53 protein-coding genes and 2 tRNA genes (2 of these 55 running past the window's edge) are annotated in these 57,671 nt (G+C 58.5%); 14 read left to right on the forward strand and 41 right to left on the reverse strand.

Features of this window, described 5'->3' with window-relative positions:
- From HMPREF3135_RS05810 to HMPREF3135_RS05820, 3 genes are all read right to left on the reverse strand, one after another.
- Nucleotides 1-243, reverse strand: partial view of a serine hydrolase domain-containing protein gene (locus tag HMPREF3135_RS05810; protein ID WP_049170149.1) — the beginning only. The gene continues 612 nt to the left of window position 1, outside the view; only the first 243 of its 855 coding nucleotides appear in the window; the start codon lies at nt 241-243; the stop codon falls past the left edge of the window.
- Nucleotides 244-253: 10 nt separating this feature from the next.
- A complete protein-coding gene (locus HMPREF3135_RS05815) occupies nt 254-1,618 on the reverse strand; it encodes a dicarboxylate/amino acid:cation symporter (RefSeq protein WP_049170147.1) in 1,365 nt (454 codons plus the stop codon).
- Nucleotides 1,619-1,948: 330 nt separating this feature from the next.
- Nucleotides 1,949-3,598 (reverse strand): DHA2 family efflux MFS transporter permease subunit, encoded by a 1,650-nt coding sequence (locus tag HMPREF3135_RS05820; RefSeq protein ID WP_083280622.1) that lies wholly within the window; start codon nt 3,596-3,598, stop codon nt 1,949-1,951.
- A 257-nt stretch (nt 3,599-3,855) separates the two neighbouring features.
- On the opposite strand from HMPREF3135_RS05820, the gene HMPREF3135_RS05825 reads away from it, so the two are divergent.
- Nucleotides 3,856-3,929: transfer RNA gene (locus tag HMPREF3135_RS05825), tRNA-Ile, on the forward strand.
- Here HMPREF3135_RS05825 and HMPREF3135_RS11655 read toward each other — a convergent pair.
- The 6 genes from HMPREF3135_RS11655 to HMPREF3135_RS05845 all read right to left on the reverse strand — a co-directional run bounded on the left by HMPREF3135_RS11655 (nt 3,889) and on the right by HMPREF3135_RS05845 (nt 7,426).
- The gene (locus HMPREF3135_RS11655; RefSeq protein WP_368664792.1) at nt 3,889-4,821 is read right to left on the reverse strand and encodes a tyrosine-type recombinase/integrase; all 933 of its coding nucleotides are present in this window, start codon (nt 4,819-4,821) and stop codon (nt 3,889-3,891) included. The genes HMPREF3135_RS05825 and HMPREF3135_RS11655 overlap by 41 nt on opposite strands.
- On the reverse strand, nt 4,821-5,081 hold the full coding sequence (locus HMPREF3135_RS11660; RefSeq protein WP_083280623.1) for a helix-turn-helix domain-containing protein: 261 nt from the start codon (nt 5,079-5,081) through the stop codon (nt 4,821-4,823). Before HMPREF3135_RS11660 ends, HMPREF3135_RS11655 begins: the two co-directional genes overlap by 1 nt.
- A 123-nt stretch (nt 5,082-5,204) precedes the next feature.
- Nucleotides 5,205-5,663 carry a hypothetical protein gene (locus HMPREF3135_RS05830; RefSeq protein ID WP_070438653.1) on the reverse strand — a complete coding sequence of 153 codons (459 nt, stop codon included), beginning with the start codon at nt 5,661-5,663 and terminating at the stop codon, nt 5,205-5,207.
- Complete coding sequence (locus HMPREF3135_RS05835; RefSeq protein WP_070438656.1) at nt 5,656-6,465, reverse strand: FtsK/SpoIIIE domain-containing protein; 810 nt, start codon at nt 6,463-6,465, stop codon at nt 5,656-5,658. Before HMPREF3135_RS05835 ends, HMPREF3135_RS05830 begins: the two co-directional genes overlap by 8 nt.
- Nucleotides 6,462-6,953 (reverse strand): hypothetical protein, encoded by a 492-nt coding sequence (locus HMPREF3135_RS05840; RefSeq protein ID WP_070438659.1) that lies wholly within the window; start codon nt 6,951-6,953, stop codon nt 6,462-6,464. Before HMPREF3135_RS05840 ends, HMPREF3135_RS05835 begins: the two co-directional genes overlap by 4 nt.
- Before the next feature lie 119 nt (nt 6,954-7,072).
- The gene (locus HMPREF3135_RS05845) at nt 7,073-7,426 is read right to left on the reverse strand and encodes a hypothetical protein (RefSeq protein WP_070438662.1); all 354 of its coding nucleotides are present in this window, start codon (nt 7,424-7,426) and stop codon (nt 7,073-7,075) included.
- 87 nt (nt 7,427-7,513) lie between these two features.
- On the opposite strand from HMPREF3135_RS05845, the gene HMPREF3135_RS05850 reads away from it, so the two are divergent.
- Nucleotides 7,514-7,945: a helix-turn-helix domain-containing protein gene (locus HMPREF3135_RS05850; protein ID WP_168163234.1), complete on the forward strand. Its 432-nt coding sequence runs from the start codon at nt 7,514-7,516 to the stop codon at nt 7,943-7,945.
- A gap of 5 nt (nt 7,946-7,950) precedes the next feature.
- Here HMPREF3135_RS05850 and HMPREF3135_RS05855 read toward each other — a convergent pair whose 3' ends face one another.
- Together HMPREF3135_RS05855 and HMPREF3135_RS05860 are read right to left on the reverse strand one after the other, a co-directional pair.
- Nucleotides 7,951-9,510, reverse strand: coding sequence for a rolling circle replication-associated protein (locus tag HMPREF3135_RS05855; protein WP_070438668.1), 1,560 nt, complete (start codon nt 9,508-9,510; stop codon nt 7,951-7,953).
- 543 nt (nt 9,511-10,053) lie between these two features.
- On the reverse strand, nt 10,054-10,620 hold the full coding sequence (locus HMPREF3135_RS05860) for a thymidine kinase (protein WP_038625984.1): 567 nt from the start codon (nt 10,618-10,620) through the stop codon (nt 10,054-10,056).
- Nucleotides 10,621-10,714: 94 nt separating this feature from the next.
- Here HMPREF3135_RS05860 and HMPREF3135_RS05865 point away from each other — a divergent pair, with 94 nt between their 5' ends.
- Nucleotides 10,715-11,719, forward strand: coding sequence for a PfkB family carbohydrate kinase (locus HMPREF3135_RS05865; RefSeq protein ID WP_070429154.1), 1,005 nt, complete (start codon nt 10,715-10,717; stop codon nt 11,717-11,719).
- 78 nt (nt 11,720-11,797) lie between these two features.
- On the opposite strand, the gene HMPREF3135_RS05870 is transcribed toward HMPREF3135_RS05865, so the two are convergent.
- The 9 genes from HMPREF3135_RS05870 to HMPREF3135_RS05910 all read right to left on the reverse strand — a co-directional run bounded on the left by HMPREF3135_RS05870 (nt 11,798) and on the right by HMPREF3135_RS05910 (nt 22,415).
- Complete coding sequence (locus tag HMPREF3135_RS05870) at nt 11,798-12,430, reverse strand: MusI family membrane protein (protein ID WP_049189607.1); 633 nt, start codon at nt 12,428-12,430, stop codon at nt 11,798-11,800.
- 115 nt (nt 12,431-12,545) lie between these two features.
- Entirely contained in the window at nt 12,546-13,442 is an 897-nt protein-coding gene (locus HMPREF3135_RS05875) for a carbohydrate ABC transporter permease (RefSeq protein WP_042389412.1), read from the reverse strand.
- An 18-nt stretch (nt 13,443-13,460) separates the two neighbouring features.
- On the reverse strand, nt 13,461-14,306 hold the full coding sequence (locus HMPREF3135_RS05880; protein ID WP_016423090.1) for a carbohydrate ABC transporter permease: 846 nt from the start codon (nt 14,304-14,306) through the stop codon (nt 13,461-13,463).
- A 179-nt stretch (nt 14,307-14,485) separates the two neighbouring features.
- Nucleotides 14,486-15,814, reverse strand: a complete 1,329-nt coding sequence (locus HMPREF3135_RS05885) for an ABC transporter substrate-binding protein (protein ID WP_042388805.1) — start codon at nt 15,812-15,814, stop codon at nt 14,486-14,488.
- 480 nt (nt 15,815-16,294) lie between these two features.
- Nucleotides 16,295-17,506: a DUF4032 domain-containing protein gene (locus HMPREF3135_RS05890; RefSeq protein WP_172620277.1), complete on the reverse strand. Its 1,212-nt coding sequence runs from the start codon at nt 17,504-17,506 to the stop codon at nt 16,295-16,297.
- A gap of 81 nt (nt 17,507-17,587) precedes the next feature.
- Nucleotides 17,588-18,724 (reverse strand): ABC transporter ATP-binding protein, encoded by a 1,137-nt coding sequence (locus HMPREF3135_RS05895; protein ID WP_070438671.1) that lies wholly within the window; start codon nt 18,722-18,724, stop codon nt 17,588-17,590.
- Between the two features lie 97 nt (nt 18,725-18,821).
- Nucleotides 18,822-20,096, reverse strand: a complete 1,275-nt coding sequence (locus HMPREF3135_RS05900; protein WP_042388806.1) for a PhoH family protein — start codon at nt 20,094-20,096, stop codon at nt 18,822-18,824.
- Nucleotides 20,097-20,265: 169 nt separating this feature from the next.
- Nucleotides 20,266-21,702 carry an FtsX-like permease family protein gene (locus HMPREF3135_RS05905; RefSeq protein ID WP_070438674.1) on the reverse strand — a complete coding sequence of 479 codons (1,437 nt, stop codon included), beginning with the start codon at nt 21,700-21,702 and terminating at the stop codon, nt 20,266-20,268.
- The gene (locus tag HMPREF3135_RS05910) at nt 21,699-22,415 is read right to left on the reverse strand and encodes an ABC transporter ATP-binding protein (RefSeq protein ID WP_042389415.1); all 717 of its coding nucleotides are present in this window, start codon (nt 22,413-22,415) and stop codon (nt 21,699-21,701) included. The genes HMPREF3135_RS05905 and HMPREF3135_RS05910 overlap by 4 nt, the downstream gene beginning before the upstream one ends.
- Nucleotides 22,416-22,541: 126 nt before the next feature.
- Here HMPREF3135_RS05910 and HMPREF3135_RS05915 point away from each other — a divergent pair, with 126 nt between their 5' ends.
- From HMPREF3135_RS05915 to HMPREF3135_RS05925, 3 genes are all read left to right on the forward strand, one after another.
- A complete protein-coding gene (locus tag HMPREF3135_RS05915) occupies nt 22,542-23,333 on the forward strand; it encodes a sensor histidine kinase (protein ID WP_083280624.1) in 792 nt (263 codons plus the stop codon).
- Nucleotides 23,333-24,046, forward strand: a complete 714-nt coding sequence (locus tag HMPREF3135_RS05920) for a response regulator transcription factor (RefSeq protein WP_070438677.1) — start codon at nt 23,333-23,335, stop codon at nt 24,044-24,046. The genes HMPREF3135_RS05915 and HMPREF3135_RS05920 overlap by 1 nt, the downstream gene beginning before the upstream one ends.
- 121 nt (nt 24,047-24,167) lie before the next feature.
- The gene (locus HMPREF3135_RS05925) at nt 24,168-25,688 is read left to right on the forward strand and encodes an acetaldehyde dehydrogenase ExaC (protein ID WP_070438680.1); all 1,521 of its coding nucleotides are present in this window, start codon (nt 24,168-24,170) and stop codon (nt 25,686-25,688) included.
- A 184-nt stretch (nt 25,689-25,872) separates the two neighbouring features.
- On the opposite strand, the gene HMPREF3135_RS05930 is transcribed toward HMPREF3135_RS05925, so the two are convergent.
- Nucleotides 25,873-26,310: a hypothetical protein gene (locus HMPREF3135_RS05930; RefSeq protein ID WP_049189609.1), complete on the reverse strand. Its 438-nt coding sequence runs from the start codon at nt 26,308-26,310 to the stop codon at nt 25,873-25,875.
- Nucleotides 26,311-26,722: 412 nt separating this feature from the next.
- Between HMPREF3135_RS05930 and HMPREF3135_RS05935 the strand changes: the two genes are divergently transcribed.
- Nucleotides 26,723-27,076 (forward strand): hypothetical protein, encoded by a 354-nt coding sequence (locus tag HMPREF3135_RS05935; RefSeq protein ID WP_049189619.1) that lies wholly within the window; start codon nt 26,723-26,725, stop codon nt 27,074-27,076.
- A 763-nt stretch (nt 27,077-27,839) separates the two neighbouring features.
- Here the strand turns inward: HMPREF3135_RS05935 and HMPREF3135_RS05940 are convergent.
- Nucleotides 27,840-27,911, reverse strand: a tRNA-Asn gene (locus HMPREF3135_RS05940).
- 338 nt (nt 27,912-28,249) lie between these two features.
- On the opposite strand from HMPREF3135_RS05940, the gene HMPREF3135_RS05950 reads away from it, so the two are divergent.
- Both HMPREF3135_RS05950 and HMPREF3135_RS05955 read left to right on the forward strand, forming a co-directional pair.
- On the forward strand, nt 28,250-29,407 hold the full coding sequence (locus HMPREF3135_RS05950; RefSeq protein WP_070438778.1) for an S-(hydroxymethyl)mycothiol dehydrogenase: 1,158 nt from the start codon (nt 28,250-28,252) through the stop codon (nt 29,405-29,407).
- Nucleotides 29,404-30,036 (forward strand): MBL fold metallo-hydrolase, encoded by a 633-nt coding sequence (locus HMPREF3135_RS05955; RefSeq protein ID WP_048732678.1) that lies wholly within the window; start codon nt 29,404-29,406, stop codon nt 30,034-30,036. The genes HMPREF3135_RS05950 and HMPREF3135_RS05955 overlap by 4 nt, the downstream gene beginning before the upstream one ends.
- Nucleotides 30,037-30,085: 49 nt before the next feature.
- Here the strand turns inward: HMPREF3135_RS05955 and dnaG are convergent, their stop codons facing one another.
- Nucleotides 30,086-32,017 (reverse strand): DNA primase, encoded by a 1,932-nt coding sequence (dnaG, locus tag HMPREF3135_RS05960; protein WP_080971472.1) that lies wholly within the window; start codon nt 32,015-32,017, stop codon nt 30,086-30,088.
- 120 nt (nt 32,018-32,137) lie between these two features.
- Here dnaG and HMPREF3135_RS05965 point away from each other — a divergent pair, with 120 nt between their 5' ends.
- Entirely contained in the window at nt 32,138-32,641 is a 504-nt protein-coding gene (locus HMPREF3135_RS05965) for a guanyl-specific ribonuclease (RefSeq protein WP_070438686.1), read from the forward strand.
- 4 nt (nt 32,642-32,645) lie between these two features.
- Here the strand turns inward: HMPREF3135_RS05965 and HMPREF3135_RS05970 are convergent, their stop codons facing one another.
- Nucleotides 32,646-33,938 (reverse strand): deoxyguanosinetriphosphate triphosphohydrolase, encoded by a 1,293-nt coding sequence (locus tag HMPREF3135_RS05970; protein ID WP_048732682.1) that lies wholly within the window; start codon nt 33,936-33,938, stop codon nt 32,646-32,648.
- A 28-nt stretch (nt 33,939-33,966) separates the two neighbouring features.
- On the opposite strand from HMPREF3135_RS05970, the gene HMPREF3135_RS05975 reads away from it, so the two are divergent.
- Complete coding sequence (locus tag HMPREF3135_RS05975; RefSeq protein WP_246818314.1) at nt 33,967-36,000, forward strand: TPM domain-containing protein; 2,034 nt, start codon at nt 33,967-33,969, stop codon at nt 35,998-36,000.
- 8 nt (nt 36,001-36,008) lie between these two features.
- Here HMPREF3135_RS05975 and HMPREF3135_RS05980 read toward each other — a convergent pair whose 3' ends face one another.
- The 3 genes from HMPREF3135_RS05980 to HMPREF3135_RS05990 are packed head-to-tail and all read right to left on the reverse strand — an operon-like array spanning nt 36,009 to nt 38,367.
- Nucleotides 36,009-36,425, reverse strand: coding sequence for a hypothetical protein (locus tag HMPREF3135_RS05980; protein ID WP_070438691.1), 417 nt, complete (start codon nt 36,423-36,425; stop codon nt 36,009-36,011).
- Nucleotides 36,413-36,982, reverse strand: a complete 570-nt coding sequence (locus tag HMPREF3135_RS05985) for a hypothetical protein (RefSeq protein ID WP_016423109.1) — start codon at nt 36,980-36,982, stop codon at nt 36,413-36,415. Before HMPREF3135_RS05985 ends, HMPREF3135_RS05980 begins: the two co-directional genes overlap by 13 nt.
- Complete coding sequence (locus tag HMPREF3135_RS05990; protein WP_049170727.1) at nt 36,982-38,367, reverse strand: glycine--tRNA ligase; 1,386 nt, start codon at nt 38,365-38,367, stop codon at nt 36,982-36,984. The genes HMPREF3135_RS05985 and HMPREF3135_RS05990 overlap by 1 nt, the downstream gene beginning before the upstream one ends.
- A 190-nt stretch (nt 38,368-38,557) precedes the next feature.
- On the opposite strand from HMPREF3135_RS05990, the gene HMPREF3135_RS05995 reads away from it, so the two are divergent.
- Complete coding sequence (locus tag HMPREF3135_RS05995; RefSeq protein ID WP_016423111.1) at nt 38,558-39,052, forward strand: Fur family transcriptional regulator; 495 nt, start codon at nt 38,558-38,560, stop codon at nt 39,050-39,052.
- A 37-nt stretch (nt 39,053-39,089) separates the two neighbouring features.
- Here HMPREF3135_RS05995 and HMPREF3135_RS06000 read toward each other — a convergent pair whose 3' ends face one another.
- The 12 genes from HMPREF3135_RS06000 to HMPREF3135_RS06055 form a co-directional block, all read right to left on the reverse strand.
- Nucleotides 39,090-39,809 carry an isoprenyl transferase gene (locus HMPREF3135_RS06000; RefSeq protein WP_076772257.1) on the reverse strand — a complete coding sequence of 240 codons (720 nt, stop codon included), beginning with the start codon at nt 39,807-39,809 and terminating at the stop codon, nt 39,090-39,092.
- Between the two features lie 31 nt (nt 39,810-39,840).
- Nucleotides 39,841-40,590 carry a DNA repair protein RecO gene (recO, locus tag HMPREF3135_RS06005; RefSeq protein ID WP_016423113.1) on the reverse strand — a complete coding sequence of 250 codons (750 nt, stop codon included), beginning with the start codon at nt 40,588-40,590 and terminating at the stop codon, nt 39,841-39,843.
- A gap of 4 nt (nt 40,591-40,594) precedes the next feature.
- Entirely contained in the window at nt 40,595-41,536 is a 942-nt protein-coding gene (gene era, locus HMPREF3135_RS06010; protein WP_042389423.1) for a GTPase Era, read from the reverse strand.
- A gap of 4 nt (nt 41,537-41,540) precedes the next feature.
- Nucleotides 41,541-42,869, reverse strand: a complete 1,329-nt coding sequence (locus tag HMPREF3135_RS06015) for a hemolysin family protein (RefSeq protein WP_016423115.1) — start codon at nt 42,867-42,869, stop codon at nt 41,541-41,543.
- Nucleotides 42,866-43,399: an rRNA maturation RNase YbeY gene (gene ybeY, locus HMPREF3135_RS06020; protein ID WP_005511056.1), complete on the reverse strand. Its 534-nt coding sequence runs from the start codon at nt 43,397-43,399 to the stop codon at nt 42,866-42,868. Before ybeY ends, HMPREF3135_RS06015 begins: the two co-directional genes overlap by 4 nt.
- Nucleotides 43,400-43,415: 16 nt before the next feature.
- The gene (locus tag HMPREF3135_RS06025) at nt 43,416-44,444 is read right to left on the reverse strand and encodes a PhoH family protein (RefSeq protein ID WP_070438694.1); all 1,029 of its coding nucleotides are present in this window, start codon (nt 44,442-44,444) and stop codon (nt 43,416-43,418) included.
- 12 nt (nt 44,445-44,456) lie between these two features.
- Entirely contained in the window at nt 44,457-45,236 is a 780-nt protein-coding gene (locus HMPREF3135_RS06030) for a 16S rRNA (uracil(1498)-N(3))-methyltransferase (protein WP_049189612.1), read from the reverse strand.
- 43 nt (nt 45,237-45,279) lie between these two features.
- A complete protein-coding gene (gene dnaJ, locus HMPREF3135_RS06035) occupies nt 45,280-46,410 on the reverse strand; it encodes a molecular chaperone DnaJ (RefSeq protein WP_070438697.1) in 1,131 nt (376 codons plus the stop codon).
- 2 nt (nt 46,411-46,412) lie between these two features.
- Nucleotides 46,413-47,450, reverse strand: a complete 1,038-nt coding sequence (gene hrcA / locus HMPREF3135_RS06040) for a heat-inducible transcriptional repressor HrcA (RefSeq protein ID WP_016423119.1) — start codon at nt 47,448-47,450, stop codon at nt 46,413-46,415.
- A gap of 9 nt (nt 47,451-47,459) precedes the next feature.
- A complete protein-coding gene (gene hemW / locus HMPREF3135_RS06045) occupies nt 47,460-48,623 on the reverse strand; it encodes a radical SAM family heme chaperone HemW (protein ID WP_070438700.1) in 1,164 nt (387 codons plus the stop codon).
- Nucleotides 48,620-49,306: a hypothetical protein gene (locus HMPREF3135_RS06050; RefSeq protein WP_069359240.1), complete on the reverse strand. Its 687-nt coding sequence runs from the start codon at nt 49,304-49,306 to the stop codon at nt 48,620-48,622. Before HMPREF3135_RS06050 ends, hemW begins: the two co-directional genes overlap by 4 nt.
- 205 nt (nt 49,307-49,511) lie before the next feature.
- Nucleotides 49,512-51,344: an AMP-dependent synthetase/ligase gene (locus HMPREF3135_RS06055; RefSeq protein WP_016423122.1), complete on the reverse strand. Its 1,833-nt coding sequence runs from the start codon at nt 51,342-51,344 to the stop codon at nt 49,512-49,514.
- A 154-nt stretch (nt 51,345-51,498) separates the two neighbouring features.
- Here HMPREF3135_RS06055 and malQ point away from each other — a divergent pair, with 154 nt between their 5' ends.
- Nucleotides 51,499-53,718, forward strand: a complete 2,220-nt coding sequence (malQ, locus tag HMPREF3135_RS06060; RefSeq protein WP_070438703.1) for a 4-alpha-glucanotransferase — start codon at nt 51,499-51,501, stop codon at nt 53,716-53,718.
- Nucleotides 53,719-54,077: 359 nt separating this feature from the next.
- Here malQ and HMPREF3135_RS06065 read toward each other — a convergent pair whose 3' ends face one another.
- Both HMPREF3135_RS06065 and HMPREF3135_RS06070 read right to left on the reverse strand, forming a co-directional pair.
- Nucleotides 54,078-54,293: a hypothetical protein gene (locus HMPREF3135_RS06065; protein ID WP_069359242.1), complete on the reverse strand. Its 216-nt coding sequence runs from the start codon at nt 54,291-54,293 to the stop codon at nt 54,078-54,080.
- Between the two features lie 75 nt (nt 54,294-54,368).
- Nucleotides 54,369-56,423, reverse strand: coding sequence for a M3 family metallopeptidase (locus HMPREF3135_RS06070; RefSeq protein WP_070438706.1), 2,055 nt, complete (start codon nt 56,421-56,423; stop codon nt 54,369-54,371).
- A gap of 108 nt (nt 56,424-56,531) precedes the next feature.
- On the opposite strand from HMPREF3135_RS06070, the gene HMPREF3135_RS06075 reads away from it, so the two are divergent.
- Nucleotides 56,532-57,671 carry the 5' portion of a carboxylesterase family protein gene (locus HMPREF3135_RS06075; RefSeq protein ID WP_049192869.1) on the forward strand. The gene runs 135 nt beyond the window's last position, so only the first 1,140 of its 1,275 coding nucleotides appear in the window; its start codon is at nt 56,532-56,534; its stop codon lies beyond the right edge, outside the window.

Consider the following 57,671-nt stretch of genomic DNA (forward strand, 5'->3'; position numbering starts at 1 on the left):
GTGACGCACAGTCGCACCACGACCGGGTGGCGTGAGCTCTTGATTGAGCTCCAGCGCACCCTCTTCGACGGCCACAAGCATTCCCACGGCCGCCAACAGCTTGGTCACACTGGCCAGTTCAAAAACTCGGCCACTATCACCGTGGGTGTGCCAACTGCCATCGTCGGCACGCACGGCAGCTGCGGTCGCGTCGACTGGCCACTGGTCAACTTGCGCTAGAACAGAGGGCTTCCAAGAAGTCATGTCCTCAAGACTACGCAAGCGCGGCAGACGTGGACTTCCCAGCAGGCGCGTCCGCAGACTCGTCGTCCGACTCGTCGGCTGGCGACAGGTCGGCGTTGGCGCTGGCGTCCCACTCGTCCTTATCCCAGATTCCCGCACGCTTTGCGACGACCAACGGGACCACGGCCTGACCGGTAACGTTCACCGCAGTGCGGCCCATATCCACGATCGGCTCGACAGCCAGCAGGAGGCCGACACCGGCGAGTGGCAGGCCAAGGGTCGACAGAGTCAGGGTCAGCATGACAGTAGCGCCGGTGGTGCCAGCAGTTGCAGCCGAACCGATGACGGAGACGAAGATGATGAGCAAGTAGTCCGTGAAGTCCAACGGCACACCGTAGAACTGCGAGACGAAGATAGCCGCGATAGCCGGGTAAATGGCGGCGCAACCATCCATCTTCGTGGTGGCGCCCAGCGGTACGGCGAAGGAGGCGTACTCATCCGGCACTGCCAGACGACGGGAGACAACGCGCTCAGTGACTGGCATGACGCCCATAGACGAACGGGTGAAGAAGCCGAGCGAGGTCACTGGCCAGACGCGACGGAAGAAGTCGATTGGGCTAATGCCATGAATCTTCAGCACGACTGGGTACACGACTGCAATGACCAGGAACAGGCCAACGTAAATAGCAATGGCGAACTTGCCCAGGCTGCCGAGCGCTTCCCAGCCATACTCAGCGACGGCGTGGCCGATGAGGGCTGCGGTACCAATCGGTGCCAGACGTATGACCCACCACAGGACCTTCTGCACGATGGTCAAAAGAGAGCCGGAAAACTCGATGAATGGCTCAGCCTTCGGGCCAACCTTCACCGCGGCGACGCCGAAGACAATCGCGATCACCAGCAGCTGCAGGACGTTGAAGTTCAGCGAGCCGGATACAGCACCGTCAGATTCGCTGATCTTCACGCCAAGGCCGAGGAAGTTCTGCGGGACGATGCTCTGCAGGAATCCCCACCAGGAGCCCACGGAACTCGGCTCTTGCGCTGCCGAAGCATCCACGCCAGAGTTAACGCCCGGCTTGATGACCAAGCCCAGCACGATGGCGATGACCACCGATACAAAGGACGTAATGGCAAACCAAATCAGTGTCGAAACAGCCAGCTTGGCTGCACCTGCGACCTGACGCAGGTTGGCAATCGACACTACGACCGCGGTGACCACCAGCGGCGGGATGAGCAGCTTCAACAGCGTGACGTAGGTACTGCCGACCTCGTCGAGCGCTGTGCGCAGCGAGGAGTCATCGCCAGTACTGCGGGCCATGAAGCCCAAAATGAGACCAATAATCAGGCCATAGACAACTTGGGCACCGAAGCCGGTCGCCCATTTAAATTTATTCACTTTTCCTCCTGGAGTTTTATTTCTCTGAAAACACTTGTGCCGCGCCTTATGCCGTCTGACAAATGCGCGCGACGGGATCCGAGGCCGCTGAGCTCAGCCTCGAAGAGACAGGCGCAGCGAGGCGGAAGCCCCGAAGTGTTTAGCGACAGGAGGAAGTGGAGATTCGGCCGTAATCGAGCCAACGCCGCTTTGTGAGCATTTTCATGTTGGTCATTTCTATCTAGCAAGTCCGGTTAAGAGACAAACGATAAGACTGCCACGATTGATGTTGTGACACCAATTTCCAACACAAGCTCACGACCGAATATTCCGAATCTTTAATTCGATTTCTCAGCTTGCTTGCGCATTCTCAGCCTGCCTGCGCAACTGCAGTACCTTCAGCGAGCAGAGGAAGCCAATAGTCAACGCGCCGACAGCGGAATACAGCGCAAACTGCGTGGCATGTGCAAACGCATTTGTCAGCGGCACCAACACACCGTCGGGAGCACCCTGCGCACGCAGACCAATCAGCATCGAGCCGGCGGAATCCTTCAGCCCCTGCCCCATCTGCTCCAGGCCCGGCGACAGCTTCGCGATCTCACGATCCAGCCCAATCGTCAGCGCCATACCACCGAGCGCAGCACCGAGCGCCGAACCAATCTGCCGAATCGTCGACTGCGTTGCCGATGCCTGCCCCGACAGCCGCACCGGAATATCACCAAGCACCAACGAGGTCAGCTGCGCCGATGCCAGACCAAGACCCAGACCGTAGACAATCAATGCAAACACAACCAGCCACAGCGGCAGGTCAACGCGCTCTTCGGCCGCCAACTGCAGCGAACCAAAGACCTCGAGACCAAGGCCCACAATCACCACACCGGCCGGGGTAATCCGAGCTGCCAGATGACGCGCCATGGCACCTGCGAAGAACGCACCGAGAGCCATTGCTGCCAGGACCAGGCCGGTTGCGATCGTCGATAAGCCAATCGCCGACACCAGGTAGAGCGGCAGCACGAAGACCAGCGCGAACTCACCCACCGCGACAAGCATCGCCGTGGTATTCCCCCAGCTGAACGTGGCGTAGGAGAACATCGACACGTCCAACAGCGCAGGATCCGCGTTCTTCCGACGACTGTTTTCCCACAGCACGAAAGCGACAAGCACCACCGCACCAACTAAGAGCGTGACGACGGGTGCGGAGGGAAAAGCAAACCCTATCTTGGCGCCTTGAATGATGCCGAAGACCACGGCACCAAAGCCAATTCCAGACAACACCAGGCCAAGGACATCGAAGCGACCCGCGCCATTGGTATCGCCTGCGGTGTTCGGCACCCAGCGCAGCGCAAGGACGAAAAGCACGACGGCGATGGGCACGTTGACCCAGAAGATAGCTTCCCAACCAGCAAACTGCGTAAGCACGCCACCCAGGAGTGGGCCGACTGCTGCAGCACCAGACATGACCGCACCCCAGATGCCGAATGCGGTGGCACGATCTTTATCACGGAATAGTGCGTTCACGCTGGACAGTGTTGATGGCAGAATGCACGCGCCACCAATGCCTTGGATGACGCGGGCAATGACCAGTGGCGCCAAGTCTGTGGAAAGTGCGGCCACGACGGAGCCGACCGTGAAGATGACCAGACCGACGAGAAAAAGCGTTCGACGGCCGAAGCGGTCGCCAGCGCGGCCAGAGGTCAGGAGTAGTGCGGCGAAAACGACCGAGTAGATCGTGGTAATCCACTGCGCGCCCACGATGTCAAGGCCCAGCTCCGAAATGATGGTCGGCAATGAAACACCAACGATGGTGCCGTCCAGGACAATCATGCCGAGGCCAACCGCGAGCACGAGCAACCCCCACCACCGCTGTGGCGAGGCCCCGAACTCAGCAATCTGATCCTCGTTGGCGATTGCCATGACGGGGGTGCCCTTCGCTTTCGCTGTGGCACCGGTTTGTGCGTCGACTGAGACGTCGGCGCTGCTCAAGGAAGGTTTTGTACTCATAGGATTAATGCTAGAAGTGTCCTAGGGCTGATTCATCAACCGAAAGTCGTAACTTTGCGGAAAGATCAGCTTCGTTGAGCACAGGGATTGCCTTCGTTGGCACGGAAATACTTTGCTTCATTGAAACTGTGCAATGGCAGCCGAACCCGCTGGGTATAGGGCTTTTATCACCGCACGGTGGCAGATTGCTATGATGCTATGAGGTTTTGGGCATTGGTTCATAGTGCTTAATTGTCACTTCATAGTGCCCAATCCTTGCCCCTATAGCTCAGTCGGTTAGAGCAGAGGACTCATAATCCTTTTGTCCCAGGTTCGAGCCCTGGTGGGGGCACTACTCCCGAAATCGCATCCTGCAGCGACACGGACAAATTTTCGAGGTCACCACTGACCACCCCCGCGTAGTGCTTGAGCGTCGTGGTCGCATCCGAATGCCCAAGGTGAGCCGCAACGACCTGCGGAGCAACACCCGACCTGAGAGCAAGGGTCGCGCACGTATCACGGAGCGCATGAGGTGTGATTTTCCTCACACCCGCACGGGCACACGCAGGCTGCAATGCCCTCGCCGTCCAGTTCGTCCTATGAACCGGAGTACCAACAGCCGAAGTAAACAACAACTCAGTCTGACACTGGTCAGCAAACCCCCGAAGACGCTCCATCACAAAACGCGGGAGGTACACCCGACGACGCTGATGAGTTTTGCCGTCAGACCGCAGCCACCCGCCACCACGAGCAGGGATAAGACCGCCCGAGACCATGATGTACTCATCGTGCACCGACGCGGGTTTTAGAGCTGTAACCTCGGAAAACCGCAATCCCCCATAGACCAAGACCTCGAAAATCAGCAGGTCACGACCCGACAGCTGTGCGGACACTCGCTGTACCTCATCCGGGGAAAGCGGGTCAGGCAGCGCCCTAGTGGCAGGCGGCATTTTCACTAGCTTCGCCGGCGAGGACTTCACATAGCCCTCAATCTCCGCCAGCCGGTACACCTGGCGAACAATAGAAAGCGCCTGCCGCACCTGGTGGTAAGCGTGGGGCGCGGTCTCCATCACCCAACCCTGCACATCTCGATACGTAATCTGATCAAGCCGCAAATTTCCAAACACGGGTTTAAGATAGTGCTCCAGCAGCCACCGATAATCCTCAGCGGTTTTCTCTGCAACAGGATGCATCGCCAGCCACTCAGCCGCATAATCGCTAAAATACGGTGCCTGACCAGCCATTATTGTTCACGCACCTTACCAGACGCATACGCGTCCACACTCTCAGGGACATAACGAACTAGCTCGCCAACCTGCATATACTGCGGACCGACTCCGCGGTCACGCCACCGCATCAACGTCTGACGAGACACCCCCAACCGACGAGCAACCTCACCGGGGGTCAAAAGAGAAGCCATTTTTCTAAAACCAACTTTCAAAAAAGAAACGAAATCAGAACTAAAACAAGGTAAAGGTGCGCCCGCCGTCGCGGGCGCGGTCATTGAGGAGACACAAGAGAGGCGCGGGGTCACCACACCTAGACGACGGAGAACAAAGTCACCTGGTCACCCGCCCTATCGGGGCAGGGACAAAGGGGCTTCGCCCCTCTGTACTCCCCACTGGGGCTAGGTAGCCAACCGCACAACACAGCGACCAGGGGTCACCTCACCCGTAACGCGATTCACATCTTCGTACGGCATACAGACACGCTCTGTAGGAGCAGCATAGGGAGCCGTAACCGGCGATACCTGCAGGTCAGACGGGTTTTTCGACATACTGTACAGGCGCTCCACCTGTACCAGCGCGTCCCGAGCATTTTCACACTGACGCGCTCTCACGTCCGCAAAAAGTTCGTCGGTCGGGTCAAAGGAACACGCCTCTTCCGCAGCCTCGCGGGACTGAGCGATTTGACACTTGCCGTGGTCTACAAAAATGCCGGAACAAGCTTGCTCCACGCTATCCGCAGGGGTAGATGACGGAGCCGACGCACCGGAACCACCAGCCAGAGCACCCGTGAGCACCAGGGCACCGACACCGACAACCGCAGTCGCAGCAATCGCCACCGTCGCAGCATTTTTACTCATGATTTTCCTCCAAAAGTGGTGCGTGACCTGTGTAAATGCGGTCACGCACGGTTTCTACATAGGTCGAGTAGTCCGGGTTAGGGGTCTGGAACCAAACCAAACCTTGCCCGTTATCGGAAAGAACACCGCGCCCAGGACGCAAACCCACGATGCGAGACACGTCCTCCCTTTCCGGTGCATCGAGCAACATTTTCACCGAATCCGCATTATCCTGCCGATAGGTAATCCGCACGGAATACTGAGCGCGGTCGTGGAGAATCGCGGCTTCCGGTCTTTGCAAGATCGTGAAGACATCGATCCCAACTTTTGCACCCTCACGGAGCAGTGACCCCACAAGCGCAACGATTTGAGCACGAAGTTTCTTACCGTCTTTACCGGAAGATTCCGCCATGACCAGCAGGTTTGCGTATTCCTCAAGGACGACCACCACGGCAGGCATCTCTGTGGAAAAGTTCTCGACTTTTTCCGCCCAGCCGAGCGCTGCAATGCGCTCCCGCATGACCGCTACTAGGCGCTCCAGTAGTGAAATCGCGCGATTCAGAAAATCGTCGTCAGAACCAAGAACAAAATCACCGGGACGCTCCGAAAAAACCTTCAGAGGTTTGAGCAAACCCGCCGACGGGTCGATGCCGGTGTACTGAATCCAGGGAGTGAGAGTGCCAGCGATAATCGACTGGCTCCCCTTGCTTTTACCTGTTCGGGTAATACCAGCAATGACGACATGTCCCACGTCCGTCGGGTCCCAAATGACCGGCTGCCCATCCTCATCGACCGCCCACGGACGCTCACGAGTGAGTGTCACAGAAAATCACCGCCGAGATTCGACTCAAACGCGTCACGCGTGACAGCACGAACCACCACACGACCAGGCGATTTACGCTCTACCACCGTGTCCGAGACACCATCAATGGCAACCCATTCACCACCACGGCGAATAGCTTTTTCGATATCCCCCGCGTCAATACCAATAGGCAACTGCAAAACCACCTCGACACCACGAGAAGTTTTTTCCGCACGAACCGGACGAGGATACCGCCGAAGTTCCGGCTCCGCCCCAGTCTCATCACCAGAGAAAACCCCGGTCGCTTCGAAAAAATCTTTCACACTCTCCGGGTCACCCCAACGCAACATAAACTCTTGCTCATGCTCGCGAAGATCGGAACGCTCCGATTCAGTCAGCATTTTCAGACCAGCAGGAACCGCAGGGTGACGATGCTCATAAATCGATGCCAGCGCATACACCGCGATGAAACACACCGCGCACAGAACGACAATCGAGACAAAATCCATTTTTTTGGACTCCTCATATATAGATGGAACAACAAATAAGGGAGGGGCTCCTCGTCGGTTCTCCCCTGGCGAACCGCACCAGCGTCCAATGGTGCGGAACCCACAGGTGAACCGTTTTCCTACTTCAGACGCAGCATGTCCGCGTAGGAACCAATAGCCTCAACAGCCGAGGCAGTGACCGCGTATCGAAGTTGTGCGAAATTTCCATCGGCGCGGGCACCAACCTCAACGAACCCGTCCTTTGCGACGAGAATGCTGAATGCCGGGAGAGTGAATGGGCGCGGGAGCGTCAGAGACACCTCGACGGCTTCCCCGTTCCAGACCGCGGGGAGACCCATGACGCGGTATAGCTCGTGACCTGCGTCATCGCGCTTGATGGTGTCAGTACGCTTGCCGTCGACGTACTCATAGATAGGGCGGGCTTCCTGCTCGCCAGTGGTGATAATGCGGACAGTATTTGCTGGGAACTGCATGCTGACCCAACCTTTCTTGTGAGTGGTTTTCCACTCACTTAGTGATGAAAAAAAGGAGGCGACCTGCCGAGCACCGATTCACTGATTTTGTCCGATACTCTTTTTCCTTCTGACAAACAGTATAACACAAAACCACTCACGCGCGCGGTAAACCTCTCAACCTGGCATTTTACCGCCGAACGTCGTATCCTACTGCTCATGAAAGCCATGGGAAATACGGTTGCGCGCGAGGGTCGCAGACTCGCAGAAGAACTCGGAAAATCAATAAAAACGCAAGGCAATATCGACGCCAGCGTGCAAGCCAACATCAACGCGGTAAAAAGATTGCTTGAGCAGGAAGAACAGGGAAGAAAATTAATCTACATGTTCACTGCACTCACAGCCGCCTACCCCGGAGTCACACAAAGACAACTCGCGGCCGAGTTCGGAATCTCGCAAGCCTCAATTAGGGACTGGATAAAAAAGGGAAATGTTCACATCGCCGAGGAAATGGCGGAAGAAAACTCACCCGAGCGGTAAACCGCTCAACTCACGCGAGAAAAAACAGACCCCCGCATACCTACAGGTGGCGAATCGAGCACACTACCACCCATAGCCTGTAACGACCTCACAAGATCCCTTACTAGCGCTACCGTGCCATGCAAATCCTCGGTGAGCACCCAACCGGCGTGAAAATTCCCCCGAAAACGACGCTTACCAGGGAACTTTGCTGCACAGCAACGCTGTAAGAGCCGACCCCATGCCACAAACTCCTCACGACTCACCAGCACAGTGCGGACCTCTTTTTTAATACCGAGGACACCCCAAAACCTGCCAACGCTTTCGCCACTATGACTCCACTCCCACGGCGGAAGATTCTGATACTCCTTAGTAGCAAACTTGCTATCCTTGGACGCATATTTCAAAAAGTAGCCAGCGACGTTCTTCGCGCTGCTAAATTTTTCGATTTGATCTACGCCGGTTCCAGCGTAGAGGTGATTGACGTAGTCCATACCTTCCGCGCCGACTACCTCCGCCCAGGCAATAGACAGCCACTCGCGGAAAAACATCTGGTCAGTCTCCGTAATAAACGGGGACTCTTTCTCGCGGGCGATTCCCCAGGTGGGAATCAACATCAAAACATGCAGATGGGGAGCCCCTCGCTTCTGAAATTCGCGTTTCCAAATGCCCTGCATACGGACACCCCACGCGCGGTAAAACCGTTCCTGAAGTGCAGCAAAGTGCTTTCGCGCGACCTGAGCGTTTGGTACATAGTCCAGCCACTTTTTCCCCGCACCCGGATACGTCAGAGTGACCATCGCCATTGAAAAATCGGACGACTCCGACAAGGAAATGACCGGCTCCCAATCCAGTTCCGCACACGTTTTCAGCATTCGCCGACGACTCTTCGCCGACCAGTGTCTAATTTTCCGAGGGGACTTTTTCTCACCCAAAACATCATCAAATAATGCCATGAGTCGCCAGAACACCCACTGCGGACACGAACCGCGAACCAACTCATCGTAGTGCCACTGCAACGTGTCAAAATCAAAATCTTTTTTCAACCGCGTCTCATCGGCAACGAACTCCAAAACCGCAAGGTCATGCCCAATCGCCGGCTCCGTTTCTAGAAGCCGTTGCGCCTGCTTACTCCCCACAACCCCGGGCTCCTCACCCCGCAGACCCCTTTCCCGCCTACTATCCACTAACCACCCGGACTGATCCTCCAACCGGCGAAGAATATCCTCCATCGCGTCATAAAGACCGACAACCTTGCGACGGAAAGCAACCTCCTCACTAACACGAGCACATTCGCGCTCCTCCCTTTCCTGGGCAGCAATGCGCGCATCGAGCGCCTGAAGGTCACGACACGAAAGCTGAATAGTTCCCGGAGAAACATGGACTACGTAATCCCGAGGGGTACGTGACTCAAGCGCACTAGGGAGTTTTTCCCGCAGTTCTCGAATAAGCGCCCCATCACCTGCTGAGGTGTCAAGTACCACAGGCGACAGCCACGAGGTCACAGAGTCCATATCCGCTACCGAGGTCAACATCTTTTCTAATCCGCTTTCTCTGTTATCCTTTTTTCTTTTCCCCTTTTCCACACCTCCGTGGAGATGTGGCACACAAGACAAGCCCTGTGCCACTCGCACCTCACGCGCCTGTCGGCGCTGTTCGGCGCGCCCCCTGCTCCCAGTCACTCCGCCTGCGCTCACACTCGCTCGCACTCTCACTACGCCGTCGTTCCCTTTCGGTCGCGGACGTCGGCGGGCTTGCGCGTGCGACCGTTGGTCGTTCGCGCCCGCCTAGCCCTGCTCCCTCGCAGTCCACTAGGCTCCGCTCCCGTTTCGCTCGGTGTCGCTTGGACTCCATTGGTCGCGGGGGCAAAATGTTTTTAGGGTGAGTAGCCCGGTTCTAGATTGAGTGGAAAACCACTCAATCGGGGGTAGGGAAAAATATTTGATTTGCATACAGTATAGCACCGTGCTAGCACATCACGGTGCGCCGGTTTTCAGCGATAAACACGAAATCTGTAAAACCGCAGGTCAGCCCCGCTAATCAAAAAAAAGTAACGGGAGCGGTTGACTCATAATCCTTTTGTCGCAGGTTCGAGCCCTGCTGGGGGCACTAAAAACTCCGGGTTCACCTCACGCCCACTTCCCCGACATCCGGTTGTAACAGCTGGCGCACAGGGAGATGTACTTCGGCGCTTCGAGTGCCTCAATTTCCACGGTTTCGCCGTCGAGGATAATGCTGCCGTCCGGATTCAACCGTGCAGTAAAGATGGCCTTCTGCCCACAAGTGCAGATTGTCTTAATTTCCTCAATGGTGTGGGCAACTTCGAGCAATCGCTGGGAGCCTGGAAAGGCATGGGTGCGAAAGTCGGTACGCAGGCCGTAGCAGAGCACCGGGGTACCGCGAAGGGTAATGCCCAGCAACTGATCGACCTGGTCAGGGGTAAGAAACTGTGCTTCATCGATGATAAGGCAATCGTGGCCGTCGGCAAGCGAGGAGAGGTCATCGCCGTCGTGGATGAGGTGCGCGCGTTCCGCGATTCCGATGCGGGAGTGCACGTCACCATCAGCCAAAGTATCCACGGCCGGCTTGGCGATCAACGGTCGCATGTCGCGCTCGCGGTAGTTGTGGGCGACGCGGAGGACCTCGATGGATTTTCCGCTGTTCATGGTTCCGTAGCGGAAGTACAGTTTTGCCATAGCCATCGATTGTAGGGCATCGATTCGCGGGCTCTGACGGCTGTAAACTCGGGCCGCCAACACGGATTTGAATTCCCGACTATCCTATATTTTTATGCAGCCGATTCCTGACCTGAATGAGAATCCAACAGTTGTTGTATGTGGATCTATCCACCTAGATACCCTGGTACAGGTCGATAGCGTACCCGCAGAAGGTGGCACGCTCATCGTTGATGACGGCACGAATATGCTGGGCGGCAAGGGCGCCAACCAGGCCGTTGCTATCGCTTATAACGGTGTCCGTGCGATCATGGCCGGAACTGTTGGCGAGGACCGCGCAGCGGATTTCGTGGTCGAGGAACTCAACGCACACGGCGTAGATGTCCACTCCATTCAGACTTCCTGGGATTTGCCGACCGGCAGCGCTTTCGTCGCAACGAACCGCAAGGGTCGCCCGGTGATTTTTGTCCAGCGCGGTGCCGATGCGCTAACCGACCCCACCGATTTCGTCGACGAGTTCGCATCAGCGGATGTCGTGCTCGCGCAAGGCGAGCTACTTCCGGAAGCAACTGAGGCCATCGCGTCCGTCGCATCCATGTACAGCGCGCGTCTGGTACTGAACCTCAATCCGGTCGTAACCGTTACACCTGCGCTGATTGACCATGCAGATCCGCTGATCGTCAACATGAAGGGCGCCTGGGAAACAATCCGTCGCCTGGACATCGCCGAGGGCATCCGCGCTACCGACTACCGCGCACAGCTCGAGGCACTTCTGCAGTACTGCCCCAGTGTCGTCATGCTCCGGGGCGACCACGGCTGTCTCTTCGCACAGCACTCCGACGGTCTCGACGACGAGCCGACAATCTACGAGCACCCCGCGCTCAAGCTGCCAGAGGAGAAGATTGTCGACGGCACTGGCTCCGGTGATGCGTTCGTCGGCACGCTCACCGCGGAACTGGCTAAGGGCACCTCGCTTTACGACGCCGTCCCCCTGGCCACCGCAGCAGGCGCAGCAGCTGTACAGGCGGTCGGCGCATGCTCCGCTTTTGCACGTCGCGAAAAACTGCTGGAGATGGTCGAGGCGGAGGATTTTCCCTCTGTGAAAGAGTACGCGGGCTAAGAATTGTCAACAGCCTGGTGTGCGAGCTGGCACCGATTAAGTCAGTGCCAGCCGGGCCAGTGGGGCCAGCGGGAGAACCTACCCAGCATTGTCTGGCAGAACGGGCTCAAGCGCCAGCATCACCAAGTACCAACTCAACGCGTACCCGATGAGGAAGACATAGGTAGCAATCGCGTAGATTTTCGCCGGGAAAAAGAATATGGCCGCGGGCACGATGAGAAGCGCCAAAACTGCGAGCGCAGTCCGCGGCAGGTTTTTGACGGTCATGCTGGTGGCCGTTGCCAGGGTTCGGCGTAGCGACGACTGACCGTCGGAAAGCGAGCACAGCGAGTAGACCCACGCGGTAATTCCCAGCAGGATTAGCGCCCCGGAGGTAACTCCTGCGGCGAAGATCAGGCCGACAGTGCCGAGGTCCGCGCGGGAGATAACGTAAAACTCATAGCCAATGCCACTGGCGAGAACCAAGGTGAATAGCCACCACACGGTTGGTGTGCGCCAATTGTCCAACAGTGCGCGCAAGAAGCGCCGTACGGGCCTTGAGCCTTCGTCACGGACCATGTCGCGAGCGACTACTACTCCAGCGCGAGTTGCGGCGCCTGCAGTGACTATCGGGATGGATGCGACGATCATCAGCAGGTTGATGATTACAAGGTCTGCTAACAGCGACCAGGCTGCGTAGAACTTTGTATCGGTGCTGAAAAATCTATCCACGGGTTCATATCCTAATAAAGGCTGATTAACAGACGAAAGCCTCAACCTACGCGGTTGAGGCTTTCGCTTTCGTAAAACGCGGTGCTTGGCGTCCTATGCGCTAACGCTTAGGCAGCTATCCCTTAACGGCACCCGCAGCAACACCCTCGATAATGTGCTTCTGGGTGGCGACGTAGAAAATCACAATCGGAATGATTGCGAGCACCAGCATTGCCATCATCGCGCCAAGGTCACGGTTACCGTTGGAGCCAACGAAGCTCTGCACGACAACCGGGATGGTCTTGTACTTAGTAGACAGGCCAATGACCAGGTACGGCAGCAGGTAGTCGTTCCATACCCACATAGCGTTCAGAATGGCGACAGTCACTGCAGTCGGCTTGAGCATGGGCAAAACGATGCGGAAGTAGTTCTGCATCGGAGATGCGCCATCAATCATCGCGGCTTCCTCGATGTCAATCGGGATGGACTTGATGAAGCCGGCAAACATGAAGACCGACAAGCCGGAGCCAAAGCCCAAGTAGAGAACCACGATGCCGATTGGGTTGTTCAAATGCAGCATGTCGGCGATCTTGACGGTCGGGAACATCACCATCTGGAACGGGATGACCATCGAGAACACAAACAGGTAATACAGCAGCGAGGTCCACCACGTCTTCACTCGCGTGATGTAGTAAGCCGTCATCGCAGAGAAGAACACAATCGCAATAACCGAGAGGATCGTGATGACAAAGGACCACACGATCGCCCAGCCGAAGCCCTCCTTCATCAGGCCGACGGCGTAGTTTTCGAACCCGACCCACATGTCACCTAGTGGCAGCTGGAAGGGGTTATCTGAAATTGCGAACTTGGACTTGAACGAGTTGAAGATAATGAACGCGATTGGCCCCAAGAACACGACGGTCAAAAACACCAGAATCGCGTAGATGATGACCTTAGATACGCCTCCCACCTTGGCCTCGTCCTGCTTAGCGGGCTTGGCCTTGGGGAGCTTGGTGGCCGTTTCAGTGGTCATTGCAGCGTCGACAGACATTTATGCCTCCACTTCCTTGCTGCGAGTAGCACGCAGCTGCAGCATCGCGATCGCTACGACCACGACGACGAATATTACTGCCTTGGCTTGACCAACGCCCTCCACACCAATTCGGTTGAACATGGTGTTGACGATGTTCAGAGCAACCATTTCTGTCTCTGAACCCGGCGCACCATTGGTCAGGGCCAAGTTTTGATCGAAGAGTTTGAAAGTGTTCGACAGAGTCAAGAAGAGGCAAATGGTAATCGATGGCATGACCATCGGGATAGTAACGTGCCGCAGAATCTCCCAGCGTCCGGCGCCATCAATCTCCGCAGCTTCGATGAGCTCCGGTGGGACATTCTGCAGACCGGCAATATAGATAATCATCATGTAACCGACCAGCTGCCAGTTGATGAGGATGATCAGACCGGCGTAACCGAACTTCCAGTCGGACACAATCGTCGTACCGTACGATGCCAGCACGGCGTTAATCATCGACTGCCAGGTATAACCGAGCACGATGCCACCGATAAGGTTCGGCATGAAGAAGACTGTGCGGAAGAAGTTCGTGCCCTTCAGCTTGCGCGTCAGAATCCATGCGATCCAGAACGCGAACAAGTTCACAGTAATGATGGAAACAACAACCACCATGAGAGTGAATCCGAAGGAGGCGACGAAGCCCTCGCGCTCACTAAAGGCCTTCTGGTAGTTCTCGATACCAACCCACTGCGCATTAGTGATGGTTGTGAAGTCAGTAAATGATAGGAAGAAACCGATAACGAACGGCACCAGGAACGCGATTGCAAAGGCAATCAGCGTGGGTAGCACGAAAATTGGGAAATACTTTTTCAATGTTGCTTGCATCTACAACACCGCTCCTAAAGCTAAAGGCGGAGCCCGGTGCCTCGAGACCGGTTTAACAGGTCACCGAGCCCCGAGCTCCGCCTTGCCATTGGATGAACTCATTCCGTCGGTTGTTCATGCGCGAGAAGCTTTCGCTTCACACTCACCGATGGAATGGATCACCATTGATTTGCTGGTATTTAATTGTTCGGAGATTCCGCATTCCAGCTGTCGGCGAAAGTCTCGACAACCTTGTCCCACGGCATCTTTCCGGAAGCGTACTGCGCCAGCGCTGCGCCAAAATCATCCTTGAACTGCTGCGACGGGAAGTACTGGAAGTCCCACGGGATGGTGGTCAGGTCCTCGTTCTCAATTGCTGCGGCCACTTCCTTGGCCAGCGGGTCATTCGGAGTGTCGGCTTCAGTGAAGTTCTGGAACGGAGCGATGAATCCGAGATCCTCGACGACGTACTTCTTGCCCTCATCGGTGTTGAACAGCCAATTGACGAAGTCCTTCGTTGCCTTTTGGGAAGCCTCCGAAGCCTTGGAGTTGACCGTCAGGTAGTTCTCAGTACCAACCGAGATGCCGGTCTTATCCTCGTCCTTCAGGCCCATGTACATAGGCATGAACTTAATCTTGTCCTGCTTGACCACGTTGCCGGAGACATCGTTGATCTGGGACCATGCCCAGTTGCCATTCTGAACCATAGCGGCCTTGCCCTGGGCGAATTCCGCCATCGAGTCGGACACAGCCTTCGACGGGGCCAGAGTCTTTTCGACAGTGGAGTTATTCAGGTACAGATCAAAGAGGTTCTTGAACTCCTTGTTGTACTTGAACTTCACATCAGCGGTTTCCTTGGTGCCAAGGTCCTCGAATTCATAATGAACCGGTCCGTTGGCCAAGTGTGTCTGCCAGCGCCAATCCTCACCGGATGCAAGCGAGGTGGAAGCGAAGGTGCCGGAAATCCCCAGCTTGTCCTTCTTGGCCTGCATGTCCTCAGCAACTTCCTTCAGCTTTCCGAAGGCCTTAATCTCGTCGATGCTCTTGGCCTTGGCATCGGGCAGCGCGAAGTACTTGTCCATGATCTCTTCGTTATAGATCAGGCCAAACCCCTCGACTGCAAACGGGACGCCGTATACCTTGCCGTCCTCGCCCTTCAGCGGCTCGATGCCCTCGTTGAGGTTTTGTGCGATCTCAGTGTCAGACATGTCTGCCATGTATTCCTGCCAAGTACGCAGGCCCGCCGGACCATTGACTTGGAACAGTGTTGGCGCGTCCTTTTTACCAATCTCGGCCTTCAGAGTTTGCTCATAGGAATTCGAAGCAGCAGTAACGACCTTGACCTGGACACCAGTCTTGTCAGTGTATGCCTTCGCAATCTTCTGATATGCGGCATCCTGCTCCGGCTTGAAGTTAAGGAAGTAGACACCACCATCTGCAACCGCATCATCACTCGAGCACGCAACCAAACCAGCGGTTGCCATCAGGCCTGCTGCACACAGAGCTGAAAGGCGCTTGAAGTTCTTCACTATATTTTCTCCCTTGAGAAGAAAGGCCACTTCAATGGCATCCTCCGAGCAATTCGGACGAATATTTGCCAGCAGCCGTGGCCTAATTGGATTATCCCGCCCTGCGGCTAGAAGTAGCCTTTCATGCGAACTTCGACGCCACCCACGCGGGTATTCGGTCTCACCAAAATCTTACTTGACCAAAACCAATTTAGGTTGGCCTTCAGCCAGCTGTGAACAAATGCAAAGGAGAAAAATAGCAAAAGCTCTCGAAAGCACACCTAGAATTTGAGCTGTTTTCGAGCTGTTTTCGCTGAACAGAGCCGCCTACCGGCACCAAAGTAAGCACCTGGCCGCGACAATCACACGCAGACCCGACAACCACCCGACCACCAAAAGCACCCCTGTTTGGCGTGAATGTATATTTTTATAATATCCTGGCGAGTCGTTTACTTGTCACTTTTGAAATAATCGTACGCTCGACAGTCTGCTTCTAGAGAGCTACTCGACCTCATCGCTCGCCGGAAGATATACGGACTCGTCGCGATGCCCGGGCAACACTCGGTCTACGTAGCTCTGCACCGCTTCTTGAAGCGGCACATCCGCACGGCGTTTTTCTGCCATGTACCAGCGATGCTCCAAGACCTCGTGGAAAACCTGCGCATCCTGCAGCCTTCCACGCAGCCCCTCGGGCACAGCCAGGATTGTGGCCTCGAAAACTTCACGCAGCCATCGGTGCGCAACCTGCTCTAGCGGAACCCCTTCAAGACCTTCCGCCAACCGAAAGGTCTGCATACTATTGAGCATCCGCCTCGCTTGCCGTTCTTGAACATCCAACCCCGTCAGTCGCATTAACTGCCTATGGTGATGCCCTGCGTCAACCACTCGTGGTCGGAACACAACGCGGCCACCATCACTGGTGACTTTCAGCTCGCCAACATCGAAACCGAGGTCGTTGAGCCTGCGAATCCGCTCATCGACAAGCCAAGGCTCCTCAACACCAATAGATTCTTCCCCCGTCAGCTCTTGCCACAGGTCCTCATAACGCTCAATAATGCGCCTACCCACCGCAATTACGTCCAACTCAGGATCGAGGAATCCGCCGGCCTGCAGATCCATGAGCTCTCCGATGATGTTGGTATGGGCAACGTCAACGTCGTAAAGCCTGCGGGAATCTGAGAGTGTGCCTTGCAAATCTCCCGTTTCCGCGTCGACAAGGTAGGCGGAGAAAGCGTCTGCGTCACGACGAAACAACGTGTTCGACAGCGACACGTCGCCCCAGTAAAAACCAAGGAGATGTAACCGAACTAGCAGGACTACCAGCGAGTCAATCAGGCGGACCACAGTTTCGCGGGTGACCTGTTGAGAAAAAACTGCACGATACGGCAGCGAATACTCGAGATGTTCTGTGACGAGTGCCGCAGTTAACGGTTCGCCATCTGGATCCTTGCGGCCAGTAATGACCGCGAGCGGGCGAACCGATGGAGCACCGAGCCTGACCAGGTCACGCAGCATTCGATACTCATGATGAGCAGTGAACTCACCAATTTCTTTCACTGCAATGACGCGGTCATCCAAGTTGACGAATCGAACAATGTGCCGCGAAATTCCCTGAGGTAGGGCGGCCAACAAATCGTCTGGCCACTGTTCCAGAGGTATATGCCAAGGAAGGCGCAAAAGCTTTGAAGCCACCGTTGTCGCGGCTATTTTCATAGTTTCCGACACGGTGGCTCCTAAAACTGTCTTACTGTCCCACTGCCCTACCAGCTACTCATTTCATCTAAACGAAAGAGTTTAGGCCGGAAGGCGCATACCAGTCGACTTCGAGAACAGGTGCAGCATGCCCGGACGAATCTTGCCGTAAACTACCGAGCCCAACTGCGGCGCGGTGCGCGGGGCGGTACGAATAACCACCTGACCGTGTTCCTCTTCGTCCGGGTTAGAGGAAGATCCGGAGCTCAATGCTCCGCCACCGACGAGATCGCCATACATGAATGCATCGGAGCCCAATTCCTCGACCAAGTTAACCTGCACCGGAATGACGTCATCGCCCGGCCCCTCGACCAGGTCGAATGCCTCCGGACGGAAGCCCACGATAATCTGGTTCTGATCCTCCGGCACGATTGCAGCAAGTGTGGCTTCCGGCAGCTTAATCTTGGCCTCACCCAACGTGGCGTAACCATTAGAGACGTTGAACGTGCCCAGGTTCATCGCAGGCAAGCCAATGAAGCCCGCGACGAATTCGTTTGCCGGGGTTTCGTAGAGTTCCCGCGGGGTACCGACCTGCTGCAGAACACCGAAGTTAATGACCGCGATGCGGTCGCCCATGGTCAGCGCCTCAGTCTGGTCGTGGGTGACATACATGGTGGTCACACCCATCCGACGCTGCATGGCCGCAATCTGAGTACGGGTTTGAACACGCAGCTTCGCGTCCAGGTTCGACAACGGCTCGTCCATCAGGAACACCTGCGGCTTGCGCACAATCGCACGCCCCATTGCCACACGCTGACGCTGACCACCGGATAGAGCCTTAGGCTTACGATCCAGGAACTGAGTTAGATCCAGGGTCTTCGCAGCTTCTTCGACACGACGGTCAATCTCGTCCTTGTCCACACCAGCAATCTTGAGCGCGAAGCCCATGTTCTCGCGCACCGTCATATGCGGGTACAGTGCGTAGTTCTGGAAGACCATCGCAATATCGCGATCCTTGGGCGAGACATTGGTCACATCACGATCTCCAATGAAAATCTTGCCCTCATTGACCTCTTCCAGACCGGCAAGCATGCGCAGTGTTGTGGACTTACCACAACCGGAGGGGCCCACCAGAACCAGGAACTCGCCATCGGCAATTTCCAAGTTGAACTTGTCCACAGAAGGCTTCGTCGCACCAGGGTAAATGCGAGTGGCATCAGCAAAAGTCACAGTAGCCATGTGAATACAAACCTTTCATCGGCAGGTACGTGCCGAACGATCCGAGTGAAAGTAACCGCAGGAACAGCTCCTACGTATCTGCCTCACAAGCTTACTCTTAATCGAGTAGTCCCGTAACGAGCTCCGCAATCTTCGAGCGCTCCGAGCGCTTCAGCGTGATGTGTGCAAAAAGCTCGTTGCCCTTGAGTTTTTCAATCACCGCCTGCACGCCGTCATGGCGGCCGACGCGCAGGTTGTCACGCTGCGCCACATCGTGCGTAAGGATGACTCGGGAATTGCTACCAAGACGCGACAGCACCGTCAGCAGTACGTTGCGCTCCAGCGACTGTGCCTCATCGACAATCACGAAGCTGTCATGCAGGCTACGACCGCGAATGTGTGTCAGTGGCAGTACCTCCAGCATGTCGCGCGAGGCAATCTCATCCATCACGTTGTCTGAAACCAATCCCTCCAGGGTGTCGTAAACAGCCTGCGCCCACGGGTTCATCTTTTCGTCCTCACTACCTGGCAGGTAGCCAAGGTTCTGACCACCTACCGCGTAGAGCGGACGGAACACCACAATCCGGCGATGCAGTCCGCGCTCCAGCACCGACTCCAGTCCCGCGCACAGCGCAAGCGCCGACTTACCCGTACCGGCTCGGCCGCCGAGGGACACAATCCCCACCGAGTCATCCAACAGCAGGTCAAGCGCCACACGCTGCTCCGCCGACCGCCCCTTCAGGCCAAACGCCTCCGTATCGCCCCGCACAAGCTTGACGACGCCCGGGGCGCTCACCCGTGCCAGCGCAGACTGGCTACCAGCGCTGAGCTGCACGCCGCAGTGCAGCGGCTGATCCTGGATCTGCTCGAGCTCAAGGAACCCATTGGCGAAGAGACGATCAATTTCCTCCGGGTCGACGTCTACTTCCACCATTCCCGAGTACCCAGTCAGAACGACGTCCTGGGCGCGGTAATCGTCGGCAGGCAAGCCGACCGCACCAGCCTTGACGCGAAGCGGAATGTCCTTGGTGACCAGCACGACATCATGTCCATCGTGCTGAAGATTAAGGGCGCAAGCGAGAATGCGGTGATCGTTTTCGGCGGTGCGGAAGCCTGCGGGAAGGATGGAGGGATCGGAGTGGTTGAGCTCAATATGCATAAACCCGCCAAGATCATTGGCGGGCACAGGCCGGTCCAGGTGGCCGTAGCGGTAACGCAGCTCTTCGAGGAAACGGAGCGCTTCTCGGGCGAACCACCCCAGCTCTGGGTGGTGGCGCTTGGCCTCCAACTCACTCACCACGACCAGCGGAAGCACAACTTGGTGCTCATCGAACTTCTTGGTGGCGTGGGGATCGGACAGCAGGACCGAGGTATCAAGCACGTAGGTACGCATGCCCTCAGGCTAAAAGTCAGAGGTAGAAATTACGTGGTTGTGAGATGAATGCTTGGTTATCAGATGAACCACAGTTGGTTACAGGCTCTAATCCTCAAGTTGAACCCTAAGGAACTGGCCGAGCACCGAGCACCACTGCCCGGCCACTCCACTGCCCTTTTAATGGCGACTAGTCGTTATGGCGAATCTGTCGACCCAGCAACTTGTGGCGAAGCGGATCAACCGCCAAGGTCACAGCGCCAACTGATACAACTCCCACGAGGTACGCCAGCGCAACAACAAGTGAGCGTTGACCAAACGTGATTTCGTTCGCAATCGGGCCGAACATGGTGGCTCCCAACAGCGCACCCATAACAAAGCCGAAGATGCTGGTCGCAAGCATGGGAAAGAATGTCTGCTTGAAAGTGACCGTGCGGTGGAAGCTGATTGGCGTCCCGATGAAGTCCAGCGCCTTTGTCAGCGATGCCTCTTCATAGACGGCTGAGGCCTGAGTCAAAAGCGTTGACACCAGCAACAGAATGAAACCGATTACGAAAGTGATAGTCACACCGGTTGCAATATCGTGCGCGAATGTGACATCTGCAACCTCTTCAATCTTGTCTTCGCCAGGCACCATCATTGTGTAGCCAAGCAGCAGAGACAGGAAGGCCATGGAACTTACTCGACGCCACGATTCCTTAGCGTTAGTCGCGACTCGTCGCGTCGCCACAAAATCACTTGACGTACCGAAGAAGCTGGAGATGCGGGCAACAAGCTGGATAAAGAAAGGCGCCACCAGGCCAATTGCCCAGACCATCAGGTACATCATCGCTGCGACACCAAGCGTGGCAGTGACGGTTCCACCCGCGATATTGGAGTTGGCAATCACGTACAGGACGATCGCACCGATAACAACGGCCACAATCATGCGCCATGCCTTCATCGACTTGGGCACTTCCTTGCGGCTAACGCCGAGTGGTGAAATCATCACCCTTCGCAAACCGACCACAGCGGCAAAGAGTGCGAGTAGCACCACTGCTACCCAAACCAGCGGGTAGCCCCACCAGGGCAGCAACATGTCCCAGGTATCCAGGTAGTCATTGTCGAACTTGATTATCGCCCAGAATGGCGCAGTGGCCACCGACAACAACGTGCCCACCACAAGCCCAACAGCTGCCAATACGAGGGTTTCGATAATCACCATGCGCGTAATTGCCCCGTTGGAGAGACCAATTAAGCGCAGAGTTGCCAACCTCTGCTCACGTCCCGCAGCGCCAAGCACCGCCGACTGTGCCACGAGCGAAACCATTGCCGGAATCACAAAAACACAGGCCACGAGTGCCAACTGCAGGTACATCTCGCCCTGACCTTGATTCATGTAATCCTCGGGCGTTGGGTTCGGCGGCAACTGTGGCTCAGCCTGCCAACGGCGGTAAAACATCGCCGTGCCACCGACGACGACCAACGCCAACCAGGTACTCACGGTCATAGCTACCACGGACAGTGCGGACAACCAGCCGTTTCCCGAATGCGATTCACGCCCGGCGCGCTGCAGCCGCGTGCTCAAGTCCGCTAGTGCGCCGGTACGAATTCTCTGGGGTTTTGGTGCTTCAGTTACGGTGCTCACTTTGTAACCTCCGCTCCTGCCAGCATGCGGTCGTCGTGAATCAGGCCATCGCGGATCTCCACACGTCGACGACACCAGTCGGCCACCTTCACATCGTGCGTGACCATCACCAATGTCGTGCCAGTCTGCTCCACCAACGCGGTGAGCTGCTGCATGACCTCATGGCCTGTGGACTGGTCCAGCGCGCCAGTCGGCTCATCGGCGAAGATGACACCTGGCTCGCCGGCCATCGCGCGGGCAATTGCTACACGCTGTGCTTGGCCGCCGGACATCTGTCCTGGGCGACGGCGCGTTAGGTCTTCTAGGCCCAGGCGGCTGAGGACATCGTCGGCAAGCGCGAGTGACTTCGAGCGCTTCTTGCCCTGCAGAATCATTGGCAGAGCAACGTTTTCCCGGGCGGTCAGTTCGGGGAGGAGTTGGCCGTCTTGGAAGACGAAGCCGAAGTCGTGCAGGCGGAGGGCGGAGCGGTCGGCATCAGAAAGCGAATTAATCTTTGTGTCACCGAAGATGACGTCGCCGTCGTCCGGCAGCAACACGCCGGACATGCAGTGCAGCAGCGTGGACTTACCAGAACCTGACGGTCCCATGACTGCCACGGTTTCGCCGGGCTCAATGGTCAGCGAAATGCCGGTGAGAACGGGAGCTGAATTGTAGGACTTAGTGATGTCACGAATACAAAGTCGTGCGTTTCTTGGGCTGTTGTTGTCTGTCATGGCACTCATTTCACTCTCACGGAGGCGATTTCAACACCGTGCCCACTTTCCTTTTGCGGTAGTGCTAGGTCTACTATGCCGGAAATTAATTCCTCCGTAGACAGAGCTTTCGTACCATAGGAAACTATGGAGCTGAAGGATTATTTCCGCAAATATATCGGCGCGAACCGCCGCGAAAAAGCGCATAAACGCAGCTACGAGGAATCCGCCGCCGCTCGCATCGCCGAACTTACCGCTTCACGACGAACAATTGCCGAAGCCTTCGAGATTGAACGTCGCCGCATTGAAAATGACCTCCACGACGGAGCTCAGCAATACATTGTTGCAGCTTCAATGAAATTGGGACTTGCAGAATTGGAGGCATCCAATACTGGCAATGAGGAATTAATGCAGCTCCTCGCGGAAACTCGCGGCCATTTGGAGGATGGATTACGCGCTTTGCGGCGGACAGTCCACGGAATTCACCCGCAGGTGTTGCGCGATCGCGGTCTGCAAGCGGCTGTTGAAGAGATTGCTGAAGGATACGGCCCTCACGTTGTTGTGCACACTCCCTATCCCCTGCCTGAATTGGAAGAAAGTGTGCTCGCCGCGGCGTATTTTTTCTGTGCAGAAGTGCTGACTAATGCGGCGAAATATGCACCGAACGCTCCTGTTTCTGTGCTGCTCACCTCGGATCAAACACTGAATGTTTCAATTACGGACCAAGGCCCTGGCGGCGCAAAATTGGGGCGCGGTTTGCGGGGTATGAAAGAGCGTCTAGCCACTTTCGACGGTGCGATGACCATGCACTCTCCCGAAGGTGGGCCAACGCAGGTAATAGCCAGAATTCCTTTGATGTTGAACCGCTGGGAATCAGGTATTGGAGAAATAGAAGGCATGGATATGGAAAGCGTGGAGAAGAAAGGTGCGGCGAAATAATGAAAATTGTCATTGCGGATGACTCGGCACTCCTGCGGGAAGGAGTCGCGGGGCTCGTCGAAAAGCGCGGACATGAAGTGATTGCGATGGTCGACACTGCGCACGGTCTGGTGGCGGACATCGATGACCGGTTTGACGACTCGGGCGAGCTGCCAGACCTGGTGATTACCGATGTGCGCATGCCTCCGAAGATGAGTGACGACGGCCTGCGGGCCGCAGTGGAACTGCGCGAGCGTTATCCGCAGCTGAATGTCATGGTGCTGTCGCAGTATGTGGCGCCGGCGTATGCGCGTGAGTTGTTCTCGCCGGGAGGTGCTGGGGTTGGTACTGGGGCCGGCTCAAGTGGCAGCAGCTCGAGTGGCGGGACCGGGTATCTGCTCAAAGACCGCGTTGGCCAGGTGCTGGACTTCTTGGGTTTGCTCGAGGTCGTCGCAGGTGGTGGCGTGGTGATTGACCCTGATGTGGCGACGGCATTGATGCAGTCCGGCAAATCGGGGCTAGCCAGTTTAACGGCGCGCGAACGCGAAGTGCTCGAGCTGATGGCACGCGGCAAGTCCAATAAGCAGATTGCCGATGACCTCGTGCTTTCCGGGGCGGCGGTGGCGAAACACGTGTCCAACATCTTTATGAAGCTGCATCTGGAGCCCGGCGAGGAAAACCGCCGTGTGCGGGCAATTTTGGAATTTCTCACGGCGACGTCGGGGCAGATTTAGGGTCGGCAGCAATCGTATCTCTCGCAAAAGCGATGAAAAAATAAGTGTTGATTATGACACGAGTCACAATTTAAAGTTGGCTCATACGTTTGTTGTTTCCCTATAGAAAGGACGTGTCTACATGACTGTTTACGCCGACCCCGGCACCCCCGATGCAATCTTCACGTACAAGGAGCAGTACGAAAATTTCATCGATGGTAAGTGGACACCTCCAGTAAACGGGCAATACATGGACAACTCCACCCCGGTTACGGGCGAGGTTTTCTGCCGGGTTCCGCGGTCTAACGAGAAAGACATTGAGCTCGCTCTCGACGCCGCGCACAAGGCGAAGGACTCCTGGGCCTCGGTTCCTGTGGCCGAGCGGGCGCTGATCCTCCACCGCATCGCGGACCGTCTGGAGGAAAACCTTGAGAAGATTGCCGTCGCCGAGACCTGGGAGAACGGCAAGGCCATTCGCGAGACCCTCGCCGCTGACATCCCGCTCGCAATCGACCACTTCCGCTACTTCGCCGGGGCCACCCGCACGCAGGAGGGGCGCATCTCACAGATTGACGACAACACGGTCGCCTACCACTTCCACGAGCCACTCGGCGTCGTCGGCCAGATTATCCCGTGGAACTTCCCCCTCCTGATGGCCGCATGGAAGATCGCCCCGGCCCTCGCCGCCGGCAACTGCATCGTGCTCAAGCCAGCAGAGCAGACCCCCGCGTCGATTCTCATGCTCACCGAGATTATCGCCGATTTGCTTCCGGACGGCGTTCTCAACATCGTCAATGGCCTCGGCACCGAGGCCGGTGCTGCGCTGACCGCAAGCGACCGGATCTCCAAAATTGCGTTCACCGGATCGACTGCCGTGGGCCAGCTAATCAACAAGGCAGTGTCCGACAAGATTATTCCGATCACGCTGGAGCTCGGCGGCAAGTCCCCGTCCATCTTCTTCCCCGACGTCATGGACGCCGACGATGCGTTCCGCGAGAAGTGCATTGAGGGCCTGGCCATGTTCGCGTTGAACCAGGGCGAGGTCTGCACCTGCCCGTCGCGAGCCCTGGTCCACGAAGACATCGCTGATGAGTTCCTGAAGCTCGCGGTCGAGCGCGTTAAGCAGATTAAGACCGGCAACCCGCTGGATACGTCGGTACAGATGGGCGCCCAGGCCTCCCAGGAGCAGCTGGACAAAATCTCCGGCTACTTGGAGTCCGGGCCGAAGGAGGGCGCGGAGGTTCTCACCGGCGGCAACGTCGCCAAGCTCGAAGGGCTGGAGGGAGGCTACTACGTCGAGCCGACAATCTTTAGGGGCAACAACTCGATGCGTTTCTTCCGCGAGGAGATTTTCGGCCCGGTCCTGGCCGTGACAACCTTCAAGACTCTGGATGAGGCTCTCGAGATTGCCAACGACACTATCTACGGTCTTGGCGCCGGCGTGTGGAGCCGCAACCAGAATAACGCCTACCGCGCTGCCCGCGGCATCCAGGCTGGCCGTGTGTGGGTGAATAACTACCACAGCTACCCTGCTCACGCAGCCTTCGGCGGTTACAAGCAGTCCGGTATCGGCCGCGAGAATCACTTGATGATGCTCGAGCACTACCAGGAGACCAAGTGCATGCTCGTCTCTTACGACGAGAACCCGACTGGCCTGTTCTAAGAATCCGCCCACTTGGGGCTAGGCGGTTTGTCGATTCCGATTCACGTCCGATGAAGGTGTCGACAACTGCCTCTGCCCCCCGAAAAAACGCCCTCCGCACCCGGCAGGTTGCAATGGTCGGCCTTAACCGGACGCACCAGGCGCTGGCGACTCCAAATTTAGAGGCCTAGCTCACGGCCGCCAGCTAGGTCTCTCTTTCTTTCTTCGCTTTCCGGCGCCACCTACACACCCGTTTAATCGTGGCACTGGCGGCCCATCCGCCGATAAATAGTAGCGGGATGTAGAAGAACACGACATAGGCGACGACCAGGCCGTCCTGGCCATCGGGCGGCGTGGTGAGAAATAGGAATGCCAAATCGCCAAGCGCAGCAATTCCTGCGCCGGTAGCTGCTGCGACAATGCTCCGCGCGCTGGTCATCCCCCGGACCGACGAACGATCACCGGCAAAAACAGCTATTGCTCCGACCAGCATTACTGAGACCAGCATGGACACGATCCACGACGCAATTCCTTCGTCGTAGGCGAGATTGGGCTCCGGCAAGATTAGCCCACCCAAAACACTCCACGCGACCGCGGCGAAAAAGGACGCCAGCAAGGGGCGGGTTATATTGTCGAGCCTCATGCGTCCCAGGTTACGTGAGAGAACCTGCAGCGTGACCGACTCTCTCCCCCTCCAACGGAGAATCGAGTTACGCTCACAGGCGCAAAACCCTCCGAGCATAGAGTGGGTTAAGTAGCAAAACTGACAACCCGAAAATTTACGGGCTGCAAATGTGAAACTGTGCGAGCTTATGACACTTTCAAGCCATTTTTCGGGCCATTTTTGACATAAACGCAGTCAGTAACTCAGATCGACCCAACGTCACCAGTCATAAACGTGGTCAGTAACTCGCATTGGGACTAAATGGAAAAGGTGCCCACCGACGACACACCGACCAGACACGCTTTTCTTTACTTACCCCCATATTTCGGTTCACGAAGATACCTACGCGCTGGAGAAGCTGGCCGAGGTCAAGTCAGCGTGCAACCTCACCATGATTCTGACTCCTGGTAACCACGATCAGATTCACCCCAAGTTCCAGCCTGCGGTGCAGATGGAATGGATGGGCGCCTACCAGAACGTCTTTGACCTCATCAGCCTGAATCTCCAGATTAAACAGGGCAAGAAGGCCTATCTCGTCAACCACTACCCCGCGCTGATGGATCGGACCGCGTCCAAGAATGCCGTCCGCTGGGCTCCGCACGCTAATCGTTGGACCGGCATCGTTCACGGTCACACGCATTCGTCCGTGACGCTCATGCCTGGCCACGTCAACGTCGCGCCCGAAGCCCACGACCTGCAGATTATCCACAGTTCGACACTCTGGGACCTCCTAGATCAGGTCTAACCTTTAGCTTTACGACGGTCCCCGCGCCCCAGCCCAACCGCGCCACCTGCGGCTTCGGCTGGGGAACTCATAGCGCCCACGTCTCTAAGTACTCAGGTACTGGCTAGCTCGGGCAGCTTTGTGCCCCCCCAAAAAAAAGTGCTCCATCGCCTCCTATGCGCCTGTCCATTTATGGCTTAACTGTCCGCCTATGGCCCAAAAGTGACCTGTTGCGCCAATGTGTACATATGGTCGCGTATACAGAGCCAAACGTTACTGTCGAGCCATACGTCATCTTCGAGCCATACGTGGCGTGCTGCCGCGATGCCGTGATGGCTCCTCTTCACTTGTCATTGCGCTATTGGGATTCTAGAACCCCCGCATAAGTGGCGAGTAAGTGGCAAGCTTTCGGCTCCAGCGCTCTGGCCCAAGACTCCAGCGACTTGTGGCCAAGGTATTCACCTATCGATGCGCTGGAGCGTGGCCATAAGTGAATACCTCATCGACATGTGAGAGACCCAGCCAATACCGTGCGCATAAGTGCCGAAAAACCATCGACAAGTCACCGACACCATCGACAAGACCCCGAAACTTGGCCATAAGTGGCGGAATAGAAAATAGACCGCTCACTCCCACGGCCCAACCCCTCAATAACCAGCCGGGGCGCGTCGGGGAAAGACACGAATTTTGTCCTTTGGCCCGAATATTTAATGATTGTTTTAGTGGATTAACACTGCGAATAAAAAACCAGGCCAGAGAAAAACTCCCTGACCTGGCCTAATTGCTCCTCCAGCTGGACTCGAACCAGCAACCCTTCGATTAACAGTCGAATGCTCTGCCATTGAGCTATGGAGGAATACTCACCGCCAAGAACCAGCTAACCCATACTTCGGCCACGCCGTTCCTTGCGACGGATAGATACTTTACCCAGACCCCCTGAAACTCACAAATCGCCAGGTCAAAGGTTAATTTAGGCATCTCATACCCATCGGCCATGACATTGTTGTGAGTTCTTGAAACCACACAATCCGTGCAATCCACATGATCCACACAATCCACACAATCCGTGCAATCCGTGCAATCCACACAATCCGTGCAATCCACGCAATCTCACACAGCCCAACGAAGCCCCCAGCAGTACTGAAAACGCTTTCCATCATGCACTTTTCATACCGCGTTCATACGATGGGGCTTATGTCTGAACAAACCAACGGAACCGAAAACACCGAGCAAACCGCACGCGTTGTTCGCGGCGTTATCGCACACGAAAAAGGCGCACCTGTAGAACTTACTGATATCCACATCCCGTCCCCGGGCCCGAACGATGTCATTGTTGACATCCAGGCCTGCGGCGTCTGCCATACAGACCTGGCTTACCGCGACGGCGATATCACCGACGAGTACCCGTTCTTCCTCGGCCACGAGGCCGCAGGCGTGGTCTCCGAGATTGGCGAAGAGGTCACGCATGTTGCCGTCGGCGATTTCGTTGTCCTCAATTGGCGCGCCGTCTGTGGCGAGTGCCGCGCCTGCAAGCGCGGTGAGCCACAGTACTGCTTTAGCACTTTCAACGCCTCCAAGCCCATGACGCTTGCCGACGGCACCGTCCTCACCCCAGCACTTGGAATCGGCGCTTTTGCGGATGCCACCCTCGTCCACGAGGGCCAGTGCACCAAGGTCGATTCGGCAGCCGATCCGGCCGTTGCCGGCCTGCTTGGCTGCGGCGTCATGGCCGGCATCGGTGCGGCTATTAACACCGGCGAGGTCAAGCGCGGTGAATCGGTAGCCGTCATCGGCTGCGGTGGCGTTGGTACGGCCGCTATCGCCGGTGCCAAGCTGGCCGGCGCTAGCAAGATTATTGCCATCGACATCTCAGACGAGAAGCTGGATACCGCCCGCGAATTCGGCGCGACCGAGACCATTAACTCTGCGGAGCTGGCCAAGAGCGATAAGGGCACCGGGGAAGAGGATTCCGTCGTTAAGCGAGTGCGTGAGCTGACCGACGGTTTCGGTGCTGATGGCGTGATTGATGCGGTCGGCCGTCCGGAAACCTACAAGCAGGCGTTCTACGCCCGTGACCTGGCTGGACGCGTTGTTCTGGTCGGCGTTCCGGCGCCGACAATGGAGCTGGATATCCCGCTGGCGGATGTGTTTAGCCGCGGTGGTGCGTTGAAGTCGTCCTGGTACGGCGACTGCCTGCCAGAGCGCGACTTCCCGATGCTGGTGGATCTGTCGTTGCAGAACCGCCTGCCACTAGAGGGCTTCGTGACGGAGCGCATTGGCATTGAGGATGTTGATGAGGCCTTCGAAACTATGAAGGCCGGTAAGGTACTGCGATCGGTGGTGACGCTGTGAACAAGGATTTGAGGGTTGACCACGTTCTCACGTCGGGCACGTTCTCGCTCGATGGTGGCACGTGGGACGTAGACAACAACGTATGGGTGCTCGGCGATGACCGTGAGGTCATTGTCATCGACGCGGCGCATGAGGCGCAGCCGATTATCGATGCGGTGGATGGCCGCAAGGTAAAGGCCATCGTGTGCACCCACGCACACAACGACCACATCACTGTGGCCCCTGAACTGCAGGAGAAGCTCGACGCTCCCCTGCTCGTCCACCCGGGCGACCAGATGCTGTGGGAGCAGTCCTGGCCGGATCTGGCGCACGAGGATCTCGCGCATGGTCAGCGCCTGGAGATTGCGGGCACGGAGGTTGTCATTATTAACACTCCGGGCCACTCCCCTGGCTCGTGCTGCCTGTACGTACCGGAGGCCGCGGAGCTGTTCTCTGGTGACACGCTGTTTTCCGGCGGTCCGGGGGCGACCGGTCGGTCCTACTCGGATTTCGACACGATCATTAACTCCATCCGCGACAACCTGTTGACTCTGCCTGCGGAAACGACTGTCCGCACGGGTCATGGCGACCACACGACGATTGGCCGCGAGGCTCCGCACTTGGAAGAGTGGATTCGCCGCGGCTACTAGTCGCTAGCCGCTGACGGGTGGCTGGCGCCTAGAAACCGCTAGCCACTAGCTACTCAAACACGACCTTGACCGCCTCTGCTTGCAGTTCGCGGCGGTACTGCTCCATCGCGAGCAGGTCCGCGAACAGCGAGTTGTAGGCGGTTTCGTCGTCTGAGGGGCGCATTCGTGAGAGCATCGCCTTCAGCTGTGCAATTTGGTCACCGACCCACACCTCCTGCAACCGCGCCAGAATCGCCTGCGCATACGGGCGCAGCGTCTCTGCATCGACGGCGATTTGCTCCACGCCCAGCTCAGTCACGAGATGCTTGACGACGTCCTCCCGCGCCTGATCCATAATTGCGGTCGCCCAACTATGTGGCTGTGTGGCCGCTTCCCCGCAGGCACCACCTGCAGCCATGATGGCATCGAATACCGCCCGGTAGGTCGGATGCCCAAAGGTCTCGGGTGCGAGCGCATCGAATACCGGGCCGGTGGTGGCGGGCTCTTGAATTGCCAGCTTAAGGGCCTCACGCTGCGCATAGAGCACAGGGTCCCGCGGATTTGGATACGGCAGTGCCGGGTTGCGCCGGCGCCGCGCTTCCTCCGCCTCTTCACGGGCACGGGCCTCTTCTTGGCGACGCTGGTAGGGGGTGCGCTTTTCATTCTGTGGCCGACTGGCCTCCTCGCGGACGCGCTGCACCAGCTCGGCCTCATCATTCCAGCCGATCCAGCCGGCAACTTCGCGGGCATACTCATCGCGCAGCGCCGCGTCCTTGAGCTGGGCCAGGACAGGCACCACTCGGCGCAGCCCGGAGACCCTGCCATTAGCGGTGGTCAGGTCATAGTCGGCCAGAAGTGTGCGGAGGACAAATTCGATCAATGGCCGTCGTGAAGCAACGAGATCGCGCACTGCGGCCTCGCCCTTCTTCTGGCGCAGATCGCACGGATCCATGCCGTCCGGCGCGACCGCGACGTAGGACTGGCCGGTGAAGTTCTGCTCCCCCTCGAAGGCGCGCATGGCGGCCTTCTGTCCTGCCTCGTCGCCGTCGAAGGTGTAGATGAGTTCGCCGCGGAAGAAGTTGTCGTCGAGCATGAGACGGCGCAGCAGCTGGAGGTGTTCCTCGCCGAAAGCGGTACCGCAGGACGCGACGGCCGTGGTCACGCCTGAGGCGTGCATGGCCATGACGTCAGTGTAGCCCTCCACGATTACAGCCTGATGACCAGTGGCAATGTCCTTCTTTGCCAGATCCAAGCCGAAAAGGACCTTGGACTTCTTGTACAGCATGGTCTCGGGCGTGTTCATGTACTTGCCCAGATTGTCATCGTCGAAAAGCTTGCGGGCACCAAAACCGATGACATCGCCGGACATATTGCGGATCGGCCACATGAGACGACGGTGAAAACGATCGATCGGCCCCATGCGCCCCATCTTGGAAAGACCCGCCTTGTCCAACTCCTCGAAGCTAAAGCCCAGGCGCTGCAGGTGCTTGGTTAGAGTGTCCCAGCCGGCCGGCGAGTAGCCACAGCCGAACTGGGCCGCGTGCTCGGCGGTGAAGCCGCGGTTTTCCAGAAACTCGCGCGCGGGCGCTGCCGCTGGAGTGGAGAACTGTTCGCGGTAGAACTTCTGTGCCTCGCGGTTTGCGGCGATGAGACGCTGGCGAGTTCCCGGTTCCTCGCGACGGCCCGTGCCGCCGCCCTCATAGTTAATGTGGAAGCCAATTTTCTCCGCACAGGCTTCGACAGCCTCCGGGAAAGACAGGTGTTCCATCTCCATGAGGAAGCTGAATACATCACCGCCCTTGCCGGTGGAAAAGCAGTGGTAGTAGCCATGATTGGGGCGTACGTGGAACGACGGCGTGCGCTCGTCTTTAAAAGGCGAAAGCCCTTTCAGAGAATCCGCGCCAGCCGGTTTGAGGTTCACGTATTCTGCAACGATCTCCTCAATCGGAGTCCGTTCGCGGATTGCCGCGATATCGGAGTCCGGAATTCTTCCCCTAGCCATGAAAATAACCTTACCCAAACCGTCCAATCGACTCCGCCGTAGAGGTTTCGCATGCCGACGAGCCGCCCGCGCCCAACCCAAAAACGTGCCGGCGGCGACAGATATGGAAAGATACTAGCCATGGCTGAGTGGAAGAAGATTGCGAGCGGTGTAGGCGCTGCCGCCCTGGTGCTGGCTGGTAGTTATTTCGGGCTCGATGGCGGAGACCAGAACTCTACGGCATCCGAGAACTCACAGGGGTCGCAGGATTCCACTGCCTCCAGCGCGAAACCAGGCCCTAAACCTGGCCCCAACTTGGGCAGCAACAAGGCCGGCACAAAGGGTGCCACCTGCGCAGTAGATACCCTGCCGCAGGAGGCCGACGATGTTATCGACCGCATCCTGACCGACCAGGACCACATCTATTCGCAGCACGACGGCAAGCACTTCGGCAACTACGAGGGACGCCTGCCGAAGGAGCGCGGTGACTACTACCGCGAATACACCGTGACCACCCCGGGCAATTCCAGCCGCGGTGCACGCCGCATCGTTGTCGGCGGCGGTTCCGAAAACGATCCGGATGTCTGGTACTACACCGACGACCACTACGAGAGCTTCTGCGAAATTCCTGACGCGGAGGAGTAGACAACTATCCCCACGCCGCGGCCACACCAGCAATCTGGCGATCAAGCCGCTCTACACGCGACTCCGTCATTGACGCTAGCTGATCAACAATCACCCGCAGCCGCGCTTGGTCACTCTCCGCGCGGGAATAGAGCCACTGGAACATCGGATCAAGCGTTCCCGGAGCACCCTCCTGCAGATACTCGGCCACCCGGAAAAGGCGATCGCGCTCACGCTCCTGACGGCGAATATGACGCGGAAGATCCATCACATACAGCACGGCGATGGTCTTCAGCATGGTGACCTCGGCCAGAATCGAGCTGGGCACGGCGAGGTCCGCGTCGTAACGCCCGAGCGGAAGCGTCGACCCGGAGGCAGCACGCGTACCCGCGACGGAAGCAGTGACAAAACGGCCGACCAGCTCCGAGGTCATCCGTTTCAGCGCGACCAGCGAGCGCAGCGAACCATCATAGGACGCCGCAGCTGATACCACCGGCAAGCTGGCAAGACGCCCGGCAGCCTCGACGAGCTCCGCTGGATCGCCACCAAATGCGGCAGCGCCCTTGTCAGCGAGTGCGGCCAGTTCCACCGTGTCCCACAGAACACCCAGGTCAACGCGGCCAGAGACGATGCCATCCTCGACATCGTGGACGGAATAGGCGACATCGTCAGACCAGTCCATGATCTGCGCCTCAAGACACTGCTTGCCGTGCGGAACGCCCTGGCGAATCCACTGCAGAATTGCGGCATCTTCCTGGTAGGCCCCGTACTTGTGGCGGAGCTGACCATCGGGACCGATTGGCGTCCACGGGTACTTACAAGCCGCATCGAGCGCCGCCCGAGTGAGATTGAGTCCGCAGGGCTCACCTGTACCATCGAGCACCTTCGGCTCGAGGCGAGTGAGAATACGCAGCGTCTGCGCGTTGCCCTCAAACCCGCCGCACCCAGCGGCAATCTCGTTGAGGGCGCGCTCGCCGTTGTGGCCATACGGCGGATGCCCGATGTCATGGGTCAGGCCGGCCAGCTCTGCGAGATCCTCATCTGCACCCAACTCGCTGGCGATTCCGCGGGAAATCTGCGCGACCTCCAGCGAGTGAGTCAGGCGTGTGCGGGGAGTATCGCCCTCCCCTGGCCCCACAACCTGGGTTTTGTCAGCCAGCCTGCGCAGCGCTGCGGAGTGCAGGACGCGGGCGCGATCTCGTGCAAACGCCGCCCGGTGGGTTTCCAAGGACTGCACCCCGGGCAGCAATGACTGCTTCGGAGACTCCTCGACAATACGAGCGAGTTCAAAAGATGAATACGAAAATTTACCGGCCACGTAATTATTGTTACGTATCCTTGTAGATATGTCTGACAGGAATCGCGTGTTTCGCCCCCTTTACCTTGCCGCATCGGGTGCTTTTCTCGGCCTGAGCATGCCGCTAATTACTGCCGCACTACCGGCACAGCCACCGGTTCACGCACCTGCTTCGCTGCTGGCACTCGCGCCGTCAGCATCCCTGGCGCACGCCGAGGCACCGGCGGATGTGTCGGGCGAGGTGGCTGATCTCGCAGGTGTGCTGAGCGGCGGCGATGAAGCTCGTCTGAAGGAGCAGATTCAGCAGCTCAAGACAGAGAAGCGACTCCTGTTCTCGGTGTTTTACATCAAGAGCTTCGACGGCATTCAGGGCGAACAGTGGGCGCAGCAGGCCTGGGAGCACCTCGGAGCTGCCGACAACCGCGGTGTCCTGGTCGTCGCCGTGGAAGACCGAAACCTCGGCGCTTTCGTCGGAGACTCCTTCCCCCGCAACGCGGAGGCCATCAACAGAGCAGCTCAAGGGCAGTTGTTAGAGGATGACAACTGGGCAGCTGCGGGTGAAGCTGCCATCGCCGAGGCAGGCGGTGGCAGCGGCTCCGCCGGTGGGTGGGCACTCGGCGCCGGCCTCGGTGGTGCCGCCGTTGTCGGTGGCGCCACCTGGGCCGTGGGCCGCCGCAATAAGAAGAAGCGCGATGAGGAGGAGATCGCTCGTGGCCGCAACATCGACCCCAAGGATGTCTCTTCGCTGGACTCGCTGAGCACCAGCTCGCTCGATGTTCTTGCGCACGATGAGATTGTCAGTACCGATGAGTCCATTCGCAAGGCCAACACCGAGCTCGACCTCGCCCGCGCTGAGTTCGGCACCGAACGCATCCGCAGCTTCGACAACGCACTGAAGCACTCTCAGTCCACGCTCGAGCGTGCGTTTGCACTTCGCCAACAGCTTGACGACGGCTCCGTGTCCGACGAAATCGAGCGCCGCAGTGTCCTGCTGGAGATTATCTCCACCTGTGGTGTTGCGGATGACCAGCTCGACGGCGAGGCCGCAAACTTCCAGAAACTCCGCCAGGAGTTGATGAATGCTGAAGCGACGATTTCGAAGCTCACTCAGCGAAGTGTCGAGCTGCGTTCACGTATGCCGCGTGCCGGCGAAATTCTCGATGGTCTGCGCGCACGTTACGAAGAGCAGATGCTCAGCTCTGTGACCGACAATATCGACATGGCCACGGAGCACCTGAATCAGGCTGACCAGTCAATGTCTGAGGCCCGCCGCATCGCGGACCTACCTGCCGGTGAGCAAGGTGGTCTGATTGATGCGCTGTCGGCCACCGACTTTGCGCTCACACAGGCAGAGAGTCTTCTGGAGGCCATTGAACACGCCGATAGCGATATTCACGCTGCAGTCGCTGGACTGGCTTCCCTTATCGCCGAGGTCCGCGGTGAAATCGATGAGGCCTCGCACCTGATGTCGGCACCGCAAGGCGCCAACATCAACCGCGAGCGTCTCAATGCGGCCATCGAAGCAGGCCGTGAAGCACTCGGTGTGGCAGCCAATAAGTCCGAAGTGGATCCACTGAGTTCCTGGACCGCACTGACCGATGCCGATGAGCTACTCGACGAAGCCCTCGACTCCGCTCGAGACAAGGCCGCGTCGTTCGCCCGCGCTACCGCTACTTTGCAGCACAGCATGCAGGATGCCGACAATCACATTCGCGCCGCGGCTGACTTAATTGCTACCCGCCGCCGTGTGGTTGGCGCTGAGGCTCGCACTCGCCTCGCGGAGGCGCAGCGTGCTTACGGCTCTGCTCAGGGCTTGGCCAACGACGATCCGCGAAAGGCGTTGGCCTACGCACGTCGTGCGCGCAAGCTCGCGGCTGAGGCCGCTGACTTGGCCCGCCGTGACATCCGCCGCTACCAGGATCAGCGCCGCGGTGGCGGCAGCAACGGATCGATGGTCGCCGGCATGGTGCTGGGAAGCATGCTCAGCAACAACAGCGGCTTTGGTGGCAGCATCGGTGGCTTCGGCGGTTTCGGCGGAGGTTCGAGCCGACCAGGCGGCTCCGGCAGCACAATGGGCTTCTAGATTCCCGCCTAAATTCGCATCTGGCGTGGTCCATCCACAGACCACGTCGCCAGAGCGGCGGCAATCAGCCAGTCTTCGAAACTCCCCCGGAAGTCTCCTTTCTGGGCATAGACACCAAATACCCCTCGGCCTAGACTGTCCTCTCTGACGATTCGGGCGAGCTCATAGCCTGGCCGCTCGATGTCGAAGACCGTGCGAATTCCCCGTCCTTCTCTGTTTAGGACGAAAGAATCCCCCTCATCCGGATTCGTCATCACTAGCGCGTTCGTGCTAAAAAAGCGGGCTTTCACCTGCCAGCCACGCCCTTGTGGCGAGGTGATCCAGAAAGCACTAAAGACCCCGTCCTGACAGCTCCAGCCGTCGGACAGGGCCTTTTGGTTCTCGTCGTAAACGACGCCGTCTGCAATAGTTGCTACACGATCCACACCCAAATCATATAGGCAATCAGCAAGAGCAAGCAGACAGTGAGAATCCAGGTAGAGGAAACCATGCGGGACTCCAGCACTCGACGAGCACTGTAGACCAGGAAGATCTTCTCCTCTTCCGGCAGCGCACGGCCCTCATCGGTGTCGAACTGCACCTCTGCGTGGCGCACGCCACGGGACGCACCGGTAAACTGACCCCACTTCTCGCCGGTCTTCGCATTCTCGATGACGTAGTTCGTCGATCCCTCGCACACCAGCTTGCCTTCAGGACGATCCGGCCCAAAGGTCACTGAAAGCTGCTTGGCTCGCGAAATCTTGTCACGGTCAGCAGCAACGGTCGAGAACACGCGGCCGTTGGGAAGCGTGGCGGAAACACGGTGATTAGCAGAGGCATCAATGACCCACTCCCCTTCCGGGGTGTTGAGGCGATCGCCCTGCTCATCACGGATGTACGTGCCGACTTCGGTGCTTTCCTTCAGAATCGGCCAGGTTTGCTCGGATTTTTCCCGAGAGCCGTCGCCGAGACTATAGGATTCCCAAAAAACTTCTTCGGCCATTAGCAGCCCACCAGGCGAGCTGCGAGGTAGCCTTCCAGCTCGTCAATCTTGACGCGCTCCTGCTCCATGGTGTCGCGGTCACGGACGGTCACAGCGTTGTCCTCGAGAGTATCGAAGTCAACGGTGACACAGAACGGAGTACCGATCTCATCCTGGCGACGGTAACGACGGCCGATAGCACCGGAGGTGTCGTAATCGACGGCCCAGTACTGGCGCAGCTTGTCCGCGACAGCCTCAGCGGTCGGAGTCAGGGTGTCCTTCTTCGACAGCGGCAGAACAGCAACCTTAACCGGCGACAGACGCGGGTCTAGCTTCAGCACGGTACGGGTGTCGGTGCCGCCCTTTGCGTTCGGCACCTCTTCCTCGGTGTAGGCATCACACAGGAAGGCCATCAGGGCGCGGGTCAGACCGAAGGACGGCTCAATGACGTACGGAACGTACTTTTCGCCGGTGACCTGGTCGTGGTAACGCAGGTCTTCCTTGGAGTGCTCGATGTGGCAGCCGAGGTCGTAGTCCGTACGGTTGGCGACACCCATCAGCTCGCCCCACTCGTTGCCCTGGAAGTGGAAGCGGTACTCGAAGTCAATCGTGCGTGCAGAGTAGTGAGCGCGCTCGTCCTTCGGAACGTCGAACTGACGCATGTTCTCCGGGTTAACGCCCAGGTCAATGAACCAGTTCCAGCAGGCGTCGACCCACTCATCGAACTTCTCTTCCGCCTGGTCCGGTGCGACGAAGTACTCGATCTCCATCTGTTCGAACTCGCGGGTACGGAAGATGAAGTTACCCGGGGTGATCTCGTTGCGGAATGCCTTACCGGTCTGGCCGATACCGAACGGTGGCTTCAGGCGAGCCGTGGTCATAACGTTCTTGAAGTTGACGAAGATACCCTGAGCGGTCTCCGGGCGCATGTAGTGCAGGCCCTGCTCATTGTCGACCGGGCCGAGGAAGGTCTTCATCAGACCGGAGAACATCTGCGGCTCGGTCCAGTTGCCCGGCTGACCGGTCTCCGGGTCCGGAACGTCTGCCAAACCATTGGCCGGCGGGTGACCGTGCTTGGCCTCGTAGGCCTCCAGCAGGTGGTCAGCGCGGTAGCGCTTGTGGGTGTGCAGGGACTCCACCAGCGGGTCGGTGAAGGTAGCGACGTGGCCGGAAGCTTCCCAGACCTGGCGCGGCAGGATAATGGAGGAATCCAGGCCGACGACATCCTTACGGCCGGTGACGAAGGTCTTCCACCACTGGCGCTTGATGTTTTCCTTCAGCTCCACACCCAGGGGACCGTAATCCCATGCCGAGCGGGTACCGCCGTAAATTTCACCACACGGGTAAACGAACCCCCTGCGCTTACACAGGTTGGCGACGGTATCGACAACTGACTTAGGTGCCACGGTCTAGACCACTCCTTATAAATGGCTTCGCATCGCACACCACACGCCTTTTCCGGGCACACAATTCAGCCCGTTCCGTGCGGCGAACGACATAATGAAAAGCAAAATGTACTGACCCCAACAGGCCAGTTAAAAGTTCCCCTATACTCTAGCGCATCTTGTCCAACCGATACCGGGTAGTGTCGGTTACATGGCTGGCGAAGATATGCACGAAGTTAGTTCTGGCGAAAACCCACGTGGTACGGGCTCCCCCGCTAGCACCGGGGCACACGCCTCCGCGCGGCCGGCCGCAACCCGCATCGGCCAGCGCAGTACTCGCCAACGCCGCGCCGTCGTGTCGATTATGAGTGAGGCCCCTAATTTTCGCTCCGCTGCTGACATTCATAAGTCGCTGACGGAACGTGGGGACAAGGTCGGCTTGACGACGGTCTATCGGACGCTCCAGTCCCTTGCAGAAATGGACATTGTCGATGTTCTGCACAATGCCTCCGGAGAGGCTCTCTACCGGCTGTGCGGTGACCACCACCATCATCACCTGGTCTGCACCGATTGCGGCAGCACCGTTGAAGTCGCCGGCGGCCCTGTCGAGCAGTGGGCTCACAGCCTGGCGGAGGAGCACGGTTTTAATCTAACCGGGCACACTGCTGAGGTCTTCGGCCTGTGCAGGGACTGCCAGAAGAAGTAGCCCGGGCTCCCTCCCCCCCCTCAAAAAAATACCGGCTCTAGGCCTTGCCGAACCTACGGTCGCGCTTGGCGTACTCCACCACTGCGGCGCGCATGTCATCCCGACCGAAATCCGGGAAAAGCTTGTCCTGATAGACCATCTCCGCATAGGCGGACTGCCAGATTAAGAAGTTGGACGTGCGCTGCTCGCCCGATGGACGCAGGAACAGATCAACATCCGGCATAGTCGGCTCATCCAGGAACTGTGCGAAAGACTTCTCGGTCAAGTCATATTCGCTGAGCTCCCCCGCTGCTGCCTGACGAGCAATCTCTCTAGCAGCATCAACAATTTCAGCGCGACCACCGTAGTTGACGCACATATACAGAGTTAGCGCGTCATTGTCCTTCGTCTGTTCCTCGGCAATCTCAAGTTCCTTAATCACCGAGCGCCACAGTCGCGGACGACGCCCTGCCCAACGCACGCGAACGTTCTTCGAATCCAGCTCATCACGACGTCGACGCAGCACATCGCGATTAAAGCCCATGAGGAATCGGACCTCATCGACCGAACGACGCCAATTCTCAGTGGAAAATGCGTAGGCCGACAGGTGCTTGACGCCCATCTCCAAACAAGCATCGACGCACTCCATCAGCACGGCCTCGCCACGCTTGTGCCCTTCGGTGCGTTTGAGCCCACGCTGTTCGGCCCATCTACCATTGCCGTCCATCACGAGCGCGATGTGATTGGGCACGAATTGCTGCGGTACAGGAGGATTCAACACGCTTCCTATTGTGCCCCACCGCTACTGTTTACTGCCAAAAAGCATCCACATGTTCCAGCGCCGGCACCCGGCGGCCCAGGTAGTACTGCAGGTACTTCGCCGTTAGGGTACGCGCCGTCGCCATCCGTCCCTCGAATTCGCTTGACGACGTATCGATGCCCGCCCATTGCTCATGAGCAAGCTGCCACATCAGATGCAGAACCTCGGTCGGCGGAGTATCTGCACCCGGTGGCCTGCAGTTGGTGCACACTGCTCCACCTAATGCGGGAGAAAACGCATGATGAGGCCCGGCTTTGCCGCAGCCTGCGCATTCAAAGAGGCTTGGCTGCCAACCTGCCTGCGCCATTGCTCGCAGGATGTAGGAGGTCAGCAACAAATCGGGGCGATGGCGACCGGCCGCAACGTCGTCGAGCGATTGGGTGGTGAGATCCCACAATTCGGGAGCCGGCACTTGCTCCTCGCCGACAATGCGTTCGGCGACGTCCAGGACTGCACACGCACAGGTGTAGCGCGCATAGTCGTCGACAAGCGGTGCTGCCCACGTGCGCACGGTATCTGCGCCTGCGATAGTGGACAGTCCTCGGCGTGGGTAGATGTTGACATCCACGTCGACGAATGGTGAGAGGCGGGAGCCGAAGCGGCTCTTCGCGCGGCGCACGCCTTTGGCGACACCGCGGACTAGGCCGTGGTCGCGGGTGAAAAGGACGATGATGCGGTCGGCTTCGCCGAGGTCGTAGCGGCGTACGACCAGCGCACGGTCGCGATACGGCTCGACCAACTTTTTAGAATCCCAACTTGCCCAGCTGCTTCGGGTCCGACTGCCAGTCCTTCAGCACCTTCACGCGCAGGTCGAGGTAAACATTCTGACCGAGCAGCGCAATGAGTTCCTTACGAGCCTTGTGAATGGTGGTGCCCATGCGTCGACCGTCGCGCCCCATGAGGATGGACTTCTGCCCCGAACGCTCGACATAGATAACGGCGTGGACATCCAGGACGCCTTCGCGATCCTGGTTCGGCAGCACCTCATCAATCTGGACTGCCACGGAATGCGGCAACTCATCGCGCAGACCGCCGAGGGCCGCCTCGCGAATGAGCTCCGCCATCCGGGTGTGCAGATCCTCATCGGTGATGTGCCCCTTCGGGTACAGGCGCGGTCCCTCCGGCAACTGGGAAGCCATGACATCAATCAGCGTGTTGATGTTCTCGCCGGACTTCGACGAAAGTGGCACCAGCTCGGCATCCGGACCGAGCAACTCCTGCAGCTCGATCAGGCGCTCAATAATGGTGTCGCGCGAGACCTTATCCACCTTGGACACAATGCCCATGATGTTCTTGCAACCTTTGGAGACGTTCTCGTAAATCCAGCGGTCACCGGGGCCAATTTTCTCGTCGGCAGGCACGACCATCGCGACCAAGTCCACATCGGAGTAGGTCTCCTGAACCATGTCATTCAGGCGCTCACCGAGCAGCGTGCGTGGCTTGTGCAGACCTGGCGTATCCACGACAACAATCTGACAGTTCTCGCGGTGGACTACACCTCGGACTGGATGACGCGTGGTTTCCGGCTGGTTAGCGGTAATAGCGATCTTCTCGCCCACCAGGGAATTGGTCAGCGTGGACTTACCGGTATTCGGACGCCCCACAATGGAAACGAACCCAGAGCGAAAGCCCTCCGGCGCGCTGTAATCATCAGCATCTCCGCCAAGTCCAGCATTGGCCAGCATGTCATCAAGATTGCCCATCAGTATCTTCTTCCTCGGAGTAAAACTCCGCAGTCGGCTCCACCACCACAGTGCGTACTCGCATACGACCACGACGGTCACGCGAGCCCTCGGCGGTAAACTTCAGTCCTGCATATTCTACGTACGAACCGGGCAGTGGCACACGTCCAAGCTCATATGCCAACAGACCGGAGACCGTATCCACCTCATCGGTGACCTCGTCATCGAAGACGAGTTGGCGCCCGTGGGCTTCGTCGTAAAGCTCTATGAGCTCGCCCAAGCTGAGGCGCGCCTGCACGCGGTAGGAGGCATCCCCCAGTGGTTCGATGGGGGCCTGCTCGGCCTCGTCGTATTCGTCGGCGATCTCACCGACAATCTCCTCGAGGATGTCCTCAATAGAGATAAGGCCGGCGACCGATCCGTATTCATCGATGAGGATGGCGATGTGATTGCGGGTGCGCTGCATTTCATCGAGCAGGTCATCCAGTGGCTTGGAATCGGGCACAAAAACGCAGTCACGCATGACCTCGGAGACGCGAACACCGCGGCCGCCATCAGTACGCGAGTACGTCTGCTGGACAATGTCCTTCAAGTAAATGACGCCGACGATGTCCTCAACGCTCTCGCCAATCACCGGCAGTCGCGAGTGACCCGACTTCACGCATAGGGCCACTGCCTGACCACAGTGCTTATCCGCCTCAATCCACACCATCTCTGGGCGCGGAACCATAACAACGCGTGCCGACGTTTCCGCGAGATCGAACACAGACTGAATCATGCGGCGCTCATCGTGCTCCACAATGCCGCGCTCCTGGGCGATATCGACCATCTCGCGCAACTCGACTTCAGTGGCGAACGGGCCATCGCGGAAGCCACCACCAGGGGTGATGATGTTGCCGAACCAAATCAGCAACTTTTCCAGTGGCCCCAACACCTTGGCCATAAAACTCAGAACGACCGCGGTGGCGAGGGAAATCGAGTACGGATTCTTCCGACCCATCGTGCGGGAAAACACCCCGAGGACCAGGAAGGTGAACAGAGCCAACAACACCACTGCAGCCACAATGGCCCAGCGCTCCGGCTCGAAAAGCTTAAGACAAACTGCCGCAAGCGTCACTGCACCGATTGACTCGCACAGCGTACGCAAAATCACCAGCACATTGACGTGCCGAGCGCGATTTTCTACGACCTTGAGAAGCGCATTAGCACCCGCGACCTCGTCACGCTGCAGCTCAGCCACGCGTGCACGGGAAATGCCTGCGACCGCAGTTTCGACTGTGTTAAGTCCGCCAGCGCAGATCATCGCCACAACGGCGACAATTATCAAAGTGATCATCGCTCGTTAGAACGTTCCGGGAACGCATTGGGGTTAATCGGTTTTTCGGAAAAACTGACACCACGACGATCGATGTCGTCGTACCAGTCCGCCAACAGACCATTCTGCAGGGAGAACATCTGGCGCTCTTCCTCAGCAGTGACGTGGTCATAGCCCAACAGGTGCAGCACACCATGCACGGTGAGCAGCACCAGCTCGTGGCTCAGAGGGTGGCCTGCGCGCTCAGCCTGGCCCGCAGCGAACTCGGGGCACAACACGATGTCGCCAAGCATGGCAGGTCCTGGGCTGGCAGCATCGGGGCGACCAGAGCCGGGAGTGAGCTCATCCATCGGGAAGCTCATCACATCCGTCGGCCCCGGCAGGTCCAGCCAGCGCACGTGGAGATCTTCAATCGTCTTCAAGTCGACAATGTGAATGCTCAGCTCAGCTGCCGGATGCACGTCCAGGCGACCCAACGCATAACGGGCAACGTCGATAAGCGATTCTTCATTGACGCCCTGACCGGACTCGTTGAAAACTTCAATGCTCATGTAATTTCAGCGTCCTTTATCGCTTGGTGGCGGACTGTCGCTTGGGTGAGGACTCGGCGCCCTGCGCAATGCCCTCGTTATAGGCATCGTAGTCATCGTAGGCCTCGACAATTGCGGTGACCAAGGGGTTTCGCACCACATCGGCCGCGGCCAACGCCGGAAACGCGATTCCCGGCACGCCACGCAACACCTCACGGGCAACTGCCAGACCGGACTTCTGCCCACGGGGCAGGTCAACCTGGCTGGCATCACCTGTGATGACCATCTTCGATCCGAAGCCCAAACGCGTGAGGAACATCTTCATCTGTGCTGGAGTGGTGTTCTGCGCCTCATCGAGAATGATGAACGCATTGTTCAAGGTGCGACCACGCATATAAGCCAGTGGTGCAACCTCCACTACCCCGGTTTCCATCAGCTTTGGAATTAGCTCCGGTTCAAGCATCTCGCGCATCGCATCGTGCAGCGGGCGCAGGTAGGGGTCAATCTTCTCGTGCAAAGTACCCGGCAAAAAGCCCAGGTTCTCCCCGGCCTCCACCGCCGGACGAGTCAGAATAATGCGCTCAACCTGCTTATCCTTCAGTGCGGCAACAGCCTTTGCCATAGCCAAGAAGGTCTTGCCCGTACCGGCGGGGCCGATACCGAAAACAACGTTATAGCGGTCGATGGCATCGACATAGTTCTTCTGCCCCTCGGTCTTCGGACGCACGGTCTTGCCGCGGTGCGTCACAATTCCGCCACCGAGCACCTCACTGGCGGACTTTTCACCGCGATCGACGATGCCCACCGCGTGCCGCACTGATTCCGGGGAGAGCTCATGGCCACGACGGGCCATTGCCTCAAGCTCCTTGAACGCGCGGACAGCCAACGAAACATCCGCCGGAGCACCCTTGATTGTCACAACTCCGCCGCGGACATGAATATCCGCTGCCAGCAGAGATTCCAGCAGACGTAGGTTCTGATCCGCGTGACCGACCACAATCGGCGCGAGATTATCATCGAGCTCGACGACGGCCGTGGTACGAGCAGTTACTGAATATTTTGTCATTATGCGTCTATCCTACTGACCACTCTTGGGCGTGCCGCCCCACCGCTTCGTCAGCGGGCCCAGCGCACTGAGAGCAGCAGCTCCAGCCAGGGCGCTACGGAGAACCGTCGGGCCGAGCACCACCGAACTCGCGCCGGCGGCGCGGAAGGCCTCGAGTTCCTCGGGGCTCACTCCCCCTTCTGGGCCGACGATGAAAAGAACCTTGTCAGCGTTTGCTGTTTGTGCGGCGAAGTCCACGAATGGAGTTGTTTCCTCCTCGTGCAAAACTGCTGCCGCACCACCTGCTGACGTAGTTTCCCGGATGAGTTGCTCGATATCAGCGGAGCTATGCAGATCTGCAACCGGCGGAATCCATGCACGGCGAGACTGCTTCGCTGCCTCGCGTGCAGCCGACTGCCACTTTGCGCGCGCCTTGGTGACCTTTGCTGCACCCTGCCAACGGGCCACACAGTTCACTGCCGCCCACGGGATAATCTCGTCAACCCCAGCCTCGGTCATCAAGTCAACAGCGAGCTCGGCACGATCCGACTTCGGCAACGCCTGCACTACCGTGACGTGCGGCGTTGGACGTGCACGCTTCTCGGCAGCGATTACGCGGACGTGAACCTCGCGCGGGTCAACATGCATAAGCTGTGCCCGCACCACCATGTCCGCGCCATTGGCCAGGAGAATCTCCGAGCCTTCCTTCAACCTGCGAACGCTGATGTGCTTTGCCTCAGGCCCGAGGATCCGAATGATTTCCTCCGGGTGCGGCAGCTCGGCGAAATCACCGAGGAATACGGGCAAACTCATGCGTGCTTCACACTCACTGTGGGGCTATGGGGGGATGGCGTGTTCAACGGCGACGGAAACGGGAGAAGAATCCGTGTCGCTCGCCGGAATTAGCCACCTTGGCATCATCATCGCGGTGGTCGCGGAGCTTCTCCAACAGTTCACGGGACTTGCGGTCCAGCTTCGTCGGCACCGTGACATCGACGTGGGCAACCACGTCACCGTTGCCCTCGCCGCGCAGATGCGGCATGCCCTTGCCCGACAGACGAATCTGCTCTGCCGGCTGGGTGCCCGAATCAACCTTGATGGTCATTGGCTCGCCGAGCAGGTCGTCGACCTCAAACTCGGTGCCAAGTGCAGCATCGGCCATTGGAACCTGAACGTTAAAGTGCAGGTCATCACCCTCGCGCTCGAATACCGGGTGTGGGTCCATGGCAACTTCCACGTAGAGATCACCCGCCGGGCCACCGCCCGGACCGACCTCGCCCTGACCGGCCATACGAATACGCATCCCATCAGAGATACCTGCTGGGACATTCACGGTCAGGTCACGGCGAGCGCGCACGCGACCGTCACCGCCACAGTTGTTACACGGATCGGGGATGATCTCGCCGGTGCCCTCACAAGTCGGGCACGGCCGCGAGGTCATCACATTGCCCAGGAAGGAACGCTGGACCTGCTGAATCTCGCCAGTGCCATCACAGCTGGTACACATCTTCGGCTTGGATTTGGACTTCGAGCCAGTTCCCTCGCACTGCTCACACAGCACCGCGGTGTCCACCGTGATGGGCTTGCGGACACCGGTGAATGCCTCATCGAGGCCCAGCGAAATACGCAGCAGCGCATCTGCACCTGGCTGTACACGCGAGCGGCGCTGGCGGGTACCGCCCGCACCGCCGAAGAATGCTTCGAAGATATCGCCGACTCCGCCGCCGCCGAAACCGCCGAAGCCACCGCCTGGCATACCGCCCTGCGGATTGAGAGGATCTCCTCCCATATCCACAATCCGGCGCTTTTCAGGATCCAGCAGGACCTCGTTCGCCTCAGATGCCTCACGGAACTTCTCCGCAGCTTCTTCATCACCCGGATTACGGTCTGGGTGGTACTTGAGCGCCAGCTTTCGGTACGCCTTCTTAATCTCAGCGTCCGTAGCGTCCTTCTCCACTCCGAGGATGCCGTAATAGTCGCGTGCCAACTTTAGCTACTTCCTTTCAATACCCGGCCAACGTACTGTGCAACAGCAGCAACCGAGGAAATTGTTCCCGGATAATCCATAAATGTGGGGCCAACTACGCCCATGCCACCCAAAATTTCGGTGCCGGTGCCATAGCCAGTTGAAACAACTGAGGTAGCGCGCAGCTCCTCGTCCTCGTTTTCCTCACCGATGGAAACGCGAACGTGGTGCAAATCCTGCGCGGCCGACAGCAGTTTCAGCACGACCACCTGTTCTTCGAGAGCTTCAAGAACCATGGGCAACGTAGAAGGTAAGCGACCGGCCATATTACCACGGGTCAAATTCGATGCCCCGGCCAGGATGAGTCTGTCATTCGGCTTCTCAATCAACGACTCCACCAGCACCGTCGAGCAGCGAATAAGCACATCCCGCAAATCACGCGGGGCGTTAGCCGCAAGATCGGAGATCGCAATCGACGCGTCGGCAAGCGTGTGCCCCGACATTGCGCGGTTGAAATGCTCACGCAAGAGCGGCACGAGATCGGGATCCATCGGTGCTGGCAGCTCAACATTGCGCTGCTCCACGCGCCCGGTGTCAGTGATGACTACCAGCAACAATCGCGCGTCGGCGAGCTGTACGACCTCGCAGTGCCGGACGCGGGAGACCTCCAGCGTCGGCACCTGCACCACTGCGACCTGACGAGTTAGCTGGGCCAGCAGCTGCACACTGCGGCGCAGCACGTCCTCCAGATCGACGCCGCCTTCGAGGAACTCGAGGATAGCTCGGCGCTCGGCCCGGGACAGCGGCTTAATCTGCGAAAGATTGTCCACAAAAAGGCGGTAGCCCTTCTCAGTCGGGATACGCCCGGACGATGCATGTTCCTGCTGGATATAACCTTCAGCCTCCAGCACCGCCATGTCATTTCTAATGGTCGCCGAGGACACACCCAGATTGTGGCGCTCCACCAGAGCCTTCGAGCCAACGGGCTCCTGGGAAGCTACGTAATCCGAGACAATTGCCCGAAGAACTTCCTGCCTGCGCTTATCCGTCTGAGATGACATGCGGATAGTTTAACTAAGGATGTCAACAATTATTGCGTCGGCCAGCAAACGACCGCGATTGGTCAGCTGAATCCGCTGGCCGCCATCGACGGAAACAAACTCCACCATGCCCGCTTCCGCTTGCCGACGTGCCTTACCCAGCTCATTCTCACCGAGCAGATTGGCATCGATGCCCTCGGCCAGACGGAGGCCCAGCATAATCTTCTCAGTGTGCCGATCCTCGGCCGTAAGCCTTTCTGAATCCTTAATCGGCAACTCTCCGCCGGAAATGGTCGCCGCGTAGCGAGCCGGATGCTTGACGTTGTAAAACCTCGTGCCATCCAGGTGCGAATGTGCACCGGGGCCCGCACCCCACCAATTTCCATCGCGCCAGTAGAGCATATTGTGGCGACACTGGCCGCCCGGCTTCGCCCAGTTGGACACCTCGTACCAGGAGAAACCGGCTTGACTCAGTGCGGCATCGATGCGCTCGTAGCGGTCGGCGAGATCGTCGTCGTCAGGCATGGGCAGTTCACCGCGACGCACCTTTCGCGCCATCGCAGTACCCGGTTCGACGATCAGCGAGTACGCCGAAACATGGTCGACATCGGTGGCCAGTACCGCCTCCAGCGTCGTATCGAGGTCCGACATCGACTCCCCTGGCGTGCCATAAATAACGTCGAGGTTGATGTGCTCAAAACCGGCAGCGCGTGCCTCCGCCACTGCCGCCGCGGGACGCCCCGGCGTGTGCGTACGATCCAGAGTGGTAAGCACATGCGGCACGGCCGACTGCATGCCCAAGCTCACACGGGTAAACCCTGCCTCGGCCAGGCCTTCGAAAAACTCCGGGGAGGTCGACTCGGGATTCGACTCGGTGGTGACCTCGGCATCGTCGGCAAGCCCAAAGCTGTTGCGCACACCGTCGAGCAGACGACGAAGACCACTCGCCCCCAACATCGACGGCGTACCACCGCCGATAAACACGGTATCGGCGCCACGCGCGAGTTCGGGGTGCTTTACGACGGCCATCCCAAGCTCGGCCACGATGGCATCGAGGTAATCTCCCTGCGTTGCGCCACTGCCCAGCTGACCTGGCGTGTACGTGTTGAAATCACAGTAGCCACAACGGGTGGCACAGAATGGGACGTGTAAGTAGACACCGAAGGAATCGGTGTGTGCGGAGGCTTCGCTCACGCATGCTCCTTGGCTCGACGTTGCTTGACGCGGCGGACAATTTCATCGATGCGGGCACGTTCCATCAGGAACTCCGGAGGCCTACGGCCGCGCAGCGCATTGGCAACTGCCGGATGAGTCTCGGGAACAGCAACACACCAAGCGGCGGCAGCGGACAGTGCTCGGCGGCCAGACTGCGCGTAAAGCTGCGGAAGCACCACACTACCGAGCTTTTCCACGCCTCGGATGTTTTCGGCGGAAACCCAGTCGGCGAGTTCCTCCAGGTAAGAAGCCACGGCATCGGAGCGAGCAATCATTGCCTGCGTGACCGTAGGGACTGCAACCGGATGCTGCAATGGTGCCGGGATCAGCGACAGTGACTGCACATCCGGCGACTTCGGTGCCGGATGCGGGTGTCGCCGCGGTGTCGAAGCGGAGGAAAGAGTACCGATGCGCCCCGAGCGAATGCCGGAGGTAAACGCTTGGCGTAGACCATCAAGTTCACCAATCAGAGGGCGGCAGTCCTCAACGGCCTCGTCGACGATGTCAGCGAGCTCGAGGACACATTCGTCCACCAGCTCACGATCTACATCAGCAACCGCCTGAGCAAGGTGCTCGATGTGTTCGGCAACTTCGTCACCAATGTCGTAGAGCTCTTGGGTCACTTCGCGCAGGCGTAGCCGAGCATCGAAGTGGTTAATCATTACCCGCCCTCCCACGACATCTTCGGTGTCGGTGACATCCTTGCAGTTTTCCGCTTTCGAATACCGACGAACATTGACGAATGCCGACTTTCGAAAACTGAAAACTCCTTAAAAATTTCTAGCGCCCCTCACCTTAATGGGGTGAGGGGCGCTAGCGCGGTAACAACACGCTGCCGTTTTCTATCGACGGCTGGCAGAACGTGAATTAACGCTGGTAGAGAGCCTCAATGTCACGCGAGTAGTTGTCCATGACAATGTTGCGCTTGACCTTCATGGTCGGGGTCAGCTCGCCGCTTTCCTCGGTGAAGTCACTGTCCAGAATATGGAACTTCTTAATGGCCTCTGCGTGAGAAACCAGCTCGTTAGCGGAGTTGACGGCGTCCTGAATCTCGGCGCGCAAAACTGCGCTGGAGGCAGCGAGTTCACGGATCGAGGTGTGCTCGGGGACGGAGTGCTCAATCTTCCACTTCTCCAGTGCCTCCTCATCGAGAGTGACCAACACGGAGACGAACGGACGACCATCGCCGATGACGACTGCCTGGGACACCAGCGGGTGCGCACGCATGCGGTCTTCCATCGGACCCGGCGCGACATTCTTACCACCTGCGGTGACAATGAGGTCCTTCTTGCGGCCGGTGATCTTCAGGTGGCCTTCTTCGGTCAGCTCACCGAGGTCACCAGTCTTAAACCATTCGCCGTCGATGAAGGCTTCCTTGGTAGCCTCTTCGTTCTTCCAGTAGCGGTCGAACACAACCGGACCACGCAGCAGAACTTCGCCATCATCAGCGATAGCGGCGGAACAGCCACCGACCGGACGACCGACGGTACCAATGATTTGCTCGCTCGGGTTGTTCACGGTGACGGCAGCCGTGGACTCAGTCAGACCGTAGCCTTCGTAGACAGGCACACCGAGACCACGGAAGAAGTGCCCGAGGTCAGAGGACAGAGCCGAACCACCGGAAATGGTGTACTGCACGGCCTCACCCATAGCTGCGCGAATTTTCGAGAACAGCAGGCGATCGTAGAGCTGGCGACGCAGCTTCAAGACACGCGACGGACCTGCCGGAGTATCCAGCGCCTTGGAGTACTCGATGGCGGTGGCCTCAGCACGCTCGAACATGGCCAGACCGAATGCGCCCTTCTCCTTAGCGGAGGCGTAGGCGGAGTCACGAACCTTCTCGAACACGCGCGGCACACCGAGAATCATGTGCGGACGGGAACGCTGGAACTCCAGGGTGACGGTCTTGGTATCAGCCCAGTGAGACTGGGTAGCACCGGAAATCATCGAAGCCAGGGACACTGCGTGAGCCAACACGTGCGCCAACGGCAGGAAGGTCAGAATGCGGTTACCCGGACGGGCAATCAGGCCAATCTCGTTGGTGAGGATGGCGCGGGCCTCCGCCAGCCAGTTGCTGTGCAGGAGCACGCAGCCCTTCGGACGACCAGTGGTACCGGAGGTGTAAATCACGGTTGCCAGGTCGTCGGCCTTGGTGTCCTTGATGCGGCGCTCGACCTCGTCGCCGTCAATGTCACGGCCTTCGTAGCTAATGGTGTCAGTAGCGGAAGCGTTAATCTCCAGTACACGACGCAGCTGAGACTCGCCCTCCGGGTTCTCGGTGCCCTTTTCGACCAGCAGAGGCTTCATGCGGTCGGTGTGCTCACGCGACTCGGTAAATGCGAAAACAGCACCGGAGTTTTCAATAATCCAACGAATCTGGCCAGACGAAGAAGAGCCGTAAATCGGGACAACAGCAGCGCCTGCCATCCAGATAGCGGTATTGATCAGGTTCCACTCGTAGCGAGTCTCACTGAGCAGCGCTACGCGGTCGCCCGGCTGCACACCGTTGGCAATTAGCCCCTTAGCGACGCCCTTTGCCTCGTCATAGAACTCCTGAGCAGTGACATTTACCCACTCAAAGTTCTTGGGGCGGGTGAAAAGCACCAGCTTCGGGCGCTTCTGCACCAGCTCCTGCAGCGAGGTAATAATCGTTTCGTCCTCGCCGATGACGTATTTCGCCTCGGTAGTATATTCACGCATCGAGTTACAAACCCCTACTTTCGGTAGTTCTGTCCGTCGTTGGTTTCGTTAGGAATCAACTTAGAACATCAAACCCTGCGCCGTTGTGATTTCAGTAAATATTTCGATAACGAAGTGATTTACCTTACTACTGGCAAAGTTTTTCTAAACTGGCATGATGGAAAGGGTGACACAGGCAGCTTCCAATCCTCCCCTTTCCTCTCCACTCGCCGACCTCGCTAAAGATGTCGGAGTTGGGGTTTCCTACTACTCCACCGAGGGCCAACTCGTGCACGTCTCTCGTGAGACAGTGCTAAAAACTCTCGCTGCTCTCGACATCGATTTGGGCCCAGATCCCAGCGATGCCGACATCAACGACGCCCGTCGTGAGTGGGCAGACACGCAGTGGTCTCGCCTTCTCCCGCCCGTGGTAGTTACCCGCCAGGGCATCTTCCACCGAGTTCTCGTTCACGTACCACACGGCAGCAATGTCAGCGTGACTGTGAAACTGGAGGACGGCGCAGAATGGCCCTGCGCGCAGGTGCACCACTTGGTTCCGCCACGCCAGGTCGGCGATGTGTTGATGGGTGAAGCCGCCTTCGCAATTCCAGAGGATCTGCCACTTGGTTGGCATCGCTTGCGCGCAGTCAACGATGACAACGTCGCTGAGTGCGATGTGGCCGTAACCCCCAACCGTCTCGCCACTGCCGACAAGTACGTGCAGAATCCTGCGCATGGTGTCATGGCACAGCTGTACTCGGTACGCTCCAGCCGCAGCTGGGGTATTGGCGATTTCGCTACCCTCGGCGACTTGGCACAGGTCAGCGCGCAGCACGCGGGCTCTGATTTCGTCCTCATCAATCCGTTGCACGCCGCAGAGCCACTGCCTCCGGTAGAAGACTCGCCGTACCTGCCCACCACGCGCCGCTATGTCAATCCGCTGTACGCGCGCCCAGAGCTTATCGACGAGTTCGGGTACCTGGACAAGGACGAGGCCGATGAAGCCCGTGCGCTAGCGAACTCTTTCCACCAACTCAATCACAGCCCTGATGAGATTGACCGCAACCCCATCTACGCTGCAAAGCTCAAGGTATTGCGGGCAATTCACAAGATCCCCCTGTCCAGCGCACGCCAGGCGGAATTTGACCGTTGGCTGGAGGCCGAGGGCCGTGGCATATACGACTACGCGTCGTGGTGCACCGAGCGCGAACTCGCGGATCGCGCTGCTGCCCGCGATGCTGCACGCGCTGCCACTTCCGATTCTGGTGCCGTAGCCGAGAACGATATCGAGTTGGTTCCACCGTTGGGTAACCACGCCAGTGTCGAATCTCTGCGGGAGGAAATCTTCCACTTCCACCTCTGGGTGCAGTGGATTCTCGATCAGCAGCTCGGCCAGGCACAAGAGGCAGCCCTGGATGCGGGTATGCGCATCGGCATCATGGCCGACCTTGCCGTCGGCGTGCACCCCGGCGGTGCGGACGCCGAGAACCTCGCGGATTGGCTCGCTCCTGCCATCTCTGTTGGCGCACCGCCAGACGGTTTTAACCAGCGCGGTCAAGACTGGTCGCAGCCGCCGTGGAACCCGCACAAGCTAGCCGAGGCCGGCTACCGCCCCTGGCGCGACATGCTGCGCACAATCCTTCGCCACGCAGGTGGCATTCGTGTTGACCACGTGCTGGGTATGTTCCGCCTCTGGGTCATGCCGCGAATGGAGTCCCCCGTCAATGGCACCTACCTGTACTTCGACCACGAGGCAATGGTCGGCATTCTCGCACTTGAGGCCGAGCTCGCTGGAGCCGTCGTCGTAGGTGAAGACCTGGGCACTTTCGAGCCGTGGGTGCAGGACTACCTGGCCTCGCGGGGCATCATGGGCACCTCGATTGTGTGGTTTGAATCCGAGGGCGACCAGCCGAAACCACCAAGCGCTTACCGCAGCCTGTGCCTGTCCTCCGTCACCACGCACGATCTGCCGCCGACGGCAGGCTACCTCGCAGGCGAGCACATCAAGCTACGGGAACGCCTGGGACTATTGCTTTCCGACGTCGCGGAGGAAGACCGCCGGGACTTCGAGTGGATTCGAAAGGTTTTGGGTGCGGCCAAGGAAGCCGGCTGCTTTGGTGACACGGCTGCGGCGGACATGGATGTTCATTCCCTTACCCGCGATAATCTGCCACCAATTGACGCACTGGTCACGGGGCTGCACCGCTTCCTCGACCAGACGCCATCCGCGCTGAAGTGTGAGGCCTTGGTGGACATGGTCGGCGATCGTCGTACCCAGAACCAGCCGGGCACGAGCCACGACCAGTACCCGAACTGGTGCATTCCGCTAACCGATGCCGAGGGCAAGGCCGTGCTTGTCGAGGACCTGCCTCGCTTCCCCGGATTTAAGCGTTAATTGGTTCGAGAACGCTTAGTCCCTCATTTTTGCTGTTCACCGATCTTTCAGGTTATGTGCCCGGCACTAAAATCGAACCTAAAACTGGAAATCGGTGACTGCACCAGCGATGAGGATGAGAAGAAGTAAAACGATTAGGGCAAGTAGGACCTTCGAGTGCCTCGACCGATGCATGCTAACTCAGCTCCCTACTGCGAAATATTTGCGAACTACCCAACTCTAGCCTGTTGGGCAAATTTCCTAATACTTTAAGACATACCTTAGGGCAGCGATAGCGACCCAACACTTAAAGGGGGCTTCTCCCAGCTCAATTCATCGGGTCTCTCCGTGAGCTATCCGCAAGGCCACTACCTCATCGGCTAGCTCTCGCTGCCCGCTCCTCGACGCTCCTGCGAACGCTCCCGCCGATGCACCGACCTCTGCCACAGACGACCGCTGACAACATCGATTGCGCCAACGAGAACGAAAGCAACAAACCCTCCGACTACCAGGAGAACCACGCATAGCACGCTGACCTGCGCAAGCAGTGGCAATTGGATAAGCCACTGCCCTACTCTGTCGAATGCTTCTGCCATGAGTGTCAACCTACCCTGCCGGTGACCGGAATAACCAGTGGGCGGCGGTCGCGGGGCTCGTCGTAAAGCGTGAAGCTAGGCATCAGTGCCCGACAACCCGCGGCGTTCGAGGAGCGGCTGGATGTCCTTATCGCGACCTCGGAAGGCACGGTAGGCGGCCATGAAGTCGATGGCGCCACCACGGGAGAGAATCTCCTCGCGGAAGTGGCTGCCGCCGCTGATTGTGGCACCGCCGTTGTCGGTGAACCAACCGAAACCGTCCGCGTCGAGCACCTCTGCCCACAGGTAGGAGTAATAGCCCGCCGAGTAACCGCCGGCGAAGATGTGGTTGAAGTAGCGGGAGCGGTAACGCGGAGCCAGGTGGGGAACGTCGAGGCCGAGTTCAGCGAGTGCTTCCGCTTCGAAGGCATCAACATCAGTGACCTGAGCTGCTTCCTCCTCGGTGAGGCTGTGCCAGGCCAGATCGATGGCGCACGCGGCGAGGTACTCAACCGTGGCGAATCCCTCACCAGCGGTGCGGGCCTTCTTCACAGACTCGACTAGCTCGGCCGGGATCGGCTGACCGGTACGAACGTGGACGGCGTAATTGGCCAGAATGGACGGTTCAAGTGCCCAGTTCTCGTTGATCTGGGAGGGGAATTCCACGAAGTCGCGCGGGACGTTAGTGCCCGAGAAGGTCGGGTACGTGACGTCGGAAAGCAGACCGTGGAGGGCGTGCCCGAACTCGTGGAAAGCAGTGGTGACCTCGTCGAGCGTCAGCAGCACCGGGGTTCCCGGCTCGGTTTCGGCGATGTTCATCACGTTGACCACGACTGACAGGCGTCCCAGCAGACGGGACTGATCCCTAAACGAGCTCATCCACGCACCACCGCGCTTGGTCGGACGCGAGAAGTAGTCCGTAATAATCAGGCCGATGGTCTCGCCTCCGCCCTGGCGTACCTCCCACACGGTCGTGCCCGGCGCGTATCCCTGCAGGTCCTCGCGCTTGACTACCTCGATGCCGTAGAGCTTGCGGGCAGCGTAGAACACGCCGTCTTCGATGACACGGTGCAGCTCGAAGTAGTTCTTGAGTTCCTCCGTGTCGACTGCGAATTCTTCCGCTTTACGACGGCGCTCCCAGTACGGCCAATCAGCGCCCGCGACCGTCTCATCGCCAGCCAGATCAGCGACCCGCTTGTACTCGCCTTCAGCATTGGCAATGGCAGCTGGCGCCAGGTCTGCAATGAGTTTCCGAGCAGCTTCTGCGGTGGTTGCCGTCTCCTTGGCAATGACGTAATCCGCATGCGTGTCGTAGCCGAGCAGCTTGGCACGGCGGGCACGCAGGCGCGCCATTTCCAGCACAATGTCGGAGTTGTCGAACGTGCCGGAGGCAGCACCCGCACGCCCCAGTGAGGCTTCGTAGAGCTTGGCGCGAGTAGCCGGATTATCCAGGTCAGCCAGCTGTGCCGGAGTTGACGGTAGGTCCAGTGGAATCAGCCACGGCGCATCGGTGTCGGCCTTTTTCGCGTAGGCGGCGAAGGACGCAATGGCGTCGTCGGAAAGCCCGGCGAGTTCCTCGCGGTCGTAGATCTCCACGGCGCGCGCGACGGTGTCCTTCAGCAGGTTTTCACCGAAAGCCGTGGAGAGCTCAGAGAGACGGGAATTGATGCGGCTGAGCTCGGCTTTGTCCTCGTCGCTGAGGTCCGCACCGGCGCGCTGGAAGTCTTCGCGGACTTTCTTCAGCAGCAGCTTCGCCTCTTCCGGATTGGCGGCGTCCTCAACGCTGTCGATGGCATTGATGCGCTGCCACAGGTCACTGCGCATGCGAATCTGATCCAGGTGTGCAGTGAGCTGCGGGGCGATCTCGGCTTCAATTTCCATGCGGACGTCGGTGGCATCCGTACCGGCAACGTTGAAGAAATAAGCAGCGACGCGGTCCAGATCTTGGCCCGCCTTCTCCATTGCCTCGATGGTGTTAACGAAGGTCGGAGCCTCCGACGACGTGGCGATGGCGTCAATCTCGCGCGCATGGCTGCGCATTGCTTCGCTAAAAGCCTCGCGGACGTGGCTGTCATCGATTGCCGCAAAATCTGGCAATTCGCAGAACAATTCCGACGGTGTCAACAGTGGATTTCGTGCATCATTGGTCATAGTGAATTCAACTGTAGCGTGCTCGAAAAACCAGAGTGCGCCTACCGTCTGAAACAGACTCCCCGCCCTTCTGGCAGGACCAACCGTGACGAGGAGGCGTTTTCCGCCATGACAGAGACGACTATTTCCGCTCCCTGCGGGAGGCTAACCGGCCGTATTCACGATGGCGCAATACAAGTTTTCAATATCGATTACGCAGATGCTGCTCCGTTCGCCGCGTCGGCACCGGTGGCAGACGGCCCACAGTCGGGCACTCGGCGCTGTGAACCCGAGCGCGAATTAGTTCTCACCGTCACCGCACCGGCTGAGCCCGCGGACGCCTCCTATCCGGTATTGCTGTGGATTCACGGTGGTAGCTACGAGTTTGGGCATCCCTCCGAACCCTGGACGGACGCGACGGCCTTCGCACAGGCGGGCATCGTCACCGTTTCGCTTGGATACCGCAAGGGCCTCGAGGGCTTCTGGCGTGACAGTGAAACAGAGACCTACCGGGCCATTGATGACCTGTATCTGGGGCTGCAGTGGGCTCGTCGTAACGCGCCTGCCTTCGGCGGCGATATCGACAACATCACTATCTCGGGGCAATCGGCGGGTGCGGCGCTGGCGCTCACTCTGGCTGCCGACGATCGCACGCGCGGCCAGATCCAACGCACCATTGCCATGTCGCCGGCCTTCTCGCTGCTGTCGGGCTCGCGCCTCCGCCGCACGTTGGCCGGCATCGGCGTGGGACGTGTGCCGTCCACCGACGTCTTTTCGCGTGCCGACGAACGCAGGGTCGCTCGGGCCCAGAAATTGGTGTCGGCATCCTCGCCTTCGGATCCGGCAATTGGGCCTCGCTTCGACAGCTTTGCTCCCACACTGCCGACGATGGTGACCGCCACCAGCGAAGAGTTCTTCTCAGAACCGCCGGTTGTGGCGATGGACAAGTTGCCCATGCGAGAGTGGATGGCTCGGCGCTACGCCAAGGGGCATCGCGGCCACGGCGAATTTCCGGCCACCGCCTATGCCGAGCGTCCGATGGGGAATGTCATTTCTGACTCAGCGATTCGCTCATACGCTGTTAAAGTCGCCGAACGGTCCGTGGCGGCTGAGCTGGATGTGTGGGCGGCACAGTTCGAACCGGGAGAAGGGTTGGGCTATGCACCTGCTGGCCGCACCAGTGGTGCTCCGCACTGCATCGACATTGCACGCTTCTTCGGTATGAAAGAACCCAACCATCCATTCCACCAAGTGGCGGTCGAGTTCATC

Origin of the sequence: Corynebacterium sp. HMSC14H10 (genome assembly GCF_001807105.1) — a bacterium.
Classification (GTDB): Bacteria; Actinomycetota; Actinomycetes; order Mycobacteriales; family Mycobacteriaceae; genus Corynebacterium; species Corynebacterium jeikeium_D.

Excerpts from the sequence above, each read along its gene's own strand:
- HMPREF3135_RS05820 (WP_083280622.1), bottom strand. The coding sequence starts at position 3,598 with ATGAGTACAAAACCTTCCTTGAGCAGCGCCGACGTCTCAGTCGACGCA.
- HMPREF3135_RS11655 (WP_368664792.1), bottom strand. The coding sequence starts at position 4,821 with ATGGCTGGTCAGGCACCGTATTTTAGCGATTATGCGGCTGAGTGGCTG.
- HMPREF3135_RS11660 (WP_083280623.1), bottom strand. The coding sequence starts at position 5,081 with ATGACCGCGCCCGCGACGGCGGGCGCACCTTTACCTTGTTTTAGTTCT.
- HMPREF3135_RS05830 (WP_070438653.1), bottom strand. The coding sequence starts at position 5,663 with ATGAGTAAAAATGCTGCGACGGTGGCGATTGCTGCGACTGCGGTTGTC.
- HMPREF3135_RS05840 (WP_070438659.1), bottom strand. The coding sequence starts at position 6,953 with ATGGATTTTGTCTCGATTGTCGTTCTGTGCGCGGTGTGTTTCATCGCG.
- HMPREF3135_RS05845 (WP_070438662.1), bottom strand. The coding sequence starts at position 7,426 with ATGCAGTTCCCAGCAAATACTGTCCGCATTATCACCACTGGCGAGCAG.
- HMPREF3135_RS05860 (WP_038625984.1), bottom strand. The coding sequence starts at position 10,620 with ATGGCAAAACTGTACTTCCGCTACGGAACCATGAACAGCGGAAAATCC.
- HMPREF3135_RS05865 (WP_070429154.1), top strand. The coding sequence starts at position 10,715 with ATGCAGCCGATTCCTGACCTGAATGAGAATCCAACAGTTGTTGTATGT.
- HMPREF3135_RS05875 (WP_042389412.1), bottom strand. The coding sequence starts at position 13,442 with ATGACCACTGAAACGGCCACCAAGCTCCCCAAGGCCAAGCCCGCTAAG.
- HMPREF3135_RS05880 (WP_016423090.1), bottom strand. The coding sequence starts at position 14,306 with ATGCAAGCAACATTGAAAAAGTATTTCCCAATTTTCGTGCTACCCACG.
- HMPREF3135_RS05890 (WP_172620277.1), bottom strand. The coding sequence starts at position 17,506 with ATGAAAATAGCCGCGACAACGGTGGCTTCAAAGCTTTTGCGCCTTCCT.
- HMPREF3135_RS05895 (WP_070438671.1), bottom strand. The coding sequence starts at position 18,724 with ATGGCTACTGTGACTTTTGCTGATGCCACTCGCATTTACCCTGGTGCG.
- HMPREF3135_RS05900 (WP_042388806.1), bottom strand. The coding sequence starts at position 20,096 with ATGCGTACCTACGTGCTTGATACCTCGGTCCTGCTGTCCGATCCCCAC.
- HMPREF3135_RS05910 (WP_042389415.1), bottom strand. The coding sequence starts at position 22,415 with ATGACAGACAACAACAGCCCAAGAAACGCACGACTTTGTATTCGTGAC.
- HMPREF3135_RS05915 (WP_083280624.1), top strand. The coding sequence starts at position 22,542 with ATGGAGCTGAAGGATTATTTCCGCAAATATATCGGCGCGAACCGCCGC.
- HMPREF3135_RS05920 (WP_070438677.1), top strand. The coding sequence starts at position 23,333 with ATGAAAATTGTCATTGCGGATGACTCGGCACTCCTGCGGGAAGGAGTC.
- HMPREF3135_RS05925 (WP_070438680.1), top strand. The coding sequence starts at position 24,168 with ATGACTGTTTACGCCGACCCCGGCACCCCCGATGCAATCTTCACGTAC.
- HMPREF3135_RS05930 (WP_049189609.1), bottom strand. The coding sequence starts at position 26,310 with ATGAGGCTCGACAATATAACCCGCCCCTTGCTGGCGTCCTTTTTCGCC.
- HMPREF3135_RS05935 (WP_049189619.1), top strand. The coding sequence starts at position 26,723 with ATGATTCTGACTCCTGGTAACCACGATCAGATTCACCCCAAGTTCCAG.
- HMPREF3135_RS05950 (WP_070438778.1), top strand. The coding sequence starts at position 28,250 with ATGTCTGAACAAACCAACGGAACCGAAAACACCGAGCAAACCGCACGC.
- dnaG (WP_080971472.1), bottom strand. The coding sequence starts at position 32,017 with ATGGCTAGGGGAAGAATTCCGGACTCCGATATCGCGGCAATCCGCGAA.
- HMPREF3135_RS05965 (WP_070438686.1), top strand. The coding sequence starts at position 32,138 with ATGGCTGAGTGGAAGAAGATTGCGAGCGGTGTAGGCGCTGCCGCCCTG.
- HMPREF3135_RS05975 (WP_246818314.1), top strand. The coding sequence starts at position 33,967 with ATGTCTGACAGGAATCGCGTGTTTCGCCCCCTTTACCTTGCCGCATCG.
- HMPREF3135_RS05985 (WP_016423109.1), bottom strand. The coding sequence starts at position 36,982 with ATGGCCGAAGAAGTTTTTTGGGAATCCTATAGTCTCGGCGACGGCTCT.
- HMPREF3135_RS05995 (WP_016423111.1), top strand. The coding sequence starts at position 38,558 with ATGGCTGGCGAAGATATGCACGAAGTTAGTTCTGGCGAAAACCCACGT.
- era (WP_042389423.1), bottom strand. The coding sequence starts at position 41,536 with ATGCTGGCCAATGCTGGACTTGGCGGAGATGCTGATGATTACAGCGCG.
- HMPREF3135_RS06015 (WP_016423115.1), bottom strand. The coding sequence starts at position 42,869 with ATGATCACTTTGATAATTGTCGCCGTTGTGGCGATGATCTGCGCTGGC.
- ybeY (WP_005511056.1), bottom strand. The coding sequence starts at position 43,399 with ATGAGCATTGAAGTTTTCAACGAGTCCGGTCAGGGCGTCAATGAAGAA.
- HMPREF3135_RS06025 (WP_070438694.1), bottom strand. The coding sequence starts at position 44,444 with ATGACAAAATATTCAGTAACTGCTCGTACCACGGCCGTCGTCGAGCTC.
- HMPREF3135_RS06030 (WP_049189612.1), bottom strand. The coding sequence starts at position 45,236 with ATGAGTTTGCCCGTATTCCTCGGTGATTTCGCCGAGCTGCCGCACCCG.
- hrcA (WP_016423119.1), bottom strand. The coding sequence starts at position 47,450 with ATGTCATCTCAGACGGATAAGCGCAGGCAGGAAGTTCTTCGGGCAATT.
- HMPREF3135_RS06050 (WP_069359240.1), bottom strand. The coding sequence starts at position 49,306 with ATGATTAACCACTTCGATGCTCGGCTACGCCTGCGCGAAGTGACCCAA.
- HMPREF3135_RS06055 (WP_016423122.1), bottom strand. The coding sequence starts at position 51,344 with ATGCGTGAATATACTACCGAGGCGAAATACGTCATCGGCGAGGACGAA.
- malQ (WP_070438703.1), top strand. The coding sequence starts at position 51,499 with ATGATGGAAAGGGTGACACAGGCAGCTTCCAATCCTCCCCTTTCCTCT.
- HMPREF3135_RS06065 (WP_069359242.1), bottom strand. The coding sequence starts at position 54,293 with ATGGCAGAAGCATTCGACAGAGTAGGGCAGTGGCTTATCCAATTGCCA.
- HMPREF3135_RS06070 (WP_070438706.1), bottom strand. The coding sequence starts at position 56,423 with ATGACCAATGATGCACGAAATCCACTGTTGACACCGTCGGAATTGTTC.